At 50.7% G+C, this 57,671-nt stretch carries 51 protein-coding genes (2 of these 51 cut by a window edge); 17 read left to right on the forward strand and 34 right to left on the reverse strand.

The genetic code is table 11. The features are described 5' to 3' along the window. The 3 genes from A5320_RS18015 to A5320_RS18025 all read right to left on the reverse strand — a co-directional run. On the reverse strand, positions 1–232 hold the 5' portion of the coding sequence (locus tag A5320_RS18015; protein ID WP_068068337.1) for a tryptophan halogenase family protein. It extends 1,337 nt beyond the left edge of the window; 232 of the gene's 1,569 nt are visible here — the first part of the coding sequence; the start codon lies at positions 230–232; its stop codon lies off the left edge, out of view. Between the two features lie 128 nt (positions 233–360). Next, positions 361–3,123, reverse strand: coding sequence for a TonB-dependent receptor (locus tag A5320_RS18020; RefSeq protein ID WP_068068341.1), 2,763 nt, complete (start codon positions 3,121–3,123; stop codon positions 361–363). 153 nt (positions 3,124–3,276) lie between these two features. Then, the gene (locus A5320_RS18025) at positions 3,277–4,341 is read right to left on the reverse strand and encodes an aldose epimerase family protein (protein WP_082971881.1); all 1,065 of its coding nucleotides are present in this window, start codon (positions 4,339–4,341) and stop codon (positions 3,277–3,279) included. A 164-nt stretch (positions 4,342–4,505) separates the two neighbouring features. On the opposite strand from A5320_RS18025, the gene A5320_RS18030 reads away from it, so the two are divergent. Continuing rightward, positions 4,506–4,904, forward strand: coding sequence for a hypothetical protein (locus A5320_RS18030; protein WP_068068344.1), 399 nt, complete (start codon positions 4,506–4,508; stop codon positions 4,902–4,904). Positions 4,905–4,912: 8 nt separating this feature from the next. Here A5320_RS18030 and A5320_RS18035 read toward each other — a convergent pair whose 3' ends face one another. The 20 genes from A5320_RS18035 to A5320_RS18130 all read right to left on the reverse strand — a co-directional run bounded on the left by A5320_RS18035 (position 4,913) and on the right by A5320_RS18130 (position 22,311). Next, positions 4,913–5,761: a MipA/OmpV family protein gene (locus tag A5320_RS18035; protein WP_068068345.1), complete on the reverse strand. Its 849-nt coding sequence runs from the start codon at positions 5,759–5,761 to the stop codon at positions 4,913–4,915. Next, a complete protein-coding gene (locus A5320_RS18040; RefSeq protein WP_068068347.1) occupies positions 5,761–6,996 on the reverse strand; it encodes a beta-ketoacyl-ACP synthase in 1,236 nt (411 codons plus the stop codon). Before A5320_RS18040 ends, A5320_RS18035 begins: the two co-directional genes overlap by 1 nt. Beyond that, positions 6,996–7,718, reverse strand: coding sequence for a 3-ketoacyl-ACP reductase FabG2 (locus tag A5320_RS18045; protein ID WP_068068350.1), 723 nt, complete (start codon positions 7,716–7,718; stop codon positions 6,996–6,998). Before A5320_RS18045 ends, A5320_RS18040 begins: the two co-directional genes overlap by 1 nt. Next, on the reverse strand, positions 7,719–8,174 hold the full coding sequence (locus A5320_RS18050; protein WP_068068353.1) for an ApeP family dehydratase: 456 nt from the start codon (positions 8,172–8,174) through the stop codon (positions 7,719–7,721). Between the two features lie 38 nt (positions 8,175–8,212). After that, on the reverse strand, positions 8,213–9,454 hold the full coding sequence (locus A5320_RS18055) for a beta-ketoacyl-[acyl-carrier-protein] synthase family protein (protein ID WP_068068355.1): 1,242 nt from the start codon (positions 9,452–9,454) through the stop codon (positions 8,213–8,215). Next, a complete protein-coding gene (locus A5320_RS18060; protein WP_068068357.1) occupies positions 9,451–10,026 on the reverse strand; it encodes a DUF3261 domain-containing protein in 576 nt (191 codons plus the stop codon). Before A5320_RS18060 ends, A5320_RS18055 begins: the two co-directional genes overlap by 4 nt. Beyond that, positions 10,014–11,258, reverse strand: coding sequence for an NAD(P)/FAD-dependent oxidoreductase (locus tag A5320_RS18065; protein WP_068068360.1), 1,245 nt, complete (start codon positions 11,256–11,258; stop codon positions 10,014–10,016). The genes A5320_RS18060 and A5320_RS18065 overlap by 13 nt, the downstream gene beginning before the upstream one ends. After that, a complete protein-coding gene (locus A5320_RS18070; protein ID WP_068068361.1) occupies positions 11,255–13,534 on the reverse strand; it encodes an MMPL family transporter in 2,280 nt (759 codons plus the stop codon). The genes A5320_RS18065 and A5320_RS18070 overlap by 4 nt, the downstream gene beginning before the upstream one ends. Continuing rightward, positions 13,531–14,151 (reverse strand): hypothetical protein, encoded by a 621-nt coding sequence (locus tag A5320_RS18075; protein WP_068068364.1) that lies wholly within the window; start codon positions 14,149–14,151, stop codon positions 13,531–13,533. Before A5320_RS18075 ends, A5320_RS18070 begins: the two co-directional genes overlap by 4 nt. Next, on the reverse strand, positions 14,148–14,555 hold the full coding sequence (locus tag A5320_RS18080) for an acyl-CoA thioesterase (RefSeq protein ID WP_068068367.1): 408 nt from the start codon (positions 14,553–14,555) through the stop codon (positions 14,148–14,150). Before A5320_RS18080 ends, A5320_RS18075 begins: the two co-directional genes overlap by 4 nt. 138 nt (positions 14,556–14,693) lie before the next feature. Then, a complete protein-coding gene (locus A5320_RS18085; RefSeq protein ID WP_231916776.1) occupies positions 14,694–16,331 on the reverse strand; it encodes an HAL/PAL/TAL family ammonia-lyase in 1,638 nt (545 codons plus the stop codon). Continuing rightward, positions 16,328–17,305, reverse strand: coding sequence for an LpxL/LpxP family acyltransferase (locus A5320_RS18090; RefSeq protein WP_082971882.1), 978 nt, complete (start codon positions 17,303–17,305; stop codon positions 16,328–16,330). Before A5320_RS18090 ends, A5320_RS18085 begins: the two co-directional genes overlap by 4 nt. Next, the gene (locus A5320_RS18095; protein ID WP_068068370.1) at positions 17,302–18,060 is read right to left on the reverse strand and encodes a glycosyltransferase family 2 protein; all 759 of its coding nucleotides are present in this window, start codon (positions 18,058–18,060) and stop codon (positions 17,302–17,304) included. Before A5320_RS18095 ends, A5320_RS18090 begins: the two co-directional genes overlap by 4 nt. Continuing rightward, complete coding sequence (locus tag A5320_RS18100) at positions 18,053–18,406, reverse strand: 3-hydroxyacyl-ACP dehydratase FabZ family protein (RefSeq protein ID WP_082971883.1); 354 nt, start codon at positions 18,404–18,406, stop codon at positions 18,053–18,055. The genes A5320_RS18095 and A5320_RS18100 overlap by 8 nt, the downstream gene beginning before the upstream one ends. Further along, entirely contained in the window at positions 18,403–19,785 is a 1,383-nt protein-coding gene (locus A5320_RS18105) for an AMP-binding protein (RefSeq protein WP_068068376.1), read from the reverse strand. The genes A5320_RS18100 and A5320_RS18105 overlap by 4 nt, the downstream gene beginning before the upstream one ends. Next, positions 19,778–20,308, reverse strand: a complete 531-nt coding sequence (locus A5320_RS18110) for a hypothetical protein (protein ID WP_068069075.1) — start codon at positions 20,306–20,308, stop codon at positions 19,778–19,780. Before A5320_RS18110 ends, A5320_RS18105 begins: the two co-directional genes overlap by 8 nt. Before the next feature lie 26 nt (positions 20,309–20,334). Further along, the gene (locus tag A5320_RS18115; RefSeq protein WP_068068379.1) at positions 20,335–20,583 is read right to left on the reverse strand and encodes an acyl carrier protein; all 249 of its coding nucleotides are present in this window, start codon (positions 20,581–20,583) and stop codon (positions 20,335–20,337) included. 1 nt (position 20,584) lies between these two features. Then, entirely contained in the window at positions 20,585–20,851 is a 267-nt protein-coding gene (locus A5320_RS18120) for a phosphopantetheine-binding protein (RefSeq protein WP_068068382.1), read from the reverse strand. Continuing rightward, positions 20,838–21,617, reverse strand: a complete 780-nt coding sequence (locus tag A5320_RS18125) for a lysophospholipid acyltransferase family protein (RefSeq protein WP_068068385.1) — start codon at positions 21,615–21,617, stop codon at positions 20,838–20,840. The genes A5320_RS18120 and A5320_RS18125 overlap by 14 nt, the downstream gene beginning before the upstream one ends. Beyond that, a complete protein-coding gene (locus A5320_RS18130; RefSeq protein ID WP_068068387.1) occupies positions 21,601–22,311 on the reverse strand; it encodes a beta-ketoacyl synthase chain length factor in 711 nt (236 codons plus the stop codon). Before A5320_RS18130 ends, A5320_RS18125 begins: the two co-directional genes overlap by 17 nt. 325 nt (positions 22,312–22,636) lie before the next feature. Here A5320_RS18130 and A5320_RS18135 point away from each other — a divergent pair, with 325 nt between their 5' ends. Then, complete coding sequence (locus A5320_RS18135) at positions 22,637–23,113, forward strand: 4'-phosphopantetheinyl transferase family protein (protein ID WP_157606029.1); 477 nt, start codon at positions 22,637–22,639, stop codon at positions 23,111–23,113. Positions 23,114–23,126: 13 nt separating this feature from the next. Here A5320_RS18135 and A5320_RS18140 read toward each other — a convergent pair whose 3' ends face one another. After that, positions 23,127–23,726: a hypothetical protein gene (locus A5320_RS18140; protein ID WP_068068393.1), complete on the reverse strand. Its 600-nt coding sequence runs from the start codon at positions 23,724–23,726 to the stop codon at positions 23,127–23,129. Positions 23,727–23,980: 254 nt separating this feature from the next. On the opposite strand from A5320_RS18140, the gene A5320_RS18145 reads away from it, so the two are divergent. Continuing rightward, a complete protein-coding gene (locus A5320_RS18145) occupies positions 23,981–24,685 on the forward strand; it encodes an HAD-IA family hydrolase (protein ID WP_068068397.1) in 705 nt (234 codons plus the stop codon). Positions 24,686–24,789: 104 nt separating this feature from the next. Continuing rightward, positions 24,790–25,302 (forward strand): hypothetical protein, encoded by a 513-nt coding sequence (locus A5320_RS18150; RefSeq protein ID WP_068068400.1) that lies wholly within the window; start codon positions 24,790–24,792, stop codon positions 25,300–25,302. On the opposite strand, the gene A5320_RS18155 is transcribed toward A5320_RS18150, so the two are convergent. Together A5320_RS18155 and A5320_RS18160 are read right to left on the reverse strand one after the other, a co-directional pair. Further along, entirely contained in the window at positions 25,299–26,054 is a 756-nt protein-coding gene (locus tag A5320_RS18155; RefSeq protein ID WP_157606032.1) for an alpha/beta fold hydrolase, read from the reverse strand. The genes A5320_RS18150 and A5320_RS18155 overlap by 4 nt on opposite strands. Further along, complete coding sequence (locus A5320_RS18160) at positions 26,047–26,562, reverse strand: GNAT family N-acetyltransferase (RefSeq protein ID WP_068068406.1); 516 nt, start codon at positions 26,560–26,562, stop codon at positions 26,047–26,049. The genes A5320_RS18155 and A5320_RS18160 overlap by 8 nt, the downstream gene beginning before the upstream one ends. Before the next feature lie 292 nt (positions 26,563–26,854). Here A5320_RS18160 and uvrD point away from each other — a divergent pair, with 292 nt between their 5' ends. The 3 genes from uvrD (at position 26,855) to A5320_RS18175 (ending at position 32,512) form a co-directional block, all read left to right on the forward strand. Next, positions 26,855–29,023, forward strand: a complete 2,169-nt coding sequence (uvrD, locus tag A5320_RS18165) for a DNA helicase II (protein WP_068068411.1) — start codon at positions 26,855–26,857, stop codon at positions 29,021–29,023. A gap of 1 nt (position 29,024) precedes the next feature. Further along, positions 29,025–31,235 carry a GNAT family N-acetyltransferase gene (locus A5320_RS18170; protein ID WP_082971885.1) on the forward strand — a complete coding sequence of 737 codons (2,211 nt, stop codon included), beginning with the start codon at positions 29,025–29,027 and terminating at the stop codon, positions 31,233–31,235. 110 nt (positions 31,236–31,345) lie between these two features. Next, entirely contained in the window at positions 31,346–32,512 is a 1,167-nt protein-coding gene (locus A5320_RS18175) for an ABC transporter substrate-binding protein (protein ID WP_068068414.1), read from the forward strand. Here the strand turns inward: A5320_RS18175 and A5320_RS18180 are convergent. Continuing rightward, positions 32,502–33,725 (reverse strand): M23 family metallopeptidase, encoded by a 1,224-nt coding sequence (locus A5320_RS18180; RefSeq protein ID WP_157606035.1) that lies wholly within the window; start codon positions 33,723–33,725, stop codon positions 32,502–32,504. The two genes, A5320_RS18175 and A5320_RS18180, sit on opposite strands and share 11 nt — an antisense overlap. A gap of 337 nt (positions 33,726–34,062) precedes the next feature. Between A5320_RS18180 and A5320_RS18185 the strand changes: the two genes are divergently transcribed. From A5320_RS18185 to A5320_RS18195, 3 genes are read left to right on the forward strand one after another with little or no spacing between them, the layout of a single operon-like run. Next, a complete protein-coding gene (locus tag A5320_RS18185; protein WP_068068420.1) occupies positions 34,063–35,007 on the forward strand; it encodes an ABC transporter ATP-binding protein in 945 nt (314 codons plus the stop codon). Continuing rightward, complete coding sequence (locus A5320_RS18190) at positions 35,004–35,804, forward strand: ABC transporter permease (protein ID WP_231916777.1); 801 nt, start codon at positions 35,004–35,006, stop codon at positions 35,802–35,804. The genes A5320_RS18185 and A5320_RS18190 overlap by 4 nt, the downstream gene beginning before the upstream one ends. Position 35,805: 1 nt before the next feature. After that, positions 35,806–37,629: an amidohydrolase family protein gene (locus A5320_RS18195; protein WP_068068423.1), complete on the forward strand. Its 1,824-nt coding sequence runs from the start codon at positions 35,806–35,808 to the stop codon at positions 37,627–37,629. A 68-nt stretch (positions 37,630–37,697) separates the two neighbouring features. Here the strand turns inward: A5320_RS18195 and rfbC are convergent, their stop codons facing one another. After that, complete coding sequence (gene rfbC / locus A5320_RS18200; protein ID WP_068068426.1) at positions 37,698–38,255, reverse strand: dTDP-4-dehydrorhamnose 3,5-epimerase; 558 nt, start codon at positions 38,253–38,255, stop codon at positions 37,698–37,700. 239 nt (positions 38,256–38,494) lie between these two features. Between rfbC and atcJ the strand changes: the two genes are divergently transcribed. Genes atcJ through atcC form a run of 4 tightly spaced genes read left to right on the forward strand, consistent with a single transcriptional unit; the run spans position 38,495 to position 41,074 of the window. After that, complete coding sequence (atcJ, locus tag A5320_RS18205; protein ID WP_068068429.1) at positions 38,495–38,785, forward strand: cold adaptation protein ActJcold adaptation protein ActJ; 291 nt, start codon at positions 38,495–38,497, stop codon at positions 38,783–38,785. A 22-nt stretch (positions 38,786–38,807) separates the two neighbouring features. After that, positions 38,808–39,371: a cold adaptation protein AtcA gene (gene atcA / locus A5320_RS18210; protein ID WP_068068432.1), complete on the forward strand. Its 564-nt coding sequence runs from the start codon at positions 38,808–38,810 to the stop codon at positions 39,369–39,371. After that, positions 39,371–40,132 (forward strand): cold adaptation protein AtcB, encoded by a 762-nt coding sequence (atcB, locus tag A5320_RS18215; RefSeq protein ID WP_068068435.1) that lies wholly within the window; start codon positions 39,371–39,373, stop codon positions 40,130–40,132. Before atcA ends, atcB begins: the two co-directional genes overlap by 1 nt. A 45-nt stretch (positions 40,133–40,177) precedes the next feature. Then, entirely contained in the window at positions 40,178–41,074 is an 897-nt protein-coding gene (gene atcC / locus A5320_RS18220; RefSeq protein WP_068068438.1) for a cold adaptation protein AtcC, read from the forward strand. 87 nt (positions 41,075–41,161) lie between these two features. Here the strand turns inward: atcC and A5320_RS18225 are convergent, their stop codons facing one another. The 3 genes from A5320_RS18225 to A5320_RS18235 form a co-directional block, all read right to left on the reverse strand. After that, positions 41,162–49,054, reverse strand: a complete 7,893-nt coding sequence (locus tag A5320_RS18225; protein ID WP_197490179.1) for an Ig-like domain-containing protein — start codon at positions 49,052–49,054, stop codon at positions 41,162–41,164. Positions 49,055–49,274: 220 nt separating this feature from the next. Further along, positions 49,275–49,910 (reverse strand): phage tail protein, encoded by a 636-nt coding sequence (locus A5320_RS18230; protein WP_068068443.1) that lies wholly within the window; start codon positions 49,908–49,910, stop codon positions 49,275–49,277. A gap of 213 nt (positions 49,911–50,123) precedes the next feature. Continuing rightward, a complete protein-coding gene (locus tag A5320_RS18235) occupies positions 50,124–50,642 on the reverse strand; it encodes a GNAT family N-acetyltransferase (RefSeq protein ID WP_068068446.1) in 519 nt (172 codons plus the stop codon). Between the two features lie 345 nt (positions 50,643–50,987). Between A5320_RS18235 and A5320_RS18240 the strand changes: the two genes are divergently transcribed. The 3 genes from A5320_RS18240 (at position 50,988) to A5320_RS21785 (ending at position 54,203) form a co-directional block, all read left to right on the forward strand. Beyond that, positions 50,988–51,866, forward strand: coding sequence for a hypothetical protein (locus A5320_RS18240; RefSeq protein WP_068068449.1), 879 nt, complete (start codon positions 50,988–50,990; stop codon positions 51,864–51,866). A gap of 420 nt (positions 51,867–52,286) precedes the next feature. Continuing rightward, positions 52,287–52,874 carry a hypothetical protein gene (locus tag A5320_RS18245; RefSeq protein WP_068068451.1) on the forward strand — a complete coding sequence of 196 codons (588 nt, stop codon included), beginning with the start codon at positions 52,287–52,289 and terminating at the stop codon, positions 52,872–52,874. After that, positions 52,875–54,203, forward strand: a complete 1,329-nt coding sequence (locus tag A5320_RS21785) for an N-acetylmuramidase domain-containing protein (protein ID WP_082971887.1) — start codon at positions 52,875–52,877, stop codon at positions 54,201–54,203. It begins immediately after the preceding gene. Positions 54,204–54,265: 62 nt separating this feature from the next. Here A5320_RS21785 and A5320_RS18255 read toward each other — a convergent pair whose 3' ends face one another. From A5320_RS18255 to A5320_RS18265, 3 genes are all read right to left on the reverse strand, one after another. Then, the gene (locus tag A5320_RS18255) at positions 54,266–54,562 is read right to left on the reverse strand and encodes a cell division protein ZapA (protein WP_068068452.1); all 297 of its coding nucleotides are present in this window, start codon (positions 54,560–54,562) and stop codon (positions 54,266–54,268) included. 4 nt (positions 54,563–54,566) lie between these two features. Then, positions 54,567–54,788: a hypothetical protein gene (locus A5320_RS18260; RefSeq protein WP_068068453.1), complete on the reverse strand. Its 222-nt coding sequence runs from the start codon at positions 54,786–54,788 to the stop codon at positions 54,567–54,569. Between the two features lie 172 nt (positions 54,789–54,960). Further along, a protein-coding gene (locus tag A5320_RS18265) for an efflux RND transporter permease subunit (RefSeq protein WP_068068456.1) crosses the window boundary here: on the reverse strand, positions 54,961–57,671 show its 3' portion. It continues 388 nt past the right edge of the window; the window shows 2,711 of its 3,099 coding nt (coding positions 389–3,099); its start codon lies beyond the right edge, outside the window — the gene reads right to left on this strand; it ends in the stop codon at positions 54,961–54,963.

Consider the following 57,671-nt stretch of genomic DNA (forward strand, 5'->3'; position numbering starts at 1 on the left):
GGCAATGGGCAAACACATCGGCTTCTTTTAAGCCAATTTGCTGCAAGGTATTTTTCATCGTTGGCCAGGTGCCTTCACCAACGCCGATGGTTGGAATATCGGCCGACTCCACCAACACCACCTGCAACCCGTCGGCGGTATTGCTGCGATGCTGTGCGGCGATAATGGCGGCGCTTAGCCAGCCGGCGGTACCACCACCGACGATAACCAGTTTCTTGACTGCTGTTGTCATCAGGTTCTGACTCTTATCCGGGATTTTTACAACCTAACATGCCGGACGAGCCTGCAACAACAGGCGGGTCCGGCAACGTCAGTCACAGATTGATCCGGGACAGCACAAAGTGCCGCCCGGTGTTTTCATCAGAACGAACCGCGTACGCCAACAGAATAACGCGAGCCGTTATCTTCGACCGAGTAAATCTGGTTCTTGAAGCGACCGGTTTGCACCAGTTCTTCTTCAGTGATGTTGATCCCTTCGATAAAGAACGTCAGATACTCGTTGTAGTCATAACTGGCGCTGATATCCCACTGGCCAAAAGTTTCGGTGTTAATCGGCTCGCCGTTAAAACCGTTATCCAGTGCCCGCAGGAAACCTTCGCGGTTGTTAAAGGCGATCCGCGCCTGCCACACATCCTGTTCATAAAACACCACCAGGTTTTGTGAATCGCCAAGTCCTTCCAACGCAAAACTCTGGGTGCTGTCAGCGGTGACTGACAAGTCGCTGTCAACAACAGTGGCGTTGGCAGACGCGCCAAAACCATTGTCAAACATGTGGGTCAGGGCAATTTCATAACCGGTGATACGTGCTGACTCGCCGTTTTGTGGCCGGGTCACAGTGTAGATTTCCGATGAACCGTTCAGCTCATTGGTCGTGCCCACAACTGCGGTGTTACAAAGGGGAGAATTGGCCACATTACAACCAAAGGCCGGGCCGGTGCGGCTGGTCATATTGTAAGTTTCAGTACCGGTCAGGGTAACAATAAAGTCTTCCACTTCTTTGCTGAACACAGCAAAGCTAAACAGGTTGGTATCGTTGTAATACCATTCATACGAAATATCCCAGTTTTCCGCCTGGAACGGTTTTAACGCCGGGTTACCGCCGCTGGCCGTCAGGTTCTGCCGGCGTGGTTCGTTAAAAGTGGTGGCCGGGGACATCTGATCCATGGTTGGACGGGTGATGGTGTCGTAGCTGGCAAAACGCAGCACCATATCTTCAGCAATCCCAAGCTTAATATTCAGATTAGGCAGTAAATTCGAGTAGCTGGTGCCTTGATTGATGGTAGTCGCAGGACCAAACACGTTGGCAAACAAAGTTGCATCCGCTGTTGGCACGATGTCAGTGACAAAACTCTGGATCGCCATCACCGACACATCCGTCGACGCATAACGCGCGCCCAGATTCACCGTTAACGGCATCTCGCCCAAATCATATTGCAGGGTGAAATCCATATACAGGCTGGTGATGTCTTCGTTGATGGTGTACCTGTTGTTTTGCAGTGCAGTGACAATAGGGAAACCAGAATCCGCCAGGAACTGGTTCATTTTGTCACCATCATAGGTATAGAAGGTATCAATCAAACCAGGGAAGAAGTTGTTGGCGGTATAGGATTTGAAATCAATTTTATCCAGTGGTGCCGCAGTGCCATAACCACAGAACACGCATTGCGAGCCTAAGATCTGGAACGCTGATTTTTCCCGCTCCTGACGATAAGCACCAAAGTTGGCTTTTTCAAACACGCCGTTTTCAGCGATGTATTCAAAATCTGCTTTAAATTCATTGATATCATCGGTATTGGTCGGCTGATTGCCTTTTTCGTTGTAGTGCATCCGCGCGCGGCTGGCATTCGGCAAGCTGCCGTTGACAAAACCGTCGTGGGCGACTGTTGGTAAACCGCCGGTGGCATCAAAGGTATAGTTATTGATCATGCCCACCACGTTAAAGCGGTCGCGACCTGCACGGTCGTTTTCAGCGCTGGTGGTAGAAATATCAAAATCAGCTTTCAATTTTTCGTTGATGGTCCATTCAACATTTAAACCAAAAGCATCATTGGTCACATCACGTGAGTTGCGGGTATGCGACACAAAGTCAGTTGCCGGATCACCGCTGCCCTGGTGTAAACCTACTTCCTGAGTAAAACGCAGCAAGGTGCCGGTGGTTGGATCAATGTCGGCGCTGCCAACGCGATCCGGTTCAAACCAGGACGCTAAGTCAGTCACCTGCGAATCCACTTCAAACTTCGACACCAGACCGTCCAAAGTCACAGTCACATCTTCTGATGGTGCAAATTGCAGCACTAAGCTAGCGTTGGTCCGTTTGCGATCTTGCTCGTCGATGATCTGATCCCAGTTACGCGGGATATAAGCATTACTGAACAGCACACCGTCTTCTTTATTCGAAATCGTCTGACCGCCGCGCCAACCTGCGGTTGCGATTTGATTGACCTGTACTTTGCGTTGTTGCTGACTGACCGCCAGCAACACACCAAACATATCGTCGCCAAAAGTGTTACTAATCAGGAAGGAGCCTGAGGGAGAGGTTTCTTCTGACAGGCTTTCGTACATGCCTTTGATCGACCCTGCAATACGTAAATCGTCGTAATCAAAAGGCCGGGCTGTGGTCACATTAATAGTGCCGCCGATGCCACCTTCCTGCAATTTAGCCGAGGTACTTTTATAAACGTCGGCGCCGGTGATTTGATCGGCCGCCAGCACGTCAAAGTTAAATTCACGACCCGCACTGTCCGTAGCCAGTTGCCGGCCATTGACCAACACGGTATTAAACTGCGGACCAAAACCACGAATGGTCACAGCTTGACCTTCACCACCACTGCGGTCAATCGACACCCCGGTGATCCGTTGTAGCGATTCCGCCACGTTTAAATCAGGGAATTTACCCAGGTCTTCTGCTTTGATCCCGTCCGACACAACAGACGATGATTTTTTATCTTCCATCGAAGATTTCAGACTGCTGCGAATACCTGACACCGCAATCACTTCAATTTGTTCCTGCTCTGCTGCAGGCTGCTGCGCCTGCTGTGCCATCGCCTGAGTGCTGAACAGACTGGCAATTGCAACGCTTAACGCCGTTCTTTTACTGATAGTTGATATTTTATAGTTATGCATGATGTAACACCCTGTCCTTTTTTTGATTTTATCTGTCGTCTGTCTTATTAGCCTATTTATCTTATAAATACTTCAATTGTGATTAAACTTCAACCTTTTTTACGTCTTTTGCCGTCTGAGGGTCGGTAGCCGGTTGTCGCTACCCCGGTCTGTTTATTCGAAACTGTGGTCTCTGCCAAAGGCGTAGACGATTTGCTGCTGCCAGATTTGTCCGGCAACTAGTAATGCGGAAGGAAAATCCGGACGATTGGGTGCATCCGGCCAGTGCTGCGCCTCCAGGCATAAGCCTTGCCGGGGCATAAAAGGTGCCGTCAATCCATGCCCGGCGTAAAACTGTAACCCGGGTAAGGTACTGCTGACTGTCAGACTGATGTTACTCAGCGGAGAACTTAAGATGGCCATCTGCTGCATTACGGGCAGCGGTTGGTTCTGTTCATGCGTCTCAGACCCACCAATTTGCGGCGGGAACAAATAACAGTGATCAAAACCACCAGTCTGGCGCAGCTGCGGATCAGCCTCTGCTAACTGCCGGGCAATTGATGTAGGCTGGCGAAAATCAAAAGCGGTCTCCGCCACCGCCTGGCGCTGCCCCGTTGGGATCAGGCTGGCATCCACCGGCAAAAATGAATCGGCAAAGATCTGCAACTGATGGCCATCGATCCCGGCACTGCCATCCAGATTAAAATAACAATGATTGGTGAGGCTGATCACGGTACTGCTGTTGGTGGTGGCTCTGAATTGGATCTGCAGTGCGGTACCTTGCAGCCTGATCTGTTGCCACACCGACAGATCGCCCGGAAAACCACAGTCACCATCGGCACTGTGTAAAAACAGCAGCAGCTCGTCCGCCGATTGCTGCAGCACTTGCCACGGCCTGTGGCTAAAACCCTTGCCACCATGCAAACAATGTTCACCGCCCGCCGTCTCCAGTTGCCGGATCTCAGCACCAAACCGCAATAGTCCACCGGCAATCCGATTGGCATAACGGCCGATTGTTGATCCCAAAAAACCATCATTCTTAATATAATCATCAATTTGTGGATGGCATAACGTCAACTCTTGCCCATCGAGCTGAATCGAACGAATAGTGGCACCGTAAGCCAATACTTCGACCCGCAAGCCAGCCTGGTTTTGCAAAATGAGAGGAGTCATGACCGGATTGGGTATCGGTGAAGAAGAACTCAGGTTGAATGAAACATCGGGTAAAGAGCTTTGCATCTGACTGCCTGCCAATAAATATACTATTTATCAGACAATATAACATCAACACACCCTGCCAATGCAAGCCTGTTGCAACAGAAAATAGTCAGGGAGAGCTTTTTAATCTGGATGTTTGAGTGAAGATGCTGAACAATAGCGCCCTGTATCAAAAGGAGCATATTATGTTACACAGGAAAATTATCGCGGCAGTTTTGTTAACAATCTCGTTAGGAGCCTGCACATCTACTTATTTACAACAAAGTTATACTGACCCAATCGCCTACAATTTAACGCAGCCGCAACTGCAGCAAGCAATCATGGAAGCAGGTATATCACGAGGCTGGATCATGACGCCTGTCAACCCGGGTGAAATTAATGCGGAGTTGAATATTCGCGCGCATAAAGTCATTACGTTAGTGAAGTACGACGCCACTTCGTTTTCTATCAACTATGTTGATTCAGTGAATATGAATGCTAAAAATGGCAAGATCCATCGCCAATATGCAAACTGGATCAACAACTTACGCCAGGACATCAAAGTCAAAATGAATTTGGTCAGTTATCAGAACGCAACGAAATAATACCGGCGTTACCACTCGCCGGTTTTGAGGATCCGCACCACCACAAAACCGGCAGTCAGCTGATGCGATTTTGCAAATAACGGGCTATCAGCATAGACGGCATCAGCCAGATAATCGTACCTGCTATATACACCAAATCGCCAATCACCTTGTTGCAAGGTCATCCCATTGGCAAACCGCCAGCCGCTGCTACCACTTGTTGCGGTATAAACAGGCCTGCTGCTGGTTTGATACTGCGGCGCCACGCCATAAAAGTATTGATGATAAGCACTGCTGCTATGCGCATAAGCCAGCGCTGAGCTAAATTGCAGTTGTGGATAAATCTCACGCTCATAACGTAGCTGCGGTTCTACCCGCCAGCCGATCGACTCGGCTTGTTTAAAATCAGTGGCGACTGCAGCTCTGACCGGCAGATGCACTGCCCAGTGTTCGGCGATATCTATTTTAAGTACCGGCCCGGCTTCGCCAATCCAGTCCAGCACCGGCATCCCAGCCCGCAGCAGATTGTCGTCATTATCGACCGCTAAAGCACCGGCCAAACTTAAATCGATGGTCCAGCCATCACCTTGTGCCAGCAAACCGCTGGCACCGAGCCTATCAATCTGCAACTTCGGACTGCGATAAGTGATATAGGGTACAGGCAGCACAAAACGACTGGACTGCGCCGCTCCAGGGTAATGTGGTTGCGAGCCAACAAGCACGCCGACACCCAACTGATAATCTCCGGCATGCGCCTGTTGCTGGCTTATCAAGCCACCACTCAGCAGCAGCGCCAGCAGCCTAATGTTTTTGACGCCTGTTTTCACGGCGGTGTTGCCTGAACCTGGACAAATGGGTAAACCCTGCAGACGATTCATCAGCAGCCGTCCTGCCAGTTGCGGAAAATCAACGAGGTATTAATGCCACCAAAAGCAAAATTATTGCTCATCACATAATTGGTCTGTAGTAGCCTGGGTTGCCCGATAATGTAATCGAGTGGTGCACAAGCCGGGTCGACCTGGGTCAGATTTAACGTCGGTGCATACCAGTTTTCCTGCATCATCATAATGCTGGCCCAGCTTTCAATCGCACCGCAGGCACCTAAGGTGTGGCCAAGATAACTTTTCAGGGAACTCAGCGGTATGTTGGCACCAAATACTTGATGCGTTGCTTCAGACTCGGCGATGTCACCGCGATCAGTCGCAGTGCCATGCGCATTGACATAGCCAATGGTCGAAGGCTCCAGCTCAGCATCGGCCAACGCCAGCCGCATCGCTTGTTCCATCGTCGGCGCCGATGGTTGCGTCACATGTAAACCGTCTGAATTGGTACCAAACCCCACCACTTCAGCATAAATTCTGGCGCCGCGGGCTAACGCATGTTCAAGTTCTTCCAGAATTAACGTACCGGCACCTTCGCCAATCACCAGGCCATCCCGTTGTTGATCAAAAGGCCGTGGCGTTAATTCCGGCTGGGTATTGCGGGTGCTAGTGGCATACAAGGTGTCGAATACGGCGGCTTCGGTCACACACAACTCTTCAGCACCACCGGCCACCATCAGTGTCTGGCGGCCAAATTTAATCGCTTCGTACGCATACCCAATACCTTGTGATGCCGAAGTACAGGCGGAACTGGTGGTATAAATCCGGCCTTTGATGCCAAAAAACACCCCTAAATTGACGGCCGTGGTGTGCGCCATCATCTGGATATAGCTGGTGGCGGTGACGCCGGCCATGGTCTGATGCTCCAGCATCCGGCCAAAAGCGGTGATAGGTTCGGTACTGCCGGTGGATGAGCCATAGGCAATACCACAACGGCCATCGGTCAGCGCTGGATGGCCCAGTAAATCTGCGTCTAGCAGCGCAACTTCGGTGGCGCGGGTTGCCATTAACGACACGCGGCCCATTGAACGGATTAGTTTGCGCGAATAATGCGCCGGACGCACAAAATCCAGCACCGGTGCGGCCAGCCGGGTATTCAGATCGGCATAACAGTCCCACTCAGGCATCTGGCGGGTGGCACTACGTCCTTCGGTGATATTTTGCCGAAAAGTTGGCCAATCCTGACCCAAGGCGGTAATGGCCGACATACCGGTCACAACAACACGTTTCATTAAATCATCCCGCCATTGACTGAAATGACCTGCCGCGTAATGTACGCCGCCGGTTCAGAACATAAAAAGCTGACAGTGGCTGCAACTTCTTCCGCTTTGCCAGCGCGGCGCAGCGGGATCATTTGCATCATCTCGTCCAAGGGTAAATCGGCCACCATATCGGTTTCTATCAAGCCTGGCGCGACACAATTGACGGTAATTTTGCGCTTGGCCAGTTCCAGCGCCAGCGCTTTGGTGGCGCCAATCAAGCCAGCTTTGGCTGCTGAATAATTGACCTGGCCACGATTGCCGGCAATGCCAGATACCGACGAAATAGTGACAATCCGGCCGCCTTTACGCAGCTGGATCATCGGCATCACCAGCGGGTGTAATACATTGTAAAAACCGTCCAGATTAGTGTGGATCACCTGGTCCCAATCTTGTTCCGTCAGCGCCGGAAAAGCACCATCCCGGCTGATACCGGCATTGCACACCACCGCATAAAAAGCACCATGTGCTGCCACATCCTGTTCCAGCACTTCTCGGGCGGTGGCCCGATCAGCCACATCAAATTGCAGCAAATGCGACTGCCGACCCATGGCTTTAATTTCTTCGACCACAGCAGCGGCGCTGGTAGCATCCGAACGACAATGCACCGTCACATCAAAACCATCTTTGGCCAGCTGCAGCGCAATAGCGCGACCAATACCTCGACCGGATCCGGTGACCAGACAACGTTGCATTTACGACTCCTTGAGCCAGTCGAGATGATTCTCTGGCTGAAACACATTTAAATTGGCTTGCACCAACACCACGCCATCGGCGGTAATTTCACATGAAAACACACTTAAGCCTGAATTTTCCATTACCAGCTTGTGCGCACTGATTTCCAGCGTGCTGCCCGCTTGGAATACCGTCACAGTCGGCTGATATTTGCGACTGCCAAGTAAAAAGCCAATTTTAATCGGCTCTGCCTTCGATAGCGCCAGCGCACCGGCATAACAGGCCACAGTTTGCGCCATATACTCCAGACCCACATAAGCAGGCACACCACCAAGTTCAGAGCGGTAAAATGGGCTTTGTTCGCTGATATCAACCGCGCACAACACGGAATCGCTATGGGCATGGCTAAAACGGCTTAATAAAATCATCGGGTGTTCATGGGGCAATAACTGCTCCAGAGCGTATCCGGTTATCATCAACGTATTCTCGAATCTATGTAGCTAACACAATTTAGTTAGCACCATTTAGTTAATACAATGGCTGCGTTATTCCCGCCAAAGGCAAATGAATTACTGAGACAGCTGCTCACCACCTGACGCTGGCCAGGTTGCACAAAATTCAGTGGTGGCAAAGCCAGATCCGCAGCATTATCCCGTACCTGCGGCACTAAATCATCAAAGACATTCACGTCAGACAATAACAGCCAACATAAGCCGGCTTCAATGGCTCCCGCTGCACCCAGCGTATGACCGGTGATACTTTTACTGGAACTGGCTGGCACTGCTGCCGCGCCTAGTCGCTCTAACACGGTACTTTCCATCGCATCATTGAGCGGTGTCGCCGTGCCGTGCAGATTAATGTAACCCAGCTCACTGGCTGCCAGACCCGCTTCCGTTAAGGCTTGCCGAATCGCGGTTTCTGCACCTCGCCCTTCCGGATGTGGTGCTGACATATGATAGGCATCGGCAGCTGCCCCAACACCAGCAAGGCGGATTAGCGGATTCCTGGCTATTTCAATTGCCGACGGGTCAACGACATCGGGCTCACGCTCCATTAAAAACAGCGCCGCCCCTTCGCCAATATTAATGCCATCCCGTGCCGCGCCAAACGGCTGGCAATAACCAGCAGCAATAGATTCCAGTGCGGCAAATCCCTGTAACGTCATTCGGCACAGCGAATCCACCCCGCCAACAATCACCGCATCTGCTAATCCGGCGCGCAGTAAATTACGGGCGCTGATTAAAGCCCGAGCACTGGACGAACAGGCCGTTGAAATAACGTACGCAGGACCGGTTACCTTCGACAACTGGGCGATAAAATTGGCCGGTGCCACCATTTCCTGTTTTTGATAGTCGTAACCGGCTGGCCACTCGCCTTGTTGTAACCGTAGTTCAAGTGCCTGCTCACCTTCAGCAATACCCGAGGTGCTGCTGCCAATCACCACCGCTATCCGATCTGCACCATAAAGCGCTCGTGCGCTGGCCACTTCGGTCTGAATTTGTAACCAGGCGCAATAAGCCAGATGATTGTTGCGGCTATAGACTGCAGCAAAGGCCGGGGCAAAGTCCGGTAATGGCTCAGTCACCGCACCAACCACCACCGGTTGGCCGGCTAACAATAAATCATCGCGCCATACCATGCCCGCTCGACTGCCGGCGACTGCCGCCTGCCACACCTGTTGTTTAGAGGTGCCAAGCGCACAACAGATGCCTAAAGCGGACAGTACCGGTGCGCCGGAGCTTATACTTTTGTTCATAAAAATTCCTGCTCCAACGTCGTCAGTGTCAGCTGATAGTCGGCTTGCTGCAGCACGGTAACCTGACCCACTGCCAGCACACCGCCGCCGCTGATCTGCAGTATTGCTTGCTGTTGTACCGGATCCAATACCTGACGCAGCCCGGCCTGTTCAGTCAGCTGCAAGCCTTGCAAACGTGGTTGTATTTGCGCCACCGGCCATAAACTCCACTGCATTTCTGCCAGTAACCGCAGCGCAAAAGTGCGCTCAGAAAAAGGTGCCACGCCCTGATGTTGCAACTGACCATCGGCCGATAATTGCACCCGCCATAATTCATGACCTACCGGCGATAACGCCACCAGTAACAGTTGCTCTGGCAACATTTGGACACTCAGCAGGAATTCCTGCGTAGTGGTTGCGCTTTTAAACTGCACTTGCTGCAACAATTGTTGTGGCTTACCAGGCCAGCCGGAACTGAGCTGGTACGAACCTCCGGCGACCTGATAAACCAGGCCATGCGCTGGCAACAATTGACAGCTGGCCAGACTAAGCGCCAAGCAGAGTGACAGCCATAATAAAACTAAACAGCGCATATCTCACTCAGGGTTTTCAGCCGCCGTGGAGTATCAGCGACAAATGGATTTTTTTCATCCCAGGCATAACCGGCCAAAATTGACGAAATCATCTGACTGATTTGTTCCTGCCGTTGCTCGCTGAAAATGATGTCCTGAAAACGGCCGTCATACCAGGCTTCGACAAACTGACGAAAGGTGTTGATGCCTTTGCGCAGTGGGATGCTGTACTGGCTATTCCAGTCAACGGTTTCACCGGCCAGGTGCTGAAGCACCAGTGGCACTGCGGTACTGGCTGAGCGCAGTGCAATGGTCACGCCCGACGAAAAGACCGGATCGAGGAACTCACCGGCATTGCCCAGTAGTGCATAACGATCACCCGCCAGCGCACCAACATTGGCGGAATAACCGGTTAAATTGCGCACATCATTAATCGCTTCCGCGTTTGCCAGCAAAGCAGCCAGGTCGGTTTCGTCAGCCACTTTTTGCCATAACGCAGCGGCGGAAGACTCAAATTCCACAAAACGGCTGGTCGCACCTACCACGCCTAAGCTGGCGGTGCCGTCGCTGAACGGGATCAGCCAATACCAGACATCCTGTTGGGTTGGGTGCACGGTGATGAGAATTTTATTGCGGTCGAATGACGGGTCGGTAATACCGTCGCGAATATGACAAAAACAGGCCTGTCGCACCGGAAAACCCGACGGCGTTTCCAATTTTAATAATTTTGGCAGCACCCGGCCAAACCCAGAGCCATCCAGTACAAATCGGCTGGTTAGTTCGCTGACTTCCCCTTGGTCATTGCGCACGCTGAGCGTGACCCGCTGTGCATCCGGATAACTAAAATCAATCACTTCCAGACCATAACGAATATCGACCCCTTGCGCTGCAGCAGCATTTGCCAGCAACTGATCAAAAGGTGCCCGTTTGACCTGAAAGGTGGTGCCTGGGCCAACCGAAGTTTTCCGGGTAAAATCGAACTCAGTGCGCATGCCATTTTTTAAAAATGCCGCACCGTTTTTAAACTGAAAACCAAGCTCAGCAGCGTGCTGCTCCAACGTGTCTAACAAACCAGCTTCGGCCAGAAATTCCATACAATGTGGCAACAGACTTTCGCCGATGGAAAACCGTGGAAAATGCCCACGTTCGACACAAAGCACATTTTTTCCGGCCCGGGCTAATAATGCGCCGGCACAAGCGCCTGCGGGGCCTGCACCTATAATAATGACATCATAACATTGACTATCGCTCATCGGCCCTGCGTCTCCAAATTACCGATCCTTGTTATTAGCGGTGCTGTCAGCACTGCCACCAAAATACCCGTTAAAATGGTTTGGCCAAAACCAGCAATCACCGGTGTCTGACTAAAAGCCAACATGCCAAAGGCCAGCATACTGGTGATGGCTGACAAACCCACCGCCAGCTGAACTTCTGCTGCCTCCAGTTTTGAGGCGAAAAAAATGGCGTAATCCAGCGCCAACGCCACCACCAATAACACCCCAACCAGATGAAACAACGTCAGTGCTTGCCCCAGCAGCAGACTGACATTCAGTGCACTACACACGGCAATTTGCAAAAACAGCGTGATAGCGAATGCGCGCTTGACCCCGTAATACCAACCCAGCAGCAATATCGCTACCACCACCGCCGTTGCCAAGCCGATACTCAATTGATGTCGCACTCCGGCCACTTTCGCCGACGCATCTTCGATCGGATCAAATAGCTGGGCAAAACCCAGCTGCGACAATTGCGCCAATTGTGCTTTGCCAAGGGTTGATTCGCGCAGCAGAATTAAACTGACTTTGGCCGGGGCACCTGCATCCGCCGCAGGAGTGTACAGCTGTTGCTGGACAAAATCGGGTAAATCTTTGGCGGTTAACCATTGCGATATCGGTAATGGAACTGCCACGCCAAGCTGCTGTAAAAACTGCTGCCCGACCGCGGATTGATAAGCCTGTTGCAGTTGTTGCTGTAACTGTTGCTGCGCTGAAATAGTCGGCAACCAGTCAGAAACCGCCTGCCAGTCGCGCAACAAGCCTTGTTGTTGCCATGCCTGCAACAAAGGGCGTAACTGTGATTCTCGTTCCAGCAATTGTTCAGATTGATCAGCGCTGACCAATAAAAACTTGTTATCCCATTGCTGGCCACTTAGTTTCAGCATGTGTTGTTCATGCTGCTTCAGCGTTGGATCCAACTGATTAAAACCGCGTACATCATCGCTGAATTTCACCAGTAGTAAAAACAGCAACGCTGAGAACATGGCACCAATGCCGAATAACATCCAGGCCTGACGCCGGTTAAACCGTTGCCAGAACTGCACCAGTAAATTGGCACCGCGACGGGCGCTGGCGGCAACTTGCAACGACTGCTGCTCAAGCGCCACCGGATAAACAAAACACACCATCAGATAAGCAGCGGTTAATCCGGCCAGCATAAAAACCGCCACCTGATTCAGAATAGTCAACGGCAGCAACAGCAATGCCGCGTACCCGAGCAGCGTCGACAATAAACTTAAACTGAGCCCAGGTAACATCCGCCGGAAAAATGCCGGGCCTTGTTGCACGGCCAGCAAACCGTGAAACGAATAATCAATCGCCACGCCAATCAACGTGGTGGCAAAAACAAATGCCAGTAAATGCGGCGATTCAAAAAACCACACCACTGCTACCAGACCAGCAAGCGCAGCGCTGCCTAATGTGATCACCGCCAATAACAGCGGTTTAGCGCTGGCAAACACCCACCACAGCAACAACACAATCGCCAGCATCGACAAGCCGCCATACCAGCTCATTTCCGCTTTGGCGGTGCTGGCCGCTTTTACCGCATGGAATAACAAGCCACTATGCTGCCAGCGCAGCTCTGGATATTGTTGTTGCAACACATGCAATTGCTGCAGCAGCATGGCATGCAGCGGTACCGCTAACTCGGAATCAAATGGGTCAATCGCCAACTCAGCGTGCAACAGTACAAAGGGTTCATTTTCAAACTTACCTTTTAACCAGCCGGCCGCAGGCGTTAAGGCGTGAAATTGCTGACTTAAACCGCTGGCGGTTTGTTGCATGGCCGCTTGTGACAATAACAACGGATCACGTTCCAGCATATTGTCAGCCAGCGGAAGTGGGCTTAATAATTGCTGCCAGGCGGCGTCAGCCAGGCGCTGATACTGCTGACCCGCTAATTGCTGGCTGGCAGTTTCGGTGGCAATAAGCCCGGCAGCGCCCTGGTAATAAGCTTGCAATTGCTGCCAGTGTTGTTCCGGAGTGATCCAGCGAAGCTGAGGGTTTTGTTGCTGAAATTTTGCGGCAACCGAGGCAAGCTGCGTTTCGGATAAACCGGTCAGTGCCAGCCGGATCTGCCGGTTGGCGCTATGATTGGCGACTAAATCCCGTTGCCAGTCGGCATCGCTTCCCGGAAAAGCGGCCGTGATACTGCTGCTCCAATGTCGCTGCGGCAATTGCCAGCTCAGATAAGCCGAGCAGAGCAGCACCAACGCCAACCAGCAGCTCCAAATCAGGGTGGTTTTTTTCATAAAGCGGTTTTAGCGCTGTCAGGCGCAGCGGTTAATAAAATTTCACTGCGGTTACCGGCAAGCTCGATCAGTTCAATCCGTGAAAGGCTACCTTCACCACAAAGCACAATATGACGGTAAAAATTGGTTAACGGTGCTTGCAGCGGTACCAGCTGCACGCATTGCCCGGTTTGTTCTTGCCCGGAAGGCGCTTGCCCGGCAGAAGATTGCACTGGTTGCAGACTAAAATATTGCTGTAAAAAGGCTTGGTCTTGCTGCAATACAGCCAGCATTAAATGGCCAATCAATTCAGTGCCGGCTTGTAATTGAAAAGTGCCCGCCAGTTGTTGCTGCACGCCTTGTTTGTCGAGTCGCACCGCACTTTGCACCGGCTGTTCGGTGACCCAATCCAGACTTTGCGGCGACAGTTGCAGGTAACCCTGACTTTTCAACGGGCGCTTTAGTCCACGGATCCATTTCTGCTGCGTGAATAACAATTTGCCTTGTGGCAATTGCCACGACGCCATTTGTTGCAGCGCGGTGGCCTGTGGTGTCTGCGCCTTGTCAGAGACTGGGGCAGCAGCAGCAGCGCTGGCCGAAGCCAAAACCCAAAGCAAAAAACCTAAGCGCCAATTCATGCTTCAATCCCAAGTTTGCTGAGCAGTATTTTCGGCGATTCAAAACACAGTTGTTGGGTCGCCTGATCAACCGCCACCTGTACGGTACTGGCTTTGGTCAACGTCTGGCCGCTTTCAACGTCAGTGATGCGGTAGTTGATTTTTAAGCGGTGTTCCCATTCGACTAAAGTGGCAACAACTTCAATCTTTTTACCAAATCGCGCTGAGCCACGGTATTTCAGATTCAGCTCGACAATCGGCCACATGTAGCCAGAAGCTTGCATCTGCGGATAATCATAATCAAAAGTGCGCAGCAATTCGCAGCGGGCAATTTCCAGGTATTTGACATAATGGCCATGCCAGACAATCTGCATGGCATCGACATCAAAAAATGGCACTTCGAGGATCACGCTGACTTTTTTCATCATTTATTCCTGATACTGCTTTTCCTAATTTATACCCAAAATCATTGAAGATGCAGGTAGGCGACGAGTGAGCGAGACTGGAGCGCCAGCCCGGCCCGGAGCATAGCTGTTCTATGTGACTGGGGCGAGTGAGTGAAGTCAACACCCTCGCATCTTTAAGGATGAAGGGTATAAGGCCCAATGCTGGTTCTGAATCGCCTCGATGAGTACCCGTAAACTGCCTTCCAGCGGCCGATCTTCAGTGACCAATGGGTGCTCTTGCTGTAATTGATCCAGCATTTGCTGCAACTCCGGGATCAGACTGTCATGCTGCAGTTCCTGTTGTTGCATCCGGATCTGCACCCCTTGTTGCACCGCCAGTAAGGACGCGGCCATCACTTGTTCGGTCAGCTGCAATACCCGCAGACAATCACGCGCGGCGATAGTGCCCATACTGACTTTATCCTGATTATGGCATTCCGTAGAGCGCGAAAACACGCTCGCTGGCATCGTCAGCTTTAACGCTTCGGCGGTCCAGGCGGAGCAACCAATCTGCACTGCTTTAAAGCCATGGTTGATAAAACGCCGCTCTGGTGCCGCAGCGCTTAAATTCGAAGGCAAACCGTTGTTGTATTTGGTATCCATCAATAGCGCCATCTGCCGATCATGTAAATCGGCCAGATTGGCGACAGCAGTTTTCATGCTGTCCATCACCATCGCGATATGGCCACCATAAAAATGACCACCATGTAACACGTGTTCGCCAATGCCATCAACAATCGGGTTGTCGTTGGCGCTGTTCAGCTCATTTTCGATGGTATGCCGAAACCATGGCAGGGCGTCGCGCAGCACGCCGATAATATGCGGTGCACAGCGGATGGAATAACGGTCTTGCAGCCGGTCGGCATTGCGCGGATGTTCGTAATGATTTAAATCATGGCGGATCCAGCTTGCCACTTCATTTTGCCCCTGATGCGGTTTGACGCTGAACAAAATCTCATCAAAATGATGGCTGTTGCCTTTCAGCGCCAGACTCATCAGCGCGGTGATCCGGCTCGATAAGCGGGTCAGATACTCCGCCCTTTCATACGCCAGACAAGCCAGAGCGGTCATCACCGCCGTGCCATTCATCACTGCCAGGCCTTCTTTTGGCCGCAACGTCAAAGGCGTTAGCCCAAGCTCAGCCAGCACTTCCGCGGCTGGTCGGCGCTCGCCACCAAACATCACGTCACGCTCGCCAATCATTGCGCCTGCCACATAAGACAACGGCGTTAAATCGCCACTGGCGCCGACACTACCTTCTTCCGGAATGCAAGGCACGATGTCTTTGTTCAAAAAGGTCAGCAACATCGCCAGCAAATCACGACTAACGCCAGAATATCCTTGGCTCAACGAACATAATCGGGTGGCGAGCACCGCCCTGCTTTGTGCTTTACTCAGCTCCGCACCCAGGCCACAGCCGTGAAAACGGGTTAAATGGATTGGCAATTCATAGACTTGCGCCAAAGGCACCCGCACCGTCACGCTATCGCCGTAACCAGTGGTCACGCCATAAATCACGCCGTCTTCTACCAGCAATTTATCCAGAAAGGCCACCCCGGCATCAATGCGTTGCCAGAAGTCAGCCTGGTCTGTCAGCTGCACTGGTTTTTCACCACGGGCAATCGCCGTCACGTCATAAACACTGAGCCGCTGTTGCCCAAAACAAATCGCAGCGTCCGACTGTGCTGCTGGGCCAGTTTGAGGGCCGGTTTGGGTCGCCAAAAATTCGGGTGAGTCAAATACGGCAGAATTCACGATGCTGGATCCTTGGCGGCAGTGTCTGGTAACTGCCAAAAATTATAAAAATTAAACCATTGCAATGGGTACCGCAGCGCATAGCGCTCCAATACCTTTGCATATTCAGTAATATACAGTTGCAGCGCCTGCTGCCGGCTTTTACGCGGCAGCACCACCTGTTCGGCGACAAATTCCAGCGTCAGCTGATAACCCTGGCCCTGCCGCACACAAAACAATAAATGCACCGGGCATTCTAATACACTAGCCAGCACCCAGGGCCCAATAGCGAAAGGCGCATCTTGCCCCAAAAATGGCGCATACAGCACTTTATCGGGCGCACTGACCGAAATCCGGTCGCCAACAATCACCACAAACTCGTTTTGTTCAACATATTGTTTGAGCTGCATCACCAGCATCGGATCGATGGTATCGACCTGGATTAAATTCACTTCCACCTGCGGATTGGTCTGATGCAAAGCTTTGTTAAAAGCTGCGGCGTGGCGGGTAAACACCAGCACATGAATTTTGGTCTGGTATTTGCCGGTCGCCATCGCCCGACATAATTCCTGATTGCCCAGATGGCTGCCAATCAGCACGCCACCCCGACCCTCTGCTATCAAATCTGCAAAATGCACTGGGCCTTGTTGTTGAATTTGTTCAGGTTTTATTCGACCTAACCAGCCATCAATTTTCGCCAGTGCTTCCAATGCGAAACAACGAAAATGCCGGAACGCGTCCAGCCAGCCCGGCATTTTCGCAAAAGGGCTGACGTGACCAGAGAACTGATGGACTTTCTGTAGAAAATCTAACGAGGCGCTTCGGGCGCGTTGGTTGGTGCAGACGAAATACCAAAGCACTGGCGTCAGCGCCAGTAAAATCAGAAACTTACCGCCAAGGCGATAACACAGCAGCAAAACCCGGATCCCCAGATAGCTGCCGCTTTCTTGCTGTTGTGCCCAGTGCTCAGACTTTCTCACACCAAATTGTTTCATAGGGTTGCTCTTTGCCACTTGCGCCACAGCAACTTTGGCAAACGCCAGAGCATGCCAAAAAACAGCCGGGTGTGCATTTTGCTGATCAGCCAGTTGTCACGCACCACCATAAAATGCGACCGCCCGCCCGGCGGATAAATCACTTTCGTCGGCACAAACACCACCGGCACTTGTTGCCAGTACAAACGCACCATCACTTCAATATCAAAATCCATCCGCAGGCCAGGCCGTTGTGCTGCAAATAACTGCATACAAGCGGCCAGCGGATAGACCCGGAAACCACACATGGTGTCTTTGACGCTAAAACTTAAGGTTTCAACCCAGACCCAAAAATGGGTGATGTAGCGGCCAATCTTACGGCCGGTCGGGATCGAATCGTCATACACCGGCGCCCCGCTAATCAGCGCTTGCGGTTGTTGCTCTGACAACTGCCACATGGCAGGAATATCGGCAAGATTGTGCTGACCATCGGCATCAACCTGTAGCACATGGCTAAAACCCTGTTCCGACGCCAGCGTTAAACCGGCCATCACCGCGCCGCCTTTGCCGAGATTTTGCGGCAAGGTCAGTAACTGCATTTGCGGTACGGCAACGGCAAGTTCCGCCAGCACTTGTTTGGTCTGTTGATCAGAACCATCATCAACCACCAGCACCGGCAAACCAAACGGCAGCAGCGAATGCACGGTGTGGGCGATGGTATCCGGATGGTTATACACCGGGATCACAAAGCATTGTTTTAAGGCGTTTTTATTCAACAGCCGGTCCCCACTTTAACCGCCCTGATGCCACAGTTCGCTCATCGCAGCGATAACTGAAGGTGCTGGTATCGGCTTTTTGCACATCAAGCTCTAACCGCAGCTGACAACCCGGTTGCACCATCTGTTGAAATTTCAGCACTTCCACCGACACTACCTGCCGGTTGCCGAGCAAAAATTGCTGACTGAATTGCACTGCCCAGTCCAACTGCGCCACCCCGGCCAACACTGGCGCATCGGGGAAATGACCATCGAAATAATGTAAGTCGGCGCTGATGTCCAGCAATAAGCTGATGCCCTGATCGCGGCTTTGTTGCTGCAACAGGTTTGGAAACAGTTTTTTCATGATAAAAACAATAACTCCAGTTGTTGCCGCGGTAATTTGCCCTGGGCATTAAATGGCATACTTTGCACATAACGAAAGCGCCGTGGCAACAATACAGTTTCAAAACGGCTGGCTAAAGCCTGTTTAATTTGTTGGTTGAGAGCATGTTTGCCTGATATCGCTAGCAGCTGCTGGCCAGCTTCTGTCAGTTCGACTACCAACGCCAGTTGCTCACGGCCATGACCTACGCTAACAGGCAAGATCAAGGCTGCAGCCTGGCGCACAAAACTAAGCGAGCTACAAAGGTTTTCAACATCCGCCAGCGACAACCGCTTTTCTGCCAGTTTGACAATCCGATCGACCCGACCTTCCAAACTAAACTGATCCGCAGCATGCAACCTGACCAAATCAGTGGTAGCAAACCATTCTTCTACGAGATAAGGCGATCGCAGCAGCAGACAACCCTGCTCATCCTGCGCCAGCTGCATTCCGGCAAAAGCCTGCCAGGCTGGTACAGTTTCAAAGGTTTGCGTCTGCCGATAACCAATGCCACCGGTTTCGGTACTGCCATAAATTTCAGTGATCGCAAGACCACTTTGCTGGTAAAACCGCGCCGCATCAGCTGTTGCCAGCGGGCCACCAGAGCTGAACACCGCCGCAAACTGTGCCGGAAATTGTTGCACCATCGACACATCATCGTAACGGCTTAAATGCGCCGGGCTGCTGATCAGCATCACCGGTTGCGGCTGCTGCGCCAGTGCCAGCCATTGTTCGGCAAAATGAATCGTCGGCCGCTGTAAAGTCCAGCCAGCAGCAAGTGGCCATAACACTCTGAATAACAAACCATAAATATGCTGATGTGGCACTGTTGATGCCACCAGCATGCTGGCGTGAGCCGCTAAACAATCAAAGGTCTGTTGTAATACCTGAATTTCAGTTTGCAGTTGCCATAAAGATTTGCTCACCAGTTTGGGTTGACCACTGGAACCTGAAGTGAAAAAAACCAGCTCTGCCTGTAACGGCAAGCTGGTGTGGGCAGTGATTTCGTCCGGGTTCGCAAAACTGTTGGCGTCCTGATTTACTGCCGGTAATGCCGTGTCAGCGAGCAGTTGCTCGTCCGCATGTAATACCGCTTGCGCCAGCGTCTCAGGCAAACCATTGGGTGCCAGCACCACGGTTTTCCCGGCCTGTAACAAAGCAAATAACCACAGGCTAAACTCTGCACTATCGTCCAGATACAATAACACCCTGGATCCGGCCATGTTTGAGACGACGTCCCGACAGGCTGCCAGTTGCTCTAGCCAATAGCCGACTGTTATTGCAGAAGCTGCTTCGGACGCTGTGCTGGCAAACAGTGCTTGCGCTTTTGACGGCCAGCGAAAATGCCAGTGTTCAGTCATGTTTTTTAACCTGCTGCCGCACCAGCCATTCGATGCCCAGCAATAATCCCATCAGGCCATAAGCGATGCCGCCGTTATACCAGGCCCACCACTGCCAGTTGCCGACCCATGCCAGCCAAAATGCAATGGTGCCGTTGCCGATAAAAAACAGACACCAGACCTGCGTCACTTTTCGGGTATAGACGATGGCCTTGGGCGGTAAATCGCCTTCCATCAGCCGGGCAAATCGCTCGATCATGGTTGGCGGAAAAAATAACGACCAGCCAAACAGCAGTAACAATCCGGCATTGATCCATACCGGGTAATACAGCAATGCCAGTTCGGTCTGTCCCGCCAGTAACGCCAGCAATAACATCAATAATGTCAGTGCGGCAAAACCACGCTGAGCACTGCTGAGTTGTTTGTTGGCAAGCCGCACCACCACCAATACCAGCAACGGCAAAGGTGCCAGCCACAGCCAGTCGTAACTGACCATGACAAACACCCAGATTGGCACCAGCAAAGCGGCCAGGCTAAACAGCATGTTTTTCAATGGCGCAGGCAAAAGTATCAGGCTTGGGCTAACTGGAACACTTCGTCGACGACATGCCCAACCGTACGCACCTGCTTAAAGGCTTCAGGTTCAATTTTACGGCCGGTCAATTCACGCAGTTTAACCACCAGATCTACAGCGTCGATGCTGTCTAAATCCAGATCCTGGTACAGATGTGCATCCAAATGGATTTTCTCTGCATCCAGTTCAAATTCATCGACCAGAATTTTGGTTAAAACGGCCAGAATATCTTCTTTTGTGTTCATGTCAGTTCTCCACGACTACTTGCTGTGCGACATAAGCTGCCAGGTTATTAATACTGGCAAAGTGCTGTTGGGTTTGTTTTTCGTTGGCATCTATTTTGATGTTGTAACGTTTTTTAATGGCCAGACCGAGCTCCAGCGCATCAATCGAATCCAGCCCCAAACCATCGATAAACAATGGTGCGGCATCGTCAATATCACTGAAACTGATGTCTTCTAACGCCAGGCTTTCTATGATCAGTAATTTAAGTTCGGTTTTAAGTTGTTCCATGATTTATAAGTACCTGATGATAAAAAGTTTCTAAATTTCTAGTCAGTTGCCGCGCTGCTAACGAAGACGAATCCTGATGCCGATATGGCTGTATATCAAACTCCTGGAGCACGGCAATGGTTAAGGTCGGCCGCTGCGCTGGCACCTGATGCCAGGCTTCCTGTTTAGTTAAAGTTGTCGGCTGGCAGTGGATCAGACAAGCCAGAAAATTACAGCCACTGCGCAAAGCTATATTGGCAGCGCCCCGCTGAAAATGCTGCAAAGTTCCCGGTGTCGTACGGGTACCTTCCGGAAATATAATCAAGGTATTACCTTGTTGTAGCGACAAGCTGCAATCTTGCAATAACGCATCAGGATCGGCATTGGTCAGGTAACCGGTTGACTGAATTACCCCGCGCATAAAAGGGTTTCGAAACAACTGCGCTTTCACCACACAATCTGCTTTCGGCAACAATGAAATCAGCGCCACTACATCAATCAGACTAGGATGATTGGCAATCAGAATTTTACCGCTGGCCTGTGCCAATTCAGCATCATCCGGAAAATCAAAATGAAATACTCCGGTTACCCGCATCAGTCTGATAAAAAACTTAAAACTGCGATGGACCAGATAACGGGCAGCTGTTTTTCGCTGCCCGACATCACGGATCCAAAGTCGCTGTACCGGCAATACCAACAAAGATAATATCAGTCCACCGATACCAAAGACACTAAAACAGAAGCCGGTCGCCAGGATCCGATAGCCATGATTAAGCCGCTGCCACATGGACTCTCCGCTGCCAATGCCAATTGACCCGACTGGTTGGAATGTTGCAGTCGGCCGCATCCGACAGTAAAAACGCCTGCAGCGACCGCGCTTCCTCAACTACTGCCTCTGCAGTGGCTGGCTGGTGTTGTAAAGAGACGGGGATGCCCTGCTTGTTCGATAACAACAATGCCATGGCCACCGGCGCCGCGGGCTGCGTGGTAAAACACTGATAAACCTCAGGTACCGGCTGATCGGCATACACCACCAACACTTCAGGACAATCGGCTTCCTGGAGCATAGCGAAGGCTTCCAACAGCGCATAATGCAAGCTGCTGTCACCGGCCGCTACCGACGAATGTTCGGCCTGATGTTGACTGAAAATACTATATTGCCCGGCAATCGCATTGTGAACAGATAAGGCAAATTGGGTTGGAGATAACGGTTGTTGCGTAGCGACATCGCGTAATAATTCGAGTGTTTTGTGCAGATCACCGTGTCTGGATGCAAAGACTAAGGGTGTAGTGCTGCTGATAGGCTGGCTAAAAGCAACATGAAAAGCAATTTTGGTGAGCGGACTTAAGCGGCGGCGTTGCATGGCCGGTACTTGCGGTAAACCGGGCCAGTCATAACCATCGGCAGCGGTTTCGGAAATGGTGGTATCCTGGCCTGTAACGGCTGGCCAAAAAAGCCAGCTTTGAATGAAAAAATCCATGGCAACTACTCAGCTAAGTCATGTTCATGTAGCTCTTCTATAAAGACGCGAATTCGCGGACAATAGCTGCATGTAATCCAATTACTATACCTAAATCGCCACAAATTTGTAAACATGAGATTACAGTTCAGAGCGCTCATTTATGCTGACATTGCCATCACACGTACCGAATACTGACACAGGGAATGCTGCCAACATTTGGCTCTCATTTACTTTTTTTCAACCGAATCAAGAACTCCCATTTACCTTATTGGATGCGTCTGAACTGCAGTGGATCAAGGGGAAATCGGCAAAGCGGGCAGCAACTTTTGCCTGGTCGAGGGCATTGTTACGACAATTATGTGCAGAAAAGCTCAAAGTTGAACCATATCAGGTACAAATCAGCCTGCCGGCAGCAAATAAAATCAGCCTGCGGGTGGCGGGGGAAATCGTGTATTGTTCAATCAGTCACAGTCAGCAGTTGGTGGCGGTGGCGATTAGTACCGATGCTGACATTGGCTTAGATGTGGAACTTATCTCATCGCACCGCGACAAGCGCCGTTATGCCGATTTATATCCGGCGTTGCGGCATGACTGCGATTCAGACCAGCAGTTTTATCAACGCTGGACGGCCATCGAAGCGTCGATCAAGCTACATGGCGGCGAGTTATTTGCAATGTTGGCACAGCAACAGCCGGCGCTGGCTTTGCAGCTGAAACACTGGCAACAGCAGAACTATCAGTTTTGTGTTGCCAGTCACTTTGCCATCAAATCCTGCATAGTTCAGCAGGTTAATAGCCAAAGTGTTACGCTGATCGAGTAAACAATGGCGTTAGTTATTGGCCATCAGCCGGCACTAAAGTCCGCTCTGCCAATTCTGCTGCAGATTTTTGCTGCCATACCGGCCAGTATTCTGCTTGCTTAGCTTTAACATCATCTTTGTTTTTCAAAAACCAGGCTTCTGACTTGGGTGAGTTCTGCATCAGCACTGTTTTACTGATGAACTTTTGCACATCCTTATCTGCAGTATGGAACTCGCTGGTACCATTGCCACGCACTGGCCAGATTGAAAAACGGGCAACCCAGGCGCCCATCCGCGGCGTGACCATGGCGTAGTAGGTTTTACCACCTTCAACTTCGGCTTCCAGGAAATCCGCGGCTTCTGAAGTTACCATAAAGATATGTTTGCCAGCTGGCACTTCAACCGCAACTTTGCTCGAGTTTTCGACGATACCGATAAACTTCGGCTCACCAGCAGTCACATCAAACAATGGAGCGGAGATGGCTGAGCCAACAAACGAAGAACGCATAAAAATAATCTGCGCTTTGTCGGCGGCCGGTTTGGCCAATTGCTGTTGTGGTGCTTTGATCATCGAGGATGAGGCACAACCGCCAAGCAGCAACATAAAAGCGATAAGTAGTCCACGTAAAATCATTGTTGTTCCTTCAATTTTAGTTATTAGAACTTTTGCTAATTGCAAAAGGCACAGGACAATAACAAAAATCACAGCGAGATAACATCGGGTTTGGCAGATTATTTTGATAACCATTGAGAGTGGATCATTTGACCAAAACTATGTATTTGCCGCAGTGACTTTAGAGCCGACAATTCAGCCATTAAGGTGCATCTGCGCGACCAAACTGCAATAATTACCGCTGCAGTGACCGCTCCCAGCCTATTCGAGAATTTATGCGCATTTACAAAGCTCTCTCCCCTATTAAAGCCTTGTCCTTTGATCTCGACGACACCTTGTACCCCAACGCCGATGTCATTCACCAAGCAGAACTGGCGATGCAGCAACGACTGCAGCAGCTGCTCGGTGATGTTGCCTACAATCAACCGGACTATTGGTGGCAGCAGCGTAAAGTACTGGCGGCAGTGCAGCCGGATATTCGGCATGATGTTAGCCGCTGGCGTTTGCTGGCGCTGGGACATGGCTTAACCACCCAAGGCATCAGCGGCTGTGAGGCTGCAGAAATTGCCGAATTAGCGATGTCGGCCTTTTTAACCGCCCGTACGGACATCAAGTTACCGCCGCAGGTCCGGCCTTTACTGGAACAGCTTGCAAGCCGCTTTCCACTGGTGGCGATCACCAATGGCAACGCCGATATTCAGCAAATGGGTATTGGCGATTTATTTCAGTTTGCGCTGCGCGCCGGGCCGGACGGCCGGATGAAACCTTATCCCGATTTGTTTTTGAATGCAGCAACTCGCTTAGAGATTGAGCCTGCTGCGCTTTTACATATTGGCGACCACGTCAAATCTGATGTACTGGGTGCATTACATGCCGGTTGCCAGACGGCCTGGCTAAATTTGACGCCGGGCTCGCTCAAAACGCTAAAAACCCTGCCACATCTGGAAATCAGTGATGTGCTGGAGTTAAAAGCACTGTAGTAAACACATCGACTATTGCTGATTTTTCGATGTTCACTTGCGAAGTGGCCTTTTGTTGTTAATGCTCAATCGAAGCCGCAACCAGCGACGGAGTGCCACTCGCTATGTTCAGTGTGAATCAAACCAGTGCCGGACTGATGGAGGCATTTGCCCGCAACCATTGGCTGACCGCCGACAGTTCACCAGACCTGCAAAAGCGTTATGTTCTGCTGTTTGATTTGTATATCAAAGCCCGTAGCTATGCGCTATTGAATAAAACCGGTTTTATACTAACTTTGCTTGGTGTGCTGTCGATGCTGGCCTGGCCGGTAATAGCATTTATCTACCATGACGTCGAAGCCTTCTTTGGTTTTGGGGAATCAGCGGCGATTCAAACTGCAGTATCTGGTCTGACTGCTTTTGGTTATGCGTTGTATAGTCATTACAAAAAACGTCAGCAACAGATGGAAAACCTGATGCGCCGGTTATGCCACAGCGATCAGCCTTATCAGCAACTTGTACCGCAATTATTGACAGACATTGAACGCATCGACAGCGGTTTTGCCTTTGCCGAACATCTACCCGGCGCGAAAAAACCAGCTGCCGATGCTGACCGATCGTCTCCATCATCCAACTAGGTCTTTGTAACAACCCGCTGATAAAACGCCAGGAGTTCAGACGCAATGACTGCCGGTTGCTCCAGCGGTAGCATATGGCCACTATCAGGCAACACCACCAATCGTGCATCCGGAATTAACGCAGCCATCTGTTGTAGCTGTGCCAGCGCAACCAGCCGATCGTCTTGGCCCGCGATAATCAGCACCGGGCAGCGGATCTGCGCCAACTGATCCATCAATGAAGGCCGCAGGCTGGTCTGGCTAAGTTGCATTTGCAACACCTCATGACCAAGTTCTTGATCCATCGCCAGCAAAGGTTCCGTCACTAACGGATTCTGCAGCTGCGACGAATGGACAAATTCCACCAGACGTTTACGCGACATCCCCTGATATCGATGACTACTCAGCCATTGCAACACTTGTTGCCGCCCCTGAATTTCCGCTGCAGGCAAAGATCCGGCGCTCGCTGCAATCAGCACCAGCGACTTCACTTGCTGCAGTTTGGTTGGCGGATGGGTGAGCGGTTCGGCACTCGATAGGCCCAGCAGATGTGACAACACCAGATATCCACCCATCGAAAAGCCAACCAAATGAGCAGCTTGTGGCGCGGCGATGGTCGCTACCATGCCACTCAGATCGGTTTGTTGCCAGATTGCCGCGTGCTGAATGGCAAATTGCTGCTGCAACTGCTCACCAGCTGCCGTTTGTAGCATCGGTTGCCACAGCCGCTGATCGCACATTGTCCCCGGCACGAACAGCAGCGTGTCAACCAAGCTGCTTCACCATAAATACACTATTTGGATCCAGTACATAGTCAGCAAATGGCGCACAATATTCAAAACCAAAGCGCTGATACAAAGCGCGGGCCGGCTCAAAAAAGGCCATTGAACCGGTTTCCAGATAAAGTTGCTGATAACCACGTTCCCTTGCGACTGCAATAAGATGCTTCAGCATGGCGGCAGCAATGCCTTGGCGGCGAAAATGATCAGCGGTACGCATCGACTTAATTTCAGCGCTTTGGCTATCTAATTGTTTCAGTGCACCACAACCTGCTAATTGCAGCTCGTCCTGTTTTTGTATGGCATGAGTTTGCCCGGATTGTTTTTGCCCGGCATCAAGCGGCAGCCATAAAGTCCAGAAGCTCACATCAGCCGCACGCAGGCCAGTGAGATCCAGCGCATGCACACTTTCCGGCGGTGACGTCAGGTGCATATCGCGCAGATGTTGTTGTAGCAGCGCGACAATTGCGTCACCTGTCAGGTCGTCAGATTTAATCAGCATTGTTCACCAGCGCAGTTGTCGTCATCGCATCCCTCAAAATGGCATTTTGATCAGGCACGTTTTGTCGCAGCATACCCAAATCTATTCCTGAACACCATTGGCTGTTGTTGACTGCAATTACAGCAAATTTGGCTGCGGTCATCCTGGTCAGCATGATGAAAATCCGCAAACGGGTTTAGCCCATCGCCAACCCCTGATATACTGCCTTTATCTGAAAACCACTGTACATATATATACCCCTTGCCTGAAACGCCGGTTTCAGCGATGACCGGTATAGCGATAGGCTGCTTCAATGGACGTTTCATTATTACTCGATGGTTTAAACGACAAACAACGCGATGCCGTGGCGGCGCCGAGTCAGCATATGCTGATTTTAGCCGGTGCCGGTTCGGGCAAAACCCGGGTGCTGGTGCACCGGTTGGCCTGGCTGATGCAGGTCGAACGCGTTGCCCCGTACAGCTTGTTGGCGGTAACTTTCACCAATAAAGCGTCGCAGGAAATGCGGGCGCGGATTGAGCAAACCGTTGGTGTCAGCCTGAATAATCTGTGGATGGGCACTTTCCACGGTTTGTCGCACCGCATGCTCCGCGCGCATTTTGCCGAAGCCAACTTACCGCAAACTTTTCAAATTATCGATTCGGACGACCAATATCGTTTAGTACGCCGGGTACTGAAAGCGTTGAATCTCGACGAAAAACACTGGCCACCAAAACAAATTCAGTGGTTTATCAATGGTCGTAAAGACGAAGGCGAACGCCCGGGCAAAATGGCGCATGGCGGCGATTTTAACTTAGAGACCATGATCAAAATTTACGCCGCTTACCAGGAAATGTGTGACCGCGCCGGTTTAGTCGATTTTGCCGAAATACTGCTGCGAAGCTTTGAGCTTTTGAAAAACAACAGTGAAATCCGCAGCCATTATCAGCAGCGCTTCCGGCAAATTCTGGTTGACGAGTTTCAGGATACCAACGCCATTCAATATCAGTGGCTGCGGTTACTGGCCGGCAACCATGCACGGGTGATGATAGTCGGTGACGATGACCAGTCGATTTACGGTTGGCGCGGCGCCAAAGTTGAGAATATTCAGACATTCTTAAAAGATTTCCCTGAGCCGGTGACTATTCGCCTCGAGCAAAACTACCGCTCTACTTCCACTATTTTAAAAGCCGCCAACGCAGTGATTGCCAACAATCAGGGCCGTCTCGGCAAAGATTTATGGACCGATGGCGAAGCAGGCGAAGCCATTTCGCTGTACAGCGCCTTTAATGAACTGGATGAAGCGCGGTTTATTGTCAGCCGCATTCGCGAGTGGCGCCGTCAGGGCGGCAAGTTGATTGAAGCGGCAATTTTGTACCGCAATAACGCCCAGTCGCGGGTATTAGAAGAAGCACTGATTCAGGACGGCATCAATTACCGCATTTACGGCGGCCTGCGCTTTTATGAACGGCAGGAAATTAAAGACTCGCTGGCGTATTTGCGCCTAATCAATAACAGGCAGGACGACGCGGCGCTGGAGCGGATCATCAACACGCCAACCCGCGGTATCGGTGATTCCAGCATGGATAAAGTGCGTGAATTTGCCAAGCGTGAGCAACAAACCTTGTGGCAAAGCCTGCAGCAGATGGTGTTCCAAAAAGAGCTGACCGGCCGCGCCGCCAATGCCATCAGCGCTTTTATGGAGCTGATTAATAGGCTCGATGACGAAATTCGTGATTTGTCCTTAGACGAACAAGCCGATCACGTCATTCATCAATCTGGCTTGCATGCCATGTATCAGGCGGAAAAAGGCGAAAAAGCCCAGACCCGGATTGAGAACTTAAACGAATTGGTCAACGCCTGCGCCAACCAGAATTTTACCGCCAACGAAGAAATGAGCCCGCTGTCGGCGTTTTTATCACAAGCTGCGCTGGAAGCCGGTGAATATCAGGCGGAAGAACATTCGGATGCAGTGCAGCTAATGACTTTGCACAGCGCCAAAGGTCTGGAATTCCCGTTGGTGTTTATCTGTGGTTTGGAAGAAGGCATGTTCCCGAGTCAGCAGTCCGGCGATGACCCGACCCGGATGGAAGAAGAACGCCGGCTTTGTTACGTCGGGATGACTCGCGCTATGCAAAAACTGTATTTATGCCACGCCGAAAGCCGTCGGTTATACGGGCAGGAGCAATACAACAAGCCATCGCGGTTTTTGCGGGAAGTTCCATCTGAGTATATCGAAGAAATCCGCCTGACCACTTCGGTCAGCAAACCAACCCAATTTAACCGTTTTGGCAGCGCCGCTACCCACAGCGCTTTTGAAAATACCGGTTTTAAACTGGGGCAACGGGTGCTGCATGACAAATTCGGCGAAGGCACTGTGCTCAATTATGAAGGCACCGGCAGTCAGTCGCGCATTCAGGTTAACTTTGATGACCTGGGCAGCAAGTGGCTGGTGACTTCTTATGCCAGGTTAGAGGCGATTTAAGGTGTCTGCCGACCTGGGCTTGCGCCAGCAGCTGGCTGAACTGCAGCAGCAGTACTGGCAACTGCGCTGGCGTTTGCCGCTGTGGTTGCAGGTCGATGCTGCTGAGCGCGACGGGTTGCCGCAGACGCTTGCTGAACTGCTAGCCTATCAATCCGAAGGAACCGGCTTTTGGCTCGGCGAATTTATTGCTGATTTTCCATTAGCCGCAACTACAGCCCAGATTAAACACAAAGGCCAGTTACTTGGCGTTGAAGCCGACTGGATTGTGATCAATGGCTTAGCTGGTATTGATTGGGATCTGCTGGCCGCCAGCAGTGGTTGTTTACGCGCCGGTGGCCTGTGGTTGCTGATCACCGTAACGCCGGAGCATTTTGCACTGCAACCCAATCCTCAAGCGCAGCGGATGTTGTCTTATCCGCTGCAAGCTCATGATCAAGCGAGTAATTTTCAGCAGTTTTGGCTGTCGCAGCAACAAGATTGGTGGTTGTATAACGAAGCGCTGGGCTTACACCGCCAGCACTTAGCTAAAGCACAACAGACCGTACTGACCGAGCCAAGCGCATCAACACAAACAACAGACTCGAAGCACCCTGCTGACGCAGAGTTGGTGCCAGCTCCCTTTTCTTCTTCGGAGCAACAACAAGCCGTTGCTGCCATTTTAAAAGTAGTTTCAGGCCATCGCCGTCGACCGCTGTTGCTGACGGCTCATCGGGGTCGCGGCAAATCGGCAGCTTTGGGTATTGCGGCGGTGCAGCTGCAACAACTAAGCAAGCAAAAACTCATTATCACCGCACCAAATCCAGCAGCTGCCGCCGTGGCTTTACAGCATGCCAAAGCCTATCTGGCAGAGTTACAGCCGGATGCACCGCTGGCGCTGCAATTCTGGCCCATTGATTTGTTATTGCAGCAACAACCAAGCGCCGATTTAATCATGGTCGATGAAGCCGCCGCCATTCCATTACCACAATTACAACAACTGACGCAGCAATACAGCCGGCTGGTGTTCGCCACCACCGAACATGGTTACGAAGGAACAGGTCGTAGCTTCAGTTTAAAGTTTCAGCCTTATTTACAACAACATTGCCCCGGCTGGCAGCAATTACGGTTGCAAACACCGGTACGATACGCCGAAGATGATCCGTTAGAGCGGCAAATTTTCCGCAGTTTTTTGCTGGCCTGCGAACAGCCAACACCGGCTTATGATCCCGCTTTGCCGTTATTCACCAAGCTGCATCCAGCGTCGGAATTACTGGCACAACCATCCTTGCTTGCCGGTATTTTTGGGCTGCTGAGTCTGGCTCATTATCAAACCGAAGTGACGGATTTATGGGCTTTGCTCGATAATCCACAGTTGCATGTGCTGGCGCTGTATCAGCAAGCAGGCAATGAACAAGAACCAGGATCCACACAACAATCATTGCAACTGCTCGGCTGCGCCGTGATGAGCTACGAAGGTCAATTGCCACCGCAGCTAGCCACTCAGGTTTATCAGGGTGATAGAAGGGTGCAAGGCCACTTGCTGGCACAAAGTCTGGCCTTTCATCTGGCAACACCGGAATTGGCAACCTTGCCACTGGCGAGAGTGCAACGGATAGTGATCCATCCAGCCTGGCAGAACAGCGGGCTTGGCCAGTATTTACTGAAGCAAGTGCAACAACATTGCCAGCAGCAGGGCGTTACGGCAGTTGGCAGCAGTTTTGGCGCGACTGCGGCGTTATTGCGTTTTTGGACTGGCCAGGGATTTCTGCCAGTTAAACTCAGTCAACAAGCCGAACAAGCCAGTGGTGAGCCTTCGGTTTTAATGATCAAAGCCTGCGACAGCGCGCTGGCACCCACCATGGTGCAGTTACACCAGCAGTTCGCCGCCAACTTGTATCTGCAATTAGCCGATAGCCAGCGTCACTTAAACCCACGACTGGCACTACAGCTCTGTCAGCCGCCAGTGACCACTATCGACACCCCAGCAAAACAACAACTGGTATTATTCGCGGCTGGCAAACGGCCCTATGAATTGGTCGAATTGTTGGTACTGGCTTGGTTTAATCAGCATGCGCACAGTCTGCCGATCGATCTAACGCCTTTGCTGGTGCAAAAGCTGTGGCAAAAGCACAGCTGGGCAGATCTTTCGAAACAGCATAATGGCCAGGGAAAACAGCAACTCATCAATCAAATACGCCAGTTGATTGCCACTTTCTGCTTGAATCAACCCTAACGGCCCTAGCTTGATTGACCATTAACATGAGCCAAATCAAAACACCGGCCGTAACTAACAGCTAAGCTGTAGTGGAACCACTTCGGTGTCTTTTAAAGGGTCGTCCGTGAATGTGCCGATATCTCTTGCTGTTTTCGTGCATTTTGGTGTGTTTTTCGCTGCAGGCGCAACCCGCTGCCCCGATTAAAATTGGCATGTCAGCACCGTTTTCCGGGCGGGCCGAGTGGTTAGGCCTGGATTACCGCGCTGGCGCCAATCTGGCTTTTGAACAGTTAAATCAACAAGGTGGAATTAACGGCAGACCCATTCAACTTATTTCGCTGGATGATGGTTACGAGCCACTCCGTACCGTCGACAACACCCGGCAACTGGTATTTAACGATAAAGTGCTGGCGTTGTTTGGCTATATTGGCACTCCAACCTCAAACGCTGTGCTGCCATTATTGCGCCATGAGCAAATTCCATTTATCGCCCCTTTTACCGGCGCCGATATACTGCGCCAGCCAGAAGATCATTTTATCTATAACTTTCGCGCCAGTTATGCGCAGGAAGCCAGTGCGCAAATCAGCTATCTGGTTGATCAACGTCAATTTAAAAAAATCGCGTTGCTAATTCAGGCCGATGAATTTGGCGCCAGTGTCGAGCGTAATTTTCTGACGGAGCTGCAAAAGCGGCAGTTAAAACCTTTGGTCATCAGCAGATTTAAACGCAATACCGCCGATTTAGCCGATGCAGTGGCAGCGCTTATTGCGCAAAAGCCCGACGTTGTGCTGACGGTCGGTACTTATCAGGTGCTGATTGACGCAATTCAACTTGGTGCGGCGAAAAAATTTAACCCGTTGTATTCAGTAGTATCTTTTACCGGCGTGTCGGAGCTAAATAGTTTACTCGACCACCGTCATCAGGTGCTGGCATCGATGGTGATGCCGGATCCAAACCAGTCAAAACTGGCATTGGTTGATGCATATCGCCAACAACTACAGACTCAGGCAATTAGCAAAGCGGGACAGCCTGCTGCAACGCTTCCGGCAACTGCACGTCTAAGTGATGCCCGAATGAGTGATGTGGCGCTGGAAGGTTTTGCCGCTGCCACAATATTGGTCGGCGCACTCAAACAATGCGCCGCGACCATCACCCGGCGCTGTGTGTTGCAAGCGTTACCACAACAACAGCTGTACGATTTTCAGCTGCAATATGATGTACAGCGACACCAGGCTTCACAGCAAGTGTCGCTGGTGTGGCTGCGTCAACGCGGTCTGCAGCCGGTCAGTGACTAAAATAACCAGCACAACGTTTGGTACCGCTTTTCGTCAGATAATAACGATTGCAATTGGTGTCATAACTGCTGCCGGTAGCGGTGATCTGCCAGCCAGAAACATAAACGCCATTTAAGTGCGTCCAGCTGCCATTTTGCTTCAGACTCCAATGCTGATGCGGGCCGGTAGAAGCTCCACCATTGCACAAGGCCTGTGGTTGGGTATTGGCCGGATTGGCAATTTTGGTGTTTTTACTGACGGAAGCGCCGGTGTTGTACTGAATATTCATCAAATGATAATAAGTGGTCGACCAGCCGCCACTATGCACTACTTCGGCAAAACAGGACGAATGGCGTTTAAAACTGCCCGCCGCAGATGCAGCCACCCAACGACCTGACTGATTACTGCCCCAGCCGCCACCCTGACTCATGTCCAACGATGACATCGGATAATTGCCACTGCCGGTATTGGTATGTGCACCACCGACATGCCAGGATTGGCCGGTCGGAAACGGAAATTGTAAAAAGCCATTGGCCGGACCGGCCAGAATAACCGGGTCATCCATCGTTTGTTGATCAGCGGCTTGCTTCTGTTCTGTTTGGCTTGAAACTGCTGAAAATTCTTCAGCAAACAACTGCTGATAAATGTCGTTGAATTGCCGCGCCGCGCCTTGTTGCTGTAAAGCTTGAGCGTCTGACAAAGCTTGCGGTTTTGCACTTTCAAATAAAAAATCTAATGCTGATGGCGCCTGACGATTACTGAATTCGGCAGCCTCAGGGTGGCTTGGTGCGCTGTATACCCGGGTCGCCAGTTGATCAGCGACATCCTGAAGCTGGCCGGCAAAATCGGCTTTTGCCGATAATTTGCCAAAAGGCTTGGCTAGTTGTTTTGCGCTCAGATTAGCATTTCGCAGCACGCCACTCTGTTGTTCCATCAAAGCCAATAACACCCGCGGGCTGATGCTGCTGTAACCGGCCCAATGCGAAATATGCTCGGCGTACGGCAATAAATGCGGCGCCTGACTGGCGAGATAGGCTTCAATATCAAAGTTAAACATTTCATCGTAGCTGTAGATCAGCGGGTTGACTGGCTGGTGTACCGCAGAAGCGTACGTACTGCCGGCCTGCACCGAGGTAGCTGCGGCAATGCCATCAGTCTTGGTTGCAGGAGTTGCAGCCGCCACCGATAAGCTGCATAACAATAGCGAAAGTGTTGATAGGTTCCTGGTGTTCATAACGACCTCTTATTTTGATTGTTTGTAGGGAAGGACAGCCAGAAACTGGCTGCCGTACCCACTGTAGTCAATGCTGAGATCGTCAAAAGCTAGGACAAGAAATATCAGAAATTTGTCACTGAACTATCATCAAAAATGCTTCAGAATGTCATTAATTAGTAAATTTAAACTTGAAAAGGAGAGAGGGAAAGCCAATACAGGAACAGCCACGGCGATTTCCAGCCTGACTTTTATCGTACAGATGACAAATGTCACCCCGCTTTGATGACGAATGCCCCTGCTGTCAAACCAGCGTTGGGCGCACACTCCACTGAAGCCTTCACAGCGGAGCACACTGATGACCACGCCCTATATCGACATTCGCAATCTGAATAAAAAATTCTCGCAACACCCGGTGCTCAACCAGCTGAACTTAACCATTCAGTCCGGTGAAATTGTCGCCATTCTCGGCGAAAATGGCGCAGGAAAAACGACCTTGCTGAACATCTTGCTCGGGCTGCTGCCAGCTGATAGTGGCGATGTGCGGTTGTTTGGGCAACCAGTCAGCGCATTGCAGCAGTCGATGGCACTTCGCGCCAATCTCGGGGTGATGCTGCAACAAGCCAGTTTGCCGGGCAATCTGACGGTGCTGGAACATCTGCAACTGTTCAGCTGTTATTACCCCGATCCGCGACCGCTACCGGAACTGATCCAAAGTTGTGGCCTGAATGACATTGTGCAGCAAAGGTTTGCATCTTTGTCAGGTGGCCAGAAACAGGCCGTGTTATTTGCACTCGCCATCATTGGTAAACCAGTGTTGTTGTTTTTGGATGAACCCACAGTTGGCCTGGACGTGGCCGCGCGCCAGGCGTTCTGGCAGCAAATCCGCCAGGCCAAAGCCGATGGCATCAGCGTGATCCTGACCACCCATTATCTGGAAGAAGCCGATCAACTGGCATCGCGGATTTTGGTGCTGAAAAACGGCCGTTTTATTGCCGATGGCAGCCCGGCCACCTTAAAAGCTTTTAGCCAGACCCGGCAAATAAGCTGCAGCACCAGGTTGTCGCAACAACTCATTAGCAGTTGGCCGGAAGTGCAGCTCGTCGTTCAACTTGCCGCACAGTTAGCCGCACAGCAGGACAATCCGGCAGCGCAACTTTTACAAATTCATAGCAGCCAACCCGAACAAACCTTACGCCGGTTACTGGCGCTGGACGAGCAACTCACGGATCTCACCGTCAGCAGTGTCAGTCTGGAACAAGCATTTTTACATCTCACCAACAGCAAGGAGCATAGCGCATGAATACGCCCAGGATGCAAACCAGCACTATCAAAGCGGCCACAATGCCATGGCTCAGCTGGCGACAAACTCTGAATTTACTGGTGATGGAGGCGAAACTTGATTTGCTGACGTTATGGCGCACGCCGGGTTTTGTCGCACCTAGTCTGATTTTTCCGGTGATGTTTTATCTGCTGTTTGGGGTTTTTATCACCAAAGGCGGTCAAAGCGATTATTTGCTGGTGACTTATTGCTGCTTCGGCGTGATGGGCCCGGCGCTGTTTAACTTCGGCGTGAATGTCGCCACCGAAAAATCTCAGGGATGGCTAACGATGAAACAAATTGCGCCGGCGCCGGTGTCGGCTTATCTGTTCGGCAAAATGGTGTCGAGTTTGTTGTTTGCGCTGGTGATTGTGATGCTGTTGTTTGTCTGCGCTGCGCTGTTTGGCAATGTCCGTTTATATACCAGTCAGTGGCTGGGACTGGCGGGATTAGTGTTAGTTGGCACCCTGCCATTTTGTTTGTTCGGACTCTGGTTGGGGCTGACGTTAAGCGCGAAAGCTGCGCCCGCTGTGGTGAATCTGATTTATCTGCCGTTGGCGTTTTTAGGCGGTTTATGGCTGCCCATCCACATCCTGCCAGGCTTTATGCAGCACTTTGCTCAGCTTTTACCAAGTTTTCATTTTGGTCAATTGGCACTCAGCGTGATTGGCCGTGATTTACCGCAGCCCTGGTGGCAGCATCTGCTTGCCTTGCTGGTTTTCACAGTGGTATTTGGCGTGCTGGCTAGCCGTGCCTTTCGTCAGAACAGGAGCGCCTGAGATGTCCTCGAAAACTCTATTGATCACCTTTGGCTCGGTACTGACGCTGGGTGTTTTTTTCAGTCTGTTGCCAACACCAGAAACTGCAACGGCACCAGTGGCAACAACAACTGCTTCACCTGAAATCAGTGATCCAGCGAGTTTTGTGCTGGGGCCGGTGCAACTGTTTGATGGTGAAAAATGGCTAGGCCAGCGTTATCTGGAAGTGCGGCAAGGTCGGATCAGCCAGATTAGTGAGCACCCGATAAAAACCGATTTACCCCAAATTGAAGGCGAAGGCCGCAGCCTGCTGCCGGGGCTGATTGACGCACATGTCCACACTTACGCCGATGCGCTGGAATTAGCACCGCAATATGGCGTCACCACCGTATTGGATATGTTTATGTCGGCGCAGTTAATGAAACCGCTGCAGGCGGGCCGTGACGAAACGCCGAGCCAGCAACGCGCCGATTTATACAGCGCCGGCACCCTGATCACAGCGCCAAAAGGCCACGGCACTGAATATGGTATGCCGATCCCAACCATCAAAACGCCGGAGCAAGCCGATGCCTTTGTGGCGGCGCGCGTCGCGGAAGGTTCTGATTTTATTAAAATTGTCTATGAGTCGAACAAAGCACCCCGCAAGTTTTTCCCGTCGATTGATGAAGCAACATTAACTGCAGTGATTAAAGCTGCGCATCAGCAAGGCAAACTGGCGGTGGTGCATATCAGCGATCAACAATCGGCATTAGAAGCGGTGCGCGCCGGTGCCGACGGCTTGGTGCATGGGTTTATTGAGTCCAGAGTGCAGCAAAAACTGTTGGATCTGATGAAGGCACAAAATGTGTTTATTATTCCAACCCTGGCAGTGCATGAAGCGATGACGGTGCGCCAACATAACGCCAAATATGTGCTGAACCGGAATGATTTAAAGCTCAGCGCCAATCAGCGCCATAATTTAAAACAAGGTTTTACCCAGTTTAATATTCCGCCGGCATTATTTGAAAATTTGCTCTACAACACCCGCGTCATGCATCAGCACGGCATTCGCATTCTGGCCGGTACCGATGCGCCGAATCCCGGCACCGCCCATGGCATCAGCCTGCCGCTGGAAATGTTGTTATTGCAACAAGCCGGGTTGAGCATTGATGAAGTGCTAAAAAGCGCGACCTCTTTGCCTGCCAGCAGTTTTGGCTTAAAGCAGGTTGGCTTGCTAAAAGTGGGGGCTAAAGCCGATTTGCTGTTGGTCGGTGATGTGCAAAACGATTTAACAACGTTATTCACCCCAGAAAAAATCTGGAAAAACGGTGTGCGGATTAACCCGATCATCAGCGCCGCGGCCAGCAAAGTCACAGCTGGATTACTGGCTGATTTCGCCCAAAGCCACAAAACCATCCAAGGGCTTGGGATCAGCGCCAGCAGCGACAGTATGATGCAGGGCCAGTCGAGTGCGAAAATGAGTTGGATAGCAGAAGGCTTTCAGAGTACCGGTGCCATCCGGGTTGATGGTGCGATCAAACCTGGCTTTAGCTATCCGTGGTCTGGCTTAACCTATCTGCCCGGAAAAAGCATGGAACAAGGTGCAGACTTGACTGCTTTTACTCATGTCAGTTTCGCAGTTCGCGGCACACCGGGCAGCTATCAACTGCAGCTATTTAGTGCTGGCAGCATGCTGCCGGTGGTCGCTGATTTTAACGTCAGTAACGATTGGCAAATAATCAACATGCCACTGAGCCAATTCGCAGGTGCTGAACTTTCGGCCATCAGCATGCTGTTATGGTCAGCGCCAGCCAACGCCCCGCAACCGGAGTATTTTCTGGAACTGGATGAAATTAAAATCAATTAACATTCGGGGTCAGAGTCAATTGTTAACAGAATTTTGTTAACAATTGACTCTGACCCCACAATTAACAACTACTCGAAATACTCGGCAGCTTTAAATGTGGTGGCTTGTTGATCGCGCATTGAAAGGGACGGCGGCAATGCTGGTAACTGCGCCAGCGGCCAGTCAATCGCGAGATCGGCATCGTCCCAGCGGATACCACGCTCATGCGTCGGGGCGTAATAGTCGGTGGTTTTATAATGCACATCGGCACTGTCGCTCAGTACCAGAAAACCATGGGCAAAACCTTCCGGAATAAACAATTGCTGCTGGTTTTGTGCCGATAAAAACTGTCCGACCCACTGGCCAAAAGTGGCGGAAGATACCCGTAAATCGACCGCCACATCAAAGATTTCACCTTGTACCACCCGGATTAATTTCGCCTGCGGCTGGGCGATTTGATAATGCAAACCGCGCAGCACCCCTTGTTTTGAGTGCGAATGGTTGTCTTGCACAAAATTGAGTGGCCGCTTTAATAAAGTTTCATATTGCTGTTGCTGAAAACTCTGCAAAAAATAACCACGCTCGTCGCTGAACACCTTGGGTTGTAAAATAAGCACATCAGGAATCGCGGTTGGGATCAGTTGCATCAGCTTGTCTTCTCACGGAACATTTTGCTGCATTGTGCGTTTTTTGCGGTAAAAGGCAAGGATTTGTCCGGCGATAGAACCGATTCGAAGCAGATTGCTCTGACCACGCCATTTAGGCTGCCGCCCACCCTGCTTTTTCTGCTATGATCGCCCCATTGTCTGCGGCCAGTGACCAGCGCCCAAGCTGGCAACACCTGCCCTTGTTCTCGTTTAACCACCTCGTATTCACAAGGTTTAGCATGATTAACTATTTCCGTGTCCTGGGTGTTAAAGCCACAGCGACCGATGAAGAAATCAAAAAAGCATATAAACGACTGTCGAATAAATATCACCCGGACAAACTGTTGTCCGAGTCGGATGACGCCAAAGATCAGGCTGCGCTGCAGTTACAACGGGTGAAAGAAGCCTACGATGTACTGTCTGATGCTAAAAAACGCGCCGCTTTTATCAAAGATTTTAACAACGTGATAGTGCCGGACCCGACCGCAGCGATGAAAGAGCTGTGGGACCAATATTACCCAGCCGGTTAACGAAACACAGACAGGAATAGCCATGAGTAAAAAATTCGATCAGGCCAGATTACAACAACTGAAAACTGATGCCTTTGAAAACATTGAATCTTATAACGATCCAGATACGCCAAAAGCGCTGGGAAATTTCACCAGCCAGATTAAAAAAGTATTAGAAGCCGATCCGGAAATGCTGCAATCAGTACCGGAATATTTACCAGTGGCTTTGTTTGGCCGGGTGAAATTCACCGGCGAAGCCAAATTAAAATGGTCGCAGTGGCTGAAAACCAACACTTTCCCACTGTGGGACGATTTTAAAACTTCAGTCGCTTTTAATAATGACGATTTACCGCTGGTTAAAACCATCCGCGGTTATGACGAAAACCTGCTGATCGAAGCCTGCGCCGTGCTGTTTATGCTGTCGAACGAATCTTCTACCCCGGCTAAACGCAGTAAAGACGACAGCGATGAAGACGGTTATGAAGAAGATTATGATGACGACGACCGCAATGAAGCGCAGGATGATTACGAAGGCCGCGACGAAGAAGACGAAGACGGCTATGACGATCAATATGATGAAATTACCTTTAACAGGGAAGGTCGCTGATGAATAGTCTGATTGAAATTGCAGTCGCGGAAATTAAACAACTGGCAGTGGTTGAGCCAAAACAAGCCAGCAAAAAATTTGAGCTGATGGCCAACACCATGTCAGACGCGCAGTTGGTTGAAGTGATTGAAAATATTGATATTGTGACGCTGACCCAAATCAACAGCCAACACGATATCTCGTTCCCATCGATTATCTCCGAGCTGATGACGCCGGAAAAAATCCGCGACATCGTCTGCCAGCAGCCGTTGTACTGGGAAGAAAAAATCAAAAACAATGCTGACGAGCTGAAGCAGCACACCTTCGATTTTCTGACCTATTTAATCCGTACCCAGGAAAGCGAAGAAAAGCAGGCTGAAATTCTGGAATGTATCGCTGAAGATCCGGCCGGTCTGTTTTATTTATCCATTCCGTTTATCGAGTTATATCGCGGCGAAGTGATTGAAGATGAAGACGAAATCCACGATTTGCTGCACGAAGAAGAGGAAGATCTGGAAGAAGCCATCAGCTATACCGAGCGCAATATCAACGAAGAAGTGCATGGTTTAGGTTATGACGACCCACGCAGTTTGCTGGCGCTGATCCGTCAGCTGACACCAGCGGTGGAGCAATCGATTAAAAGCCTGGTTCGTAACGAAAACTCCGGCTGGGAACATATCATCAACAAGTTCGCTACTGAGCTGGTGATGCAAGCCAAAGAGAAAAACCAAGCCACCGACGAATACGCCGAAGTGGACGATATGTTCAGTTTTCTGGATTAAGCACTGAGTTAAGCACTGAATTACGCACTTAATTAAGGGATCGACATGCAGTTAGCGTTACGCGACGCCAATCAGGGACCATTTTTAAGCAAAGTTATCGCTTATGGTCAGGCGCAGGGCAAGCTCAGCGCCTCAGATCTTGAGAACATCAAAAGCAAAGCAGTGTTGATGAGCCTCAAGTTCGCCGACAAGTTTTATAACAAGTACAAAATGCATCTGCTGGAACAAGCGGCGCACGACATTATCGGCGTCGCCAGTTTAGGTTTAGCCGAGCTGTCGGAGCAGGATTTAGACCGCGCACTGGCGCTACTGCAAAGCCCGGAAGGCATTGTCAAACCGTTCCAGAAAGGCTGGAGCATGCTTAGTCAGGTCAGTTTACTGAACCCAAGCCGCAAATCTTTGTATGGTGACGTAGAAGCGCAGTTGCTGGCCGATATTGCGAGCCCACCAGACGCTGAAGAATGGTCAGGCTTGGCACAATATCAACATGCACTGCAGGAATGGCAGCGCCGCCAGGCGATTGCGGTATTAAAACAGACGTTTTTTTATCACACCCAGCTCGACCCATTCGAGCACTTTAACCTTGAAGGCATGCTGGCCGAAGTGGTGTTGTACCGGTTGTGCTGCAAAGGCGACAAGGTAAAACAGGATTTAAAACAACGGCTGAAGAACATCGAACTGCAAGACAGCTGGTTTGACGTGACCTTCCTGCAAATCCAAACCCAACAAACCATCAGCTTGTTACCGCCTGGTTTTGCCGCAGCGGTGAACGAAGATATCGGTGATAACTTTGCGCCGGCGCTGCTCAAAACACTGCAGTTTGCCAAAGGTTATCAAAAACTACTCGCCGACAACGCCTCACCGGAACGTCGCGATGCGTTTGAGCATAAACAAGGCATGCTAAACCCGCTATTGGGCTGGCCGCAGTATATTGAGATGTAATGTTAAATATGGGGTCAGAGTCAATTGTTAACAGAAATCTGTTAACAATTGACTCTGACCCCCACGCAACCTGCTGTAGCAAACAGATTAAAACTGATACCTCAAACTCAACAACCAGCTGTTGACATCATTGGCTGCCAGATTGATTTGCTGATAGCCACCACCCAGTTGCCAATCATTGGTGAGTTGATATTGCAGTTGTAATCCAAGCATCCAGTCATTGCCGTCAGATTCGGTGCGAAGCACGGTATTATTCACCCGGCTTTCAATCTCGGAATCCCAAAAAAACACCCCTACCGGTAATTCGAGGCGCAGCCTGTTATCTTGCCACAAGGTAAACCGAAACGCCGCACTCACACCATCAACCAGCACCGGACTCACCGCTTTGAGCAATTCATGGTATTGACCGGGCGTCAGACTTTCACCACTGAGCTGACTGCTGGCATCCCCTAAATCCTGATAACCCAACTCAATCGCGACCGACGGATGCAGTTGATATCCCAAAGCAACGCCGTAGGAAAAATCACTTTTATCAAAGTCGGTGATCGCGGTACCGGAAGGAAGCCCTGCCGCTAATGAGCTTTGCTTGCTGTCTGCACTGCTGTGACCCGCAGAGCCTTGCAGATACCAGTCAGCACTCTGGCTGATCGGGCTAAATAGCAGCATCACCGCGGCTGCGGCTCCGGCTGAACTGCGACGGAACACCGCCGCAGTTCCTAACAACAACAACGCCCATAACGTCATGCTGCCGCCGCTGGATTTGTTCTCGACCACCACTTCTTTAAAGGCCGTCACAGTGACCAGCACCTGGCCGGTTGCCGTCCCCCCCAAACCATCCGAGATGCTGTAGCTAATGGTATCAACACCATCAAATCCGGATTTTGGGGTATAACGCAACCGCTGACCAGCTTCGATACTCACTGTTCCCTGGACGGCGGTGGCCGCAGTGACTGTCAGGTTGTTGCCGTCGACATCGGTATCATTGGTCAGCACCGCAATCACTATTGCGGTTTTGTCGTTGGTCGCAGCCACATCATTCACCGCGATCGGCGCGCTATTGCTAAAGACATCAATCACCAGCTGGCTACTTGCAGTGCCGCCTTTACCATCGGTGACGCTGTAGATCACCGTATCCAGACCGGTAAAGTCGGTATTAGGCAGATAACTTAGTTTTTGGTCAGCCAGAATCGTCACTGTGCCAAAACCACTAACCGCCTGGGTAATCGTTAAGCTATCACCATCGGCATCCGTATCATTGGCCAGTACATTCACTACCACTGCGGTATTTTCTCTGGTCGATGCCTGATCGGCCACAGCAACTGGCAGTCTATTGCTACTGATGGCAACTGCAACGCCACCAGGGTCAACAATTGCACTATTGGCAATACCGTCAGCGTCATTCGGACCACCGTCTTCTACCCGAACCTGCACACACCAGTGACCTTCGGTTAAACCAGCAGTCCAGGCGGCATCACCCGGCGGCGGACAGAAACCACGTTCACCTTGGGTACTGGAGACTGAGTTTTGCCCGTTGCTGACAAAATCTTTCCAGCCGGTGGCATCGTTAAATTTACGATAAATTGCATTGGCCGGTACCGGTAACCGCTGTGGCAAGACCAGACTGTAGCTTTTACCCTGCTCTGGCAAACCATAGGCAATAAAGTCAAAGATACCGCCAATATTGACCGCCGATGTATCGGTATCGACTGCATCGTTTTCAATTTTCAGACCACCGGCATCCGTTTCAGCAGCCACAGTACCTAAACGTAGACAGACCCCGGGTTCACCTTCGGCCACGAACTCAGTCTGCCCTAACAATTCGGTCGGCATCACATTACATTCGCTGATCGCATCCTGATAATCAGGGATACCATCACCATCCGAATCAGCAAACCCTTCCTGATTGTCAGGGACCAAATCGCCGTCAACGTCACTGCTACCCAATACCGGCAGACTAGGTCTGACGACAATAAATACTCGGGAGGTGGTCGATAAATTTGGCGAGCCATTGTCGGTAGCAGTGTAGCTAACCTGATACAAACCAGGACCCTGCTCAGCCGGATCAAAACTCAGTTCTGTATCTGCTGGAGTGACATTTTCGAGTCGGCCAAAGTCCCAACTGCCGGTCAGTTGATCCTGTGTATTGGTGTCGGTAACAGTGGCAGTGACAGTGACCACACCATCGCCTTCACTAATCGTCAATCGGTTCAGATTATTCTGCTCGACAGCTAAGGTCACCACAGGCGCAATATTGGCTTCAGTGATCACGATACGACTACTGCGTTTGCTGCCGCGATTGACACTGCTGTCCAACGTGATATCGATATTTTCTGGCGAATCGGCGAGTCCATCCTCCAGCACGTTAAAACGAACACTTGTGCTGGTGCCGGAGCTGATTTCAGCGACACCTGAGACCAACGTATGATCATTCGCCCCGGCACTGCCACTGACCGAATATGGCACTAACACCGGATACGAAGGTGCCGTTCCATTCAGGATCACCTCAACCACCACTTCATTGCCTTCGGTAACTAGCTGATCTTTGCTCAGAGAAATCAACGGATTCACGCTTACCTTCTGCGCTTTAGTCGCGGTATTGCCATCCGCATCTGTGGCTTGCCAGTACACAATATGCTCGCCCGGCTCAAAGAACAGACTGCCATTGATTAACGACACCCGCAGTCGACGGCCGTTGCGATCAACTGCAGTAGCGTTGCCAAGCGGTACCCTGGTAAAGAGCGCAGTCGCATTGACGGTGATATCCGCAGGCACAGTAATGACTGGCAGATTGGTAGCATCGCCACCGGTAATAATCAGACTGACATTGGCTGTGCCACGGCCGCCTTTGCCATCGCTGACGGTATAGCGCAAAGTGACCGGCCCTGCATACAGTTCCGGCACCGTCAGAGTTAGGCCCTGTGCATTAAAGGTAACGGTACCAACGCTCGAAGACGCACCATCAATCGTCAGTGGATCGGTATCCACATCAGAATCGTTGGCCAAAACCGCTAACTGATACTGATTGTTGCTGGTCCGTTGCAGGTTAAAGCTGTCATCAGCGGCTATCGGTTGGTCATTGACCGCCGTCACGGTAAGACTAATGGTCGCCGTATTTGAACTTAATTCAGCATCTTTGGCGATAAACCCAATACTGTCGGTGCCGTTAAAATCCTGCGCCGGGGTGTAGATCAGTAAATCACCTTGCAGAGTCGCTGTGCCATGTACAGGTTGGGCTGCAATTTCATAATTCAGCTCATCCCCATCAGCATCCTGTGCCGTCAAAGTCAGGCTCAGCTGGCTGTCTTCCTCTGTACTGGCGGCACTGTCCGTCGCAACCGGCGCCACATTTCCTGCCACAACTGTGAGGTTAAACGCCGCTAAACTGGTACTGGTGGTGCCATCAGACACGCTAATCACAATCCCTGAAGTTACGCCGACATCAGCGCTGGCCGGCGTACCAGACAAGGCTCCACTGCTGGTGCTAAAACTGGCCCAGGCTGGTTTATTACTGATACTAAAGGTTAAAACCGCACCTTCATCCGGATCTGAAGCTGTTGGCGTGAAGCTGTAAGGCGTTCCGACGTCGACTGAAGTTGCCGGAGTTCCGCTAATCACCGGCGACTGATTCGCCGGTTGCACCGTAATACTAAATGGTGCCAGCGCAGCGCTCTCGGTACCATCAGTGACACTGATGACAATACCGCTGATAGTACCCACATCAGCAAGCCCTGGTATACCGGTCAGCGCCCCGGAACTGGTTGAGAAACTGGCCCAGGCTGGCTGATTACTGATACTGAACGTCAGCGTTTGTTCGTCGGCATCCGATGCTGCGGGTACAAAGCTATAAGGTGTTCCCTGCACCACAGTGGTTGCCGGTGAACCACTGATCACAGGTGCAGTATTTGGCAGTTCCGGTGTTACAGCATTCGAAGCCGCCGAAGCTGCGCCTGTCCCGACACTATTCACCGCAACAACGGTAAAGGTGTAAGCCGTGCCATTGGTTAAGCCTGGCACTGTGACAGGTGAACTTGCGCCTGTTGCTGTCAACCCGCCAGGATTAGAAGTCACGGTGTAACCGGTAATAGCGGCACCACCGTTCGAAGCCGGGGCGGTGAACGCCACTGAAGCAGAAGCATTACCTGCGGTTGCAGTGCCGATGACTGGAGCTCCTGGTAATACCGCATTCACAGCAAAACTCCGACTCACTTGCGTTGCAGCTAAATAACTGCCGTTACCGGCCTGATCGGCATTAATAGTACAAGTACCTGCGGTAACAAAAGTCAGCACACCGATGGAGGTGATGGTACAAACTCCGGTTGTCGACGAAGTAAAGGTAGGTGTCAGACCCGAATCCGATGTGGCAGTCAGTGTTGGGCTGGTCCCAAAGTTCTGCGCTCCCGGATTGGCAAAGGTAATGGTCTGAGCTGCGGCAGGCGTGATCGAGTTGGATGCAGCTGATGCCGAACCTGTACCTGCCGAATTGGTTGCAGTGACCGTGAAGGTATAAGCCACCCCATTGGTCAAACCGGTGACAATGATTGGTGAATTGGCGCCAGTGCCGGTCAGTCCGCCAGGATTTGCAGTCACGGTATAGCCGGTAATAGCGGCACCGCCAATACTGGCAGGTGCAGTGAAAGCGACACTTGCCTGGGTATCACCGGCAGTTGCGGTGCCGATGGTTGGTGCTCCAGGCACTACTGCACTAACAGTAAAGGTTTGACTGACTTGTGGTGCCACCAAATATGAACCGTCGCCAGCCTGATCGGCATTGATGGTACAGCTGCCAGCAGTGACAAAAGTCAGTAAGCCGCCGCTGGTAATGGTACAAACCCCGGTGGTGGCTGAAGTGAAAGTCACCACATAACCGCCTCCGGCTGAGGAAGTAGCGGTCAACGTTGGCGTGGTGCCAAAATTCTGAGTACCCGGATTATTAAAGGTAATGGTTTGTGGGGCGGCCGGTGTCACCGAATTGGATGCCGCCGAAGCAGCGCCTTCACCCGCGGAGTTGGTGGCGGTGACGGTAAAGGTATAAGCCAAACCATTGGTTAAGCCCGTGACCGTCACCGGCGAACTGGAACCAGTGGCAGTGGCACCACCTGGGCTGGCAGTGACGGTATAACCACTGGCAATTATTGCCGCGCCACCGGTGCTGACTGGCGCAGTGAAAGTGACGGTCGCTTCAGTATCGCCAGCAGTTGCCGTCCCAATGGTTGGTGCACCAGGCACTATCGCATTGACGGTAAAGGTTCGGCTTACTGTGGTCGCGGCGTTCCAGGCGGAATTCCCCGCCTGATCGGCATCGATGCTACAACTACCAGCAGTAACGAAGGTCAGAGTTCCAGTACTGGTAATGGTACAAACTCCGGTTGTCGACGAACTAAAACTAACCGCAAGCGTGGAAGATGCACTGGCTGTAGGCCCCAGATCGGGTGTTGTACCAAAGTTTTGTGCCCCAGGATTCGGAAAGGTAATGGTCTGGTCGCCTTTAGGCGTCGCCGAAGCCGAAGCGCCAGAAGCAACACTGGTGCCGATTGCGTTGGTTGCGGTCACGGTAAAGGTATAAGCAGTACCGTTGGTTAAGCCCGTCACTGCGATAGGGGATGTGGTAAAACCAAAACCACCGGCTGAAATACCGCCGGGGTTCGAAGTGACGGTATACCCGGTGATTGCGGCACCACCATTACTGCCCGGGGCACTAAAAGCTACAGACACTTGACCATCACCTGCGGTTGCGGCGCCGATAGTCGGGGCATCAGGTGCCGATAAGGCATTGCTTGTAGTGATGCCATTGCCGGTTAAATCAGCCACCACCACAGCAGCATCTGCACCCGCAGTCCAATCTTCAGCTGCCGCAAGATTATAAGTTGTAGCATCTACTGAGCTGGTGCCGTTTTTATTCAGTATTAAGTTCACGGCATTGCGGTCTGTCGCACTCAAGGTCAAGGTAAAACTGCTACCAGAAGTAATTTCTACATCTGCGGTATCGGTCAGGCTATAAGTTGCAGCACCTTCGCCGGTCAAAGTAAATTTATTGGCAACGACGTCGTTGGTTGCACCCGCCAGTTTAAGAAAACCAGCGCCGGTCACTACCAGTGCACCTGTTGCGGCATTATAAGTGGCACTGGTCACAGTCGGCACCGCTACATTGCTGACGGTAATACCATTGCCAGTTAGATCAGCAATCATGACTGCAGCATCCGCACCTGCCTGCCAATCTTCGGCAGCAGCCAGATTGTAGGTGGTGGCACCGGTTGATGAGGTGCCATTTTTATTCAGCATTTGGTTTATTGCGGACCTGTCTGTTGCGCTGAAGGTCAGGGCAAAGCCAGTACCAGAAGAGATTTCAACATTCGAGGTATCCGTCAGGGTATAAGTGCTGCCACCTTCACCTGTCAGTGTAAATTTATTGGCAACAATATCGTTGCTGGCACCACTGGCCATTTTCAAACCAGAGCCAGTAACTGTGAGTACGCCGGTGCTCGCATCATAAGTCGCCGATGTCACTGCAGGTACCGCCACATTAGAGACCGTTATCCCATTTCCGGTAAGGTCCGCTGTCGCCGCCGAGTCTGCGATAAAACCAGCGGCCCCGGCCAGATTGTATGTGGTGCCACCGGTAGAACTGGTGCCATTTTTGTTCACAATCAGATTCACTGCTGCGCGATCAGTAGCACTGAGCGTCAGCGTAAATGCCGTAGCCGAAGATATTTCGACATTGGCGGTATCGGTCAGCGTGTAAGTGCTGCCCCCTTCGCCATTCAAGGTGAATTTATTGGCGACAACATCATTCGTTGCGCCGCCTGTTGCAGTGAAGTTGGTACCGGTAACGACCAATGCACCGGTGTTGGCGTTGTAGGTAGCAGACGTGATGGTTGGGGGCGGGACTACTGCATCTGCAAACACCAACTCATCCAGACTCACATACATGAGCTGATTACTACCGTCAGTAATCCTGATCTGATCCACGTTCTGAAATTTAGCTGGCGTCAGGCCGTTTAGCTGCGTGTAATCATTATAAAAACTAACTGAGTTATCAATAGCTAATGTTTCACTGCCGGTAGATACCCCATCTCTAAACCCCTCAAATTTTATATGGGTATGTGCACCCAGATAATTGACAACCCGAATCCCCTCAAAGGAAAAATCTTCGCCACCCTGTGTTCTGATCACCGTCGACGCCGCGTCCCCTGCATCAGGAACCACACCGTCATCAATTTCATCTAAGCCATTATTGGCGATATCTGCCCAAAACTCCCAATGTTCGCCGGTATTGGTATCTGTCCCCAAGTTTGCAGCGTAAATTTCTATCACCACACCAGGAATATCAGCCGAATTCGCTTCGCCATCTGTGACCGTAGTACCAAGTACGTCTCCATTCGCTACACCGGAAAAATTCATTGAACCGGAAAACAAGCGACTGGCATACAACTGCCGGGCTTTGGCGGAAAAAGGTATTTGCGTCTGAATATCGCCATAACCAGATTCCAGTGCCCAGTCTGCATTTTTCGCAGCGGCACCAGTGGCATTCGACGATGCAGCGACATCTGCTGAAGTCAGTTGTGCCAACTGACGGATAAAAGCGTCACCACGGCTGTCACGAGCAACATCACAACCATAAATAAGAATATCGCCGTCTTGCAGCAGACTGGCGCCTATTTGTTTGAATTCTTTGCTATATCCCGCCACATTTGTCTGGTCGATGATGGTACTACCCAGTCTTATCTGCCCCTGCCCCCCATGGCTCACCACATGAAGTGCCGCGATATTTGTTCGATTTGCCAGTTGTTGCGCCATAAAAGCCACGCCATCCTGACCAGATGGCAGAAACACCACTTCAACAGCTGGGTCTAACTGTTCCAGCAGTGTCGAGGCATCTGGTACTGCCGCATCGACAAAGACAATTTCTGGCGCAGGCATTACATGAATATCAAGAGGTGATGCCTGCACTGGATTTAACATCGCTAAGATAAAGCAACACATCCATGCAAAACCACGACTAATGCGCCTACCTAACCGGAGTGAATGAAGGGGTTTCATATAAGCAACTGGGATTGACTTGCACCCTGACATGTTAACGCTCCTGGCAAATTGCCTTCCAACCACAGCCGGAAAGGTGATGAGTAAATATCAAAAACGACTGCAATCATCTGAACTAGATAAATGATTCAGATGATCGCAACTCTGTAAATAACCGAAGGTGCTACCCGTGCGAAGGGTATATCCCCACTAAAGCGATGATAAAATTCATGCCCAGATACGGACTTGTAATAGGAACGGGCAACCCACCTCCCACCGGGTTTATCGTTACTGACCCAGCAGTTGTCACGCTACCATGTATACCACCAAGGTTTGCTTTGGTTGCATCTGGAGCTGTTGCGGTAAAAAGACCATTCACAGCTGCATTGGTTGGCCCGACTTTCGCCGTCATCGCAGACAGGTAGCTGGTATTACCAGGCGTTGGAGGTACCATGGCAGCAGCTGTCGTCGTCGCTAGATCCAAGGTTGCGGTCACCGCACTAACAGCGCCGGTAAACTGTGCTGTTGGTGCATGTATCGGCAGTTGTGCTGTGGTTAGGCTGACACTTTCATGACCGGCCATTTGCCCTAAAGCGATATAACTTAAACCAGCACCAGTCCCTGTTCCAACCGGACTGCGACTTTGTAAATTCGGCAAACCAAAGGTCGTATGGCCATCTCCGCCATAATTGGTCCCTAAGATAGAAAACAATGCAGCATTGCTCGCAATGGCCAGAAGCTGCCCTTGACAAAACGCCCAGCCATTCGGAGCAAAAGTACCGGCAAACATGCGGATTTCACCAATAAACGGATCAGACATTCGAACTCTCCTTAGTAAGGTTTTGGTGCGGTTTGGTCGTGCCAAACCATTTTCAAAACAATGCCCGACAATTGGATGCGTTACTACCTGCCTGCGTCCGCTGCTGGCTTGCTTTGGTGGGTTAAAGTCTCACCACATTGTTGAATGGTGAGTCATTCAAAAATTTGCTTAAAAAACAAACTCCATCAACCGTAGATCAAATCAGGAAAAACATCAACCCGGCACCGAATCAGAAACATCTGATGGTTGCCAATACAGCTGCTCATAGCCACCTGCCCCCGCCACTGACTTAAAATCATGCCGCAGATAAAATTGGCAGGCGCCGGTATTTTGTTGATCCACCAGCAAACTAATCGCCAATTGCTGTTGTCGTGCATACTGCTGCAAAAACTTGATCAATTCACTGCCAAAGCCCCGACCACAATGGTTGGGCAAAAATGCCAGATCTGTAAGGTGCAAATTTTCAGGATGCCGCACCACGATCAGTCTGCCAACCGGTTCGGCATGACACAGCAGTAAGTAACTATCGGGTTTGGGGGATTGTTGCAGGTAACTCTGTTGCTGCAGCTGATATTGCTGTTGCAGCAATTGCTGAACCATTGGTTCAGGCAACCCACAGTGTTCGAAATATCGATGATTGGCGGCAAAAAGCTGCTGAAAAAAAGCTTCGTCTGCGGGAGTTGCAAGTCGAAAGGACAGCCCGGAATCCTTACAACTCAACGATAGCTGCATACTAGTTCCTTAATTTAATAGTGGGGTCAGAACAAAATTAATCCCATTCTTTGTGCATGAACACGCGCACGCCTGATCACAACACAAACCTGTCCTTGTTGATGTGTAGTTTTAGCCTAGGCTATTTCATTTGGATTGAGCCTGATATTCCGAAAAATAGCATAACCAACCCTAGGCGGTTGAAATTTGAACGAATATCAAATAAACCCTGATATCCAATTGTCATAAATATTTACACACAACACTAAAAGTTAAAATATTTCATTTAAAATCAATCAATTAATTATCTGATCAATTATTGCATAAATATTTAATTAAAAATAAAATTTGTTAACTGGTGATTTAATGTCCAATCTAATCAAAAATTTATGCTTACTTTTTCTCAGTTTATCTAGTTTCACCGCAGTATCTGGGGTTATTACCATCAATACTGGAACTGAGGCACTTTTCAGTCACTATACTTGGCGCGACGATGGCAGTGAATACGGTGAGTCTATTCACCATCCAAGCCAAAAATTATCAACGTTAAACGATACTTTCCAACTGACCCTCAATGATTTAACGCCGAAAAACTATCAGTTTTATTTTTACGGCGGCTGTGGTGACGATATCGTATGCTCTGCGATGGGTTGGCAATATCACGATGTTCAATGGCACAACCTTGCAACGAGCTCAGCGAGTTTGTTGTGCAACTATGCCGGGCTATCGGCTGAGATGTGCCCACAAGTGGTCGCAGCGCCAAACACCACTATGCAAATGGGGCACTCCAATGGCTATGACAATTATGACGACACAAAAGAGCCTTTTAGTAGCACCAGTGGATACATCAGAAACGACTCAAAGCGTACCCGTCAGATTAATGAGTTAACAAATGAAATCACCATCGTCCGAATGTACCAATATTTTGGCTTGTACTCCGAATTAGCAACCACCCCAACTTGGGGCAGTCAATTTAAGGTTCCTACTTCACCCGAATTGTGGGACTGGTTGGGGGGCTCAAGTACAAAGACTTTTTATCATCATACAATGCAGATTTTTAACTATCGTTGCGACAATGTGCTGACATTAGTTAACTGTCAGAACACCTCAAGTGAAAATATGTACCTTAATTGGAATGCCAATGCTTCATTCCAACCAAACTCAGTCTCTGCACCTGCCACCAGTGCTTGTGTACTGCTTGGATTAGCAGGTCTTGCCTGGCGGCGTCGGCGCAGCATCCACTGAACACGATCATGCAGCAGCTAAAATTAGCAGCCACAGGTATTTTGTTGTAAGTAACTGTGCTGTTACAGCTGATATTACTGCTGCAACAATTAGTGAACTATCAGCTCAGGCAAGCCTGAGTGTTCAAAATACCGATGATTGGCCTCTCCATCCTGATTTGGGGAGGTGCCCAAACTTAATCCATGGTACTGCGCTGCAGAAGCGGTCAAACCTTCAATCCAGCGGACTTTCCTCCTGCTACAACTAAGCCAGCCGCTCGCTGAATAAATACAACGACACCCATTTCACTATAGCTTCAAAAAAATAGTTTCTTTTCTAACGTATGATAACTGGCGAATTTTTAACCAGTATTCTAGCTTTCACTTGGCTTATTGCCAAAGCACTTAAAAATTTCACTCCGCCACATGAAGGGAACACATCATGGCACCATTTCTCGTTACGCTGCTAAGCTCCGGCCTACGCTTAATTGCAAACGCAGTATTGGTAAAAGGCTCTGAATTTATTAAAGAAAAAACCGGCATCGACGTTGAGCATGCAACCCTTACTGACTCTGATACTGAAAAACTCAGACAATTCCAAGCTGAACATGAGGAAGAACTGCTACGTCTTCAACTGGAAGACAACAAGCTAGGGCTGGAAGAAACCAAAGCTTATCTGGTGGATGTGGCTGATGCCCGTAAAAACCATACAGCGGTTCAAACCAGCGCAGATGCCCCTTGGTACGTAAAAGCTATTCAACCAGCTTTGGCGGCATTTATTGTCGTTGCGACTGTTGTGCTGTTTGGCTTGTTTGTGTACTGGAGTGGAAACTCAGGCGTGCATGATAAAGATGGTGCACCGATTCCCAAATTAACCGATCCACAAAGAGAGATCATGATCTACATACTGGGCGTGTTATCTGCTGCGATCACCCAGATCCTGGGGTATTACTTTGGCAGCTCAAAAGGCAGCGCAGAAAAATCCAGAAGCATGGAAACTGCTCTCAGAAATCAATCGGAGGCAAAATAAATGAGCCTGCTGGATGAACAAATTGCCTTTCTGAAAGATACCCGGCGTTTGCTGGGCAAAGCCGAAGAGTTTGGGTTTGAAGTCAGTGGTGGCGAATTAGAACGAAGCATTGAAACTCAATCCGCTTTGGTGCGCACCGGACAGGAAAAGACGATGGACAACGCCCATATTCGTCGCTGCGCCATAGTGCTGAATTTTTTCAAAGCCGACCAGGACAAGTGGCGCCTTATCCAGTCTGCTGCCGAGCTGGAACCTTTAGGTAACTATTGGGAAGAGCTGGACCCGCGTAATAGCTGGAACGGCCGCAATGGTAATGCTAAAAACTTTGGTCGATTTGAGCGTAGTCCAGGTGCTTGGCCAGCGAAAACTGTATCATTGCTGGACAGACCGCAACAAGCGCTGCCTATCCCAGATGCTGCCGCTCAAGCTGATGCCGGAAGATCATCAGCCATAATTCTGCCCGCAAATGAACAGCAAAAAGCCAAACCCATAATTCGCCGTGGTTCAACAAACCAGACTGCGATTAGCCTGCTACAAGAATTATTACTTCAAGCTGGCATGCTGACTAAAACAGATACTAAAGGTGAATTTGACCAGCACACAGAACAAGCAGTAAAGGCTTTTCAGCTTGCAAATGGATTAGTGGCCGATGGTATTGTCGGAGAAAAAACCTGGGTTACCTTGCAGCAAGTGACTTCAGCAGGACAAAGCGGCACTGTACAAAAGCCGCGTTATCTTGGCGAACAAGATTTTGTCAATGCCGCCTTAGCGCTGAACTTAGAGCCAGCTATTGTAAAAGCGGTCTACAAAGTGGAATCAAACGGCAATGGATTTGTTGGTGATCTACCCAAAATACTGTTCGAAGGCCATGTGTTTTGGGAGCGGTTGAACCTAATCGGCAAAAATCCGCTGAAACTGGCTGTTGGTAACGAAACCATTCTTTACCCCAAATGGACCAAAGTCCATTATTTGGGCGGAGCCAGAGAACATTTACGCCTGAATCGTGCTGAGGCTATTCATCAGGACACGGCTCGCGAATCTGCATCCTGGGGGCTGTTTCAAATCATGGGTTACCACTGGAAAACTCTTGATTACCTGTCTATCGACGATTTTGTAACTCGTATGCAGCAACATGAAAGTGAACAACTCGAAGCCTTTTGTCGTTTTATCCAAAAGAAAAAAGCTAAAAGCGGCATGTCGTTACGGGATTTGCTGGAACAAAAAGATTGGGCCAACTTCGCACTTTATTACAACGGCACTGGCTACCGTCAAAATGCCTATGACGACAAACTCCGTGAACAGTATCGAAAGTTCAGTACCCTGAGCTGACTTACAGGGTACGACCTTATACAAATCACACAGGCGGTCTGTTGCACCGATTGCAACAGCCCTCATTCCAAAGAACTCTCCACCTGCTGCTGTAACTGCGCCAGCCGCTCGGCGATTTGCTGGCGATCTTGGGCCAGTAATTCGCGTTCGGTGAGCAGCTCATAGCTTAAATTCAGCGCTGCCAATACGGCTGCTTGTTCGGCGGTCAGGGTTCGGCTTTTGCTTTTCAGCTCGGCAATTTTCTCATTGAGCAAAGTGGCGGCTTCCTGCAACCCTTGTTGCTGATGCTGCGGCGTTTTTAGCTTGTAGTTGCGTCCGGCGATGTCGAGGCTGACTTCAGAAAATTCAGTGTGCAACATCGGGTTAAACCTGAGCCGGGAACAATGCTAACAACGCCTCCAGCTTCTGTGCTGTGGCGGTTTGTAACTCTTCCTGTTCCATCGCCTGCAGCTGAAAATTTTCCAGCTCTTCGTGCTTTTGCTGTAACTGTTGTTGGCTTTGCAGTAATGCCTGATTTAACTGCTGGTTTTCACTGACTAAACGTTGAATGGCGGATTCTAACTGACTGAATTGATTATTAAACATACAAAAACTTATTCCAAAATAGCGGGGCAAGGGAAAGCCGCGCAGGATAACAGCTGTCGGGGAAAATCAAAGCGAAATTTCTATTTTTACACGGCACAATTAACATTTGGGGTCAGAGTCAATTGTTAACAGACTTCTGTTAACAATTGACTCTGACCCCAAATGTTAATGCCTATGCTGAGGGTTGTGCATCCGCAACTGGCATCGACGCCTTGCGCCGGAACCGACTCAGTAACAAATACACCACTGGCGTGCTGTAAAGCGTCAGCAGCTGACTGACCAACAAACCGCCAACAATGGTTATACCCAGTGGCTGACGCAGCTCGGAGCCTTCGCCCATACCAAGTAGCAGTGGCACGGCGCCCAGCACCGCCGCGCAGTTGGTCATCAAAATTGGCCGCAATCGTTGCCCGGCAGCCTGCAACACGGCTTCTTTTGGTGATAAGCCCTGGGTGCGCTCTGCTTCCAGTGCAAAATCAATCAGCAGGATGGCGTTTTTCATCACAATGCCAATCAGCAAAAATAACCCCAATAACGCAATCAGGTTTAAATCGGAATTGGTCAGATACAGCGCCAGCAAAGCGCCAATCGCCGCACACGGCAAGGTGGAAATAATGGTCAGCGGCTGCACCATACTCTCGTAAAGTACGCCAAGCACTAAATACACCGCCAGCACCACGCCAACAAACAACCAGAAATTATCCTGACTTTCGAAAATTGCATTGCGCTGATCTTCACCGTTAATGCTGTGCACTGTCGACGGCAACATCAGCTTGGCCAGCAGCTGGTCTATCGCCGCTGCAGCCTGTAATGCGGTGACGCCAGGCGCCAACGCATAACCAATGCCCATCGAAGCAAACTGGCCGTCGTGCCGCACTCTATCGCTCACCAGGCCATAACCATAGCTGGCGATCGCACTCAGTGGCACTCTGCTGCCATCACGGCTAATCAGCATCAGCTGCTTCAACACTTCCGGCTGCGCGGTATAACCCGGCGCCAACTCCATCACCACCCGATACTGGTTCATTTCATCGTATAAAGTTGCCACCTGGCGCTGGGAAAACGAGTTGTTCAACATAGTGGCGACAGTACGCATATCCACGCCCAACCGCTGCGCCGCTTCACGATCGATATTCAGCACTACTTGCTGCGCATCTTCGCCGCCCGGTGCATCGACGTCCGTCAATTCCGGCAGCTCTTTCATGCCTTCAGCGACTTTTTTGCCCCATTCCCGCAGTGGTTTTAACTCACTGGATAACAACAACAATTCAAAATCGCTGCTGCCAAAAGGCGACGACAAGCGGATATCCTGATCCACACTTAAAAACACAATGGCACCTGGCACTTTCGGCGCATTCATTCGGATCCGATCTACCACCGCCTGCGCCGAGATTTTGCGCTCGGCCAAAGGTTTTAAGCGGATTTGGATGCGTGAATTGCTTAAGCCCATAGCGCCGCCACTGGCGCCGGTGATGTCGGCAATGGCCGGATCTTTCAGTAAATACTGGCGGAATTCTTCAATTTTTGGCTGCATCACCTGATAAGAAAAGCCATCGTCACCACGGACAAACCCGTTCAGTTGACCGGTATCCTGATCCGGCAACATACCGCCGGGTAGTTGGTTATAGAGCCAGCCGGTGCTACCAAAAATCACGGCCATCACTAACAGCACCCAACGTTTATGCAGCAGCACTTTGCCAAGACTACGCTGATAACCAGCAGCAAACCGACTAAAAGCCCCGGCTTCGGTGCTGGTTGCTGGGCTGGTTAAAGTGTCGGTGGTTTTTTTAGTGAGCGGTTTTAATAACAAAGCCGACAAACTCGGCGTCAGCGTCAGTGAAATCGCCAGTGAAATCAGCATGGCGCCGGCTAAAGTAATCGAGAATTCGCGGAACAGCCGTTCGACCAAACCGCCCATAAATAAAATCGATAAAAACACCACAATCAGCGCTGCATTCATCGCAATCAAGGTAAACCCGACTTCACCGGCACCTTTACGGGCAGCCGCCACCGGCGATAAACCGGCTTCAATATGCCGTTTGATATTTTCCAGCACCACAATAGCGTCATCGACCACCAAACCCGCCGCGACAATCAGCGCCATCACTGACAAATTATTCAGTGAAAAATCACACAGATACATCACGCTAAAAGCGCCAATCAGCGACACCGGAATAGCTGCGGTCGGAATAAGCGCGGTACGGAAGCTACCTAAAAACAGCCACACCACGATCACTACCAACAATACCGAAATAAACAAACTCAACTGCGCTTCACTTAAAGTAGCGCGGATCACCGGCGAGCGGTCCATCACCACCGATAAATCGGCATCGGCTGGGATCAACGCCTGCAACTGCGGTAATTGCGCGTAAATAGCATCAATGGTGGCGACAATATTGGCACCACTACGACGGCTGATTTGTAGAATGACCGCACTGCGCTCATTATGAAAACCCGAGGCATAACGGTTTTCGGTGGAATCGGTGACGGTTGCGACATCGGTCAGCCGAATGGGCGAGCCATTTTGGTATTTAATCAATAAGTTCTGATAATCAGCAGCGCGGCGCATTGTTTGGTTCGTCGCCAACTGCCAACGCTGATCGTCCAGTTCCACCAGCCCAAGCGGCACTGTGGCATTGGCACCACTGATCGCCGTGCGCACTTCGTCCAGCGCAATACCAAAATGGCTGAGCATCGCTGGATTTAATTGAACCCGCACAGCTGGCAAGGAAGCTCCGGTGACTTCAACTTCACCAACGCCCTGAATTTGCAATATTTTCTGGGCGATCACTGTGGCAGCGGCATCATACAACACGCTCGACGCCAGATTGTCTGAGCTTAAGGCCAGCGCCATCACCGGTTGTTGTGATGGGTTAAATTTAC

It is taken from the genome of Rheinheimera sp. SA_1, from assembly GCF_001669775.1.
Taxonomy (GTDB): Bacteria; Pseudomonadota; Gammaproteobacteria; order Enterobacterales; family Alteromonadaceae; genus Pararheinheimera.

What these genes read in the sequence shown, in the direction of transcription:
- A5320_RS18020 (WP_068068341.1), bottom strand. Translation starts at nt 3,123, where the DNA reads ATGCATAACTATAAAATATCAACTATCAGTAAAAGAACGGCGTTAAGC.
- A5320_RS18025 (WP_082971881.1), bottom strand. Translation starts at nt 4,341, where the DNA reads ATGCAAAGCTCTTTACCCGATGTTTCATTCAACCTGAGTTCTTCTTCA.
- A5320_RS18030 (WP_068068344.1), top strand. Translation starts at nt 4,506, where the DNA reads ATGTTACACAGGAAAATTATCGCGGCAGTTTTGTTAACAATCTCGTTA.
- A5320_RS18035 (WP_068068345.1), bottom strand. Translation starts at nt 5,761, where the DNA reads ATGAATCGTCTGCAGGGTTTACCCATTTGTCCAGGTTCAGGCAACACC.
- A5320_RS18040 (WP_068068347.1), bottom strand. Translation starts at nt 6,996, where the DNA reads ATGAAACGTGTTGTTGTGACCGGTATGTCGGCCATTACCGCCTTGGGT.
- A5320_RS18045 (WP_068068350.1), bottom strand. Translation starts at nt 7,718, where the DNA reads ATGCAACGTTGTCTGGTCACCGGATCCGGTCGAGGTATTGGTCGCGCT.
- A5320_RS18050 (WP_068068353.1), bottom strand. Translation starts at nt 8,174, where the DNA reads ATGATAACCGGATACGCTCTGGAGCAGTTATTGCCCCATGAACACCCG.
- A5320_RS18055 (WP_068068355.1), bottom strand. Translation starts at nt 9,454, where the DNA reads ATGAACAAAAGTATAAGCTCCGGCGCACCGGTACTGTCCGCTTTAGGC.
- A5320_RS18060 (WP_068068357.1), bottom strand. Translation starts at nt 10,026, where the DNA reads ATGCGCTGTTTAGTTTTATTATGGCTGTCACTCTGCTTGGCGCTTAGT.
- A5320_RS18065 (WP_068068360.1), bottom strand. Translation starts at nt 11,258, where the DNA reads ATGAGCGATAGTCAATGTTATGATGTCATTATTATAGGTGCAGGCCCC.
- A5320_RS18070 (WP_068068361.1), bottom strand. Translation starts at nt 13,534, where the DNA reads ATGAAAAAAACCACCCTGATTTGGAGCTGCTGGTTGGCGTTGGTGCTG.
- A5320_RS18075 (WP_068068364.1), bottom strand. Translation starts at nt 14,151, where the DNA reads ATGAATTGGCGCTTAGGTTTTTTGCTTTGGGTTTTGGCTTCGGCCAGC.
- A5320_RS18080 (WP_068068367.1), bottom strand. Translation starts at nt 14,555, where the DNA reads ATGAAAAAAGTCAGCGTGATCCTCGAAGTGCCATTTTTTGATGTCGAT.
- A5320_RS18090 (WP_082971882.1), bottom strand. Translation starts at nt 17,305, where the DNA reads ATGAAACAATTTGGTGTGAGAAAGTCTGAGCACTGGGCACAACAGCAA.
- A5320_RS18100 (WP_082971883.1), bottom strand. Translation starts at nt 18,406, where the DNA reads ATGAAAAAACTGTTTCCAAACCTGTTGCAGCAACAAAGCCGCGATCAG.
- A5320_RS18105 (WP_068068376.1), bottom strand. Translation starts at nt 19,785, where the DNA reads ATGACTGAACACTGGCATTTTCGCTGGCCGTCAAAAGCGCAAGCACTG.
- A5320_RS18110 (WP_068069075.1), bottom strand. Translation starts at nt 20,308, where the DNA reads ATGCTGTTTAGCCTGGCCGCTTTGCTGGTGCCAATCTGGGTGTTTGTC.
- A5320_RS18115 (WP_068068379.1), bottom strand. Translation starts at nt 20,583, where the DNA reads ATGAACACAAAAGAAGATATTCTGGCCGTTTTAACCAAAATTCTGGTC.
- A5320_RS18120 (WP_068068382.1), bottom strand. Translation starts at nt 20,851, where the DNA reads ATGGAACAACTTAAAACCGAACTTAAATTACTGATCATAGAAAGCCTG.
- A5320_RS18125 (WP_068068385.1), bottom strand. Translation starts at nt 21,617, where the DNA reads ATGTGGCAGCGGCTTAATCATGGCTATCGGATCCTGGCGACCGGCTTC.
- A5320_RS18130 (WP_068068387.1), bottom strand. Translation starts at nt 22,311, where the DNA reads ATGGATTTTTTCATTCAAAGCTGGCTTTTTTGGCCAGCCGTTACAGGC.
- A5320_RS18140 (WP_068068393.1), bottom strand. Translation starts at nt 23,726, where the DNA reads ATGATTTTACGTGGACTACTTATCGCTTTTATGTTGCTGCTTGGCGGT.
- A5320_RS18145 (WP_068068397.1), top strand. Translation starts at nt 23,981, where the DNA reads ATGCGCATTTACAAAGCTCTCTCCCCTATTAAAGCCTTGTCCTTTGAT.
- A5320_RS18150 (WP_068068400.1), top strand. Translation starts at nt 24,790, where the DNA reads ATGTTCAGTGTGAATCAAACCAGTGCCGGACTGATGGAGGCATTTGCC.
- A5320_RS18160 (WP_068068406.1), bottom strand. Translation starts at nt 26,562, where the DNA reads ATGCTGATTAAATCTGACGACCTGACAGGTGACGCAATTGTCGCGCTG.
- uvrD (WP_068068411.1), top strand. Translation starts at nt 26,855, where the DNA reads ATGGACGTTTCATTATTACTCGATGGTTTAAACGACAAACAACGCGAT.
- A5320_RS18175 (WP_068068414.1), top strand. Translation starts at nt 31,346, where the DNA reads ATGTGCCGATATCTCTTGCTGTTTTCGTGCATTTTGGTGTGTTTTTCG.
- A5320_RS18180 (WP_157606035.1), bottom strand. Translation starts at nt 33,725, where the DNA reads ATGAACACCAGGAACCTATCAACACTTTCGCTATTGTTATGCAGCTTA.
- A5320_RS18185 (WP_068068420.1), top strand. Translation starts at nt 34,063, where the DNA reads ATGACCACGCCCTATATCGACATTCGCAATCTGAATAAAAAATTCTCG.
- A5320_RS18190 (WP_231916777.1), top strand. Translation starts at nt 35,004, where the DNA reads ATGAATACGCCCAGGATGCAAACCAGCACTATCAAAGCGGCCACAATG.
- A5320_RS18195 (WP_068068423.1), top strand. Translation starts at nt 35,806, where the DNA reads ATGTCCTCGAAAACTCTATTGATCACCTTTGGCTCGGTACTGACGCTG.
- rfbC (WP_068068426.1), bottom strand. Translation starts at nt 38,255, where the DNA reads ATGCAACTGATCCCAACCGCGATTCCTGATGTGCTTATTTTACAACCC.
- atcJ (WP_068068429.1), top strand. Translation starts at nt 38,495, where the DNA reads ATGATTAACTATTTCCGTGTCCTGGGTGTTAAAGCCACAGCGACCGAT.
- atcA (WP_068068432.1), top strand. Translation starts at nt 38,808, where the DNA reads ATGAGTAAAAAATTCGATCAGGCCAGATTACAACAACTGAAAACTGAT.
- atcB (WP_068068435.1), top strand. Translation starts at nt 39,371, where the DNA reads ATGAATAGTCTGATTGAAATTGCAGTCGCGGAAATTAAACAACTGGCA.
- atcC (WP_068068438.1), top strand. Translation starts at nt 40,178, where the DNA reads ATGCAGTTAGCGTTACGCGACGCCAATCAGGGACCATTTTTAAGCAAA.
- A5320_RS18225 (WP_197490179.1), bottom strand. Translation starts at nt 49,054, where the DNA reads ATGTGTTGCTTTATCTTAGCGATGTTAAATCCAGTGCAGGCATCACCT.
- A5320_RS18230 (WP_068068443.1), bottom strand. Translation starts at nt 49,910, where the DNA reads ATGTCTGATCCGTTTATTGGTGAAATCCGCATGTTTGCCGGTACTTTT.
- A5320_RS18235 (WP_068068446.1), bottom strand. Translation starts at nt 50,642, where the DNA reads ATGCAGCTATCGTTGAGTTGTAAGGATTCCGGGCTGTCCTTTCGACTT.
- A5320_RS18240 (WP_068068449.1), top strand. Translation starts at nt 50,988, where the DNA reads ATGTCCAATCTAATCAAAAATTTATGCTTACTTTTTCTCAGTTTATCT.
- A5320_RS18245 (WP_068068451.1), top strand. Translation starts at nt 52,287, where the DNA reads ATGGCACCATTTCTCGTTACGCTGCTAAGCTCCGGCCTACGCTTAATT.
- A5320_RS21785 (WP_082971887.1), top strand. Translation starts at nt 52,875, where the DNA reads ATGAGCCTGCTGGATGAACAAATTGCCTTTCTGAAAGATACCCGGCGT.
- A5320_RS18255 (WP_068068452.1), bottom strand. Translation starts at nt 54,562, where the DNA reads ATGTTGCACACTGAATTTTCTGAAGTCAGCCTCGACATCGCCGGACGC.
- A5320_RS18260 (WP_068068453.1), bottom strand. Translation starts at nt 54,788, where the DNA reads ATGTTTAATAATCAATTCAGTCAGTTAGAATCCGCCATTCAACGTTTA.